This window comes from Neglectibacter timonensis (genome assembly GCF_900048895.1).
In the GTDB taxonomy this organism is placed as follows: domain Bacteria; phylum Bacillota; class Clostridia; order Oscillospirales; family Acutalibacteraceae; genus Acutalibacter; species Acutalibacter timonensis.
The window spans coordinates 293,358-351,028 of record NZ_LT160639.1 but is presented as its reverse complement, the minus strand read 5'-3'; the positions used below and the strand labels follow the sequence as shown (position 1 = coordinate 351,028).

The following is a 57,671-nucleotide window of genomic DNA, read 5'->3' as shown; positions in this document are numbered from 1 at the left end:
AACGCAGTGGCTGCGGACCGAATACAGGATGGAGCATGGGCCGGGACCAGTTCCGCCTCTGCGCGAAGGAGTTCACGTGCTTCCGCTGACCCAGGAGACGAAAGCGGAATATCTGACTGTAAGCAGGAAGGCCTTCTCGGAGGAAGGGGGCAGCATCGTAGATGCGGTGATAGATTCTCCCACTCGCAGAGGGTATCTGCTTTGCCGGGAAGGAAAGACAGTGGGCGTCTTCGATTTGGATGTGGAGGAACGACAAATCTTTTTATACGGTGTTGCCGTTGCGGAGCAGTTCCGCTGCCGTGGATACGGCAGAGAGATTGTAAACTGTGCGTTGCGTGAAGGAGTGAGGTTGGGACTCCCTGTGGTGCTCGATGTGGATTCCGATAATCCTCCGGCCCTGCACTTGTACCATTCCTGTGGATTTCGTTCCGTTTTTGAAGTTGGGTATTACGGGAAAATAATTTAATTCTTAATAGAAAAAAAGAAGCATTCAAGCAGATTTTACGCTAGAATGCTTCTTTTTTGGAATTAAAATAAAATAAATTAATTAATAAATTAAAAATATTAAGCAAATGTATTGACAATATTAATTATTAGCTTTATAATGCGGACAAAAGATAGGAAAGAGTGGTGCGAAAAAAATGGAACATGTGCGGAAACAAAACTATCATGCGCCGGCACAATGTCCGGTATGCGGACAGACCATGGAGGTAACTCGCCTGAGATGCGGGCATTGCGGGACGGAGTTAAATGGACAGTTCGCCCCCTGCCGTTTTTGCACGCTGGAGGAAAAGCATCTGCAGTTTGTGGAGACCTTTCTTCGGTGCAGAGGCTCTATCAAGGAGGTAGAGAAAGCCTTGGGGGTCAGCTATCCCACGGTTAAAAACATGCTGGATGCTGCTCTTACCGCTCTGAATCTGGATGAAAGGCCGGAGCTACGGGCAGTGAGACAGGAAGAGGAAAAAGCGGAAATCCTGGAAAGGCTTTCCGGAGGAGAAATCGACGTAGACACGGCGATCGAAGCTTTGAATCAATTGAAAGGTGGGAAATGACATGAGTGAGGAACGGCGCAGAGTGCTGGAAATGCTGCAAGAAGGGAAGATCACATCGGAGGATGCGTTGCGGATTTTGGAAGCCTTGGGTGAAGAGGAGAAGACGATTCCGGCGTCTGAGGAACCGAAATTGCAGCCGCCTGCGGAGGAGATAAGGCCAAAGACAGATGCGCCGGCGGAAACGCAGGCAGCGCCGATTACTGCTGTTGTGGATCAAAAGCTGGCAGGTTTGGGTGAAAAAATTTCCGGCGCCATGGAGCAGGCTGCGTATTCTCTTTCTGATGTGGCAGATAAAATTATCACCACCATGGTTGGGAAAAAGGGAACGGATTTAGACGCGGGCCGTCCGGACTCTCACGGGAATCACGCGCTGTCTCTGCCTCCCCTGCCTCCTCAGCGGGAGGGAAACGTGTGCGAAAGCTGTCCGCCGCCTATGGCAGGAGAGACAGATTATTCTGCCGAAGGCGGGGTCGAGGACCTGGAAGAGATTGATATCTCCTGGGTCAGCGGGCCTGTGGAACTCCGTCCCTATGACGGAAGCACCGTACGGGTGACGGAATACTCCAAGTACCCATTGGAAGAGGGACAGCGGCTTTGGATGCGGATTGCGGAGGAAAAACTACAGATCCGCTGGAGCAGGGAGAAGAATGTGTTCGGCATGGTGGTCAACCGTGGAAAGCATCTGGTGGTAGAATTGCCAAGGAAGGCGGCCGCCCATTTGGAAAATGTACGCTGTTCCAATGTATCGGGAGATATCTATGTTTCCGATATTGCCGGTGAGGATGTTTCCCTTTCCTCCACCTCGGGAAAAGTGACAGCGGTGAATGTCTTCGCGGAAGACCTGAAGCTCGGCTCTGTTTCCGGTAGGGTGACGGCACAGAACATTTCTGCAGAGGATCTGTCGGTAACGGGTACCTCCGGCCGGGTGGAACTGGCCGGTTTAGCGGCAGAGGATGTGAAAGTTTCCACGGTTTCCGGTTCCATCGATGCCTATGGAAACGCAGAAAACTTCCATATTAAATCTGTCTCAGGCAGCATCGCACTGCAGGTGGCACAGTGTCCGGAAGAGGCAGAGTTGAAGACCACTTCCGGAAAGATTTCCCTGAGACTGCCGGAAAACCAAGGGTTTACCGCGAAATATTCCAGTATGTCGGGCAATTTTACTACAGATTTTCCCGTTAGGGGAGACGTGGGAGGCCGGAAGGGAAAAGCGATATTCGCATCCGGCGATGCGGAATATACGCTGAATACCATGTCCGGCTCCATGGAAATCCGTCAGGTAAACCTCTGAGGAGAAGCCGTTGTATTCCGTTGATCCAATAAAACGCACTCCGGTGGAGGCGGCTTTTTCAGCCGTTTCCCGGAGTGCGTTTTTCTTTCATAAATTTTGGAAAAAGACAGCTCTAAAAAAGGATGTCAAAATTAATGGTAGAGTAGAACAGCTCGCGGATCTCCTGCGGCTCATTTGTCTGTCCCAGAACCCACATCAATTTGGTGACGGTGGATTCTAGCGTCATATCGTAGCTTTCCAGCAGCTGATACTGTGTTTTGATTTTGTACCCCACCTGATAAACCGACAAATCGCTGCCTTCCTGGGGAACCTGTGTGGCCATAACGATGGTTTTTCCGGCTTTGATCAATTTTTCCAGCTCATAGAGATAGGCATCAGGTATACCGCCGACGCCGTAACTTTCGATAATCAGCCCATCGCACAACTCCCCCACGGAGGAAAGCGACTTCGCCGGCATACCCGGCGTCAGCTTGAGCAGGCAAACCCGGGTGTTGAGCTGGTGGCAGAACCTTGGTTCTTCGGCCTCTCCCCAAGGAATATAGCGGATTACCCGTCCGTCCCGGACGGAAGCCAACTCGGGAAAATTCAAACTTGTAAAGGCATTGTAGCTTTTCGTGCGCATCTTTCTGGCCCGGGTACCTGCAATGACATGGCCGCCGAACACAATGCAGACTCCGCTTTCCCCGGAACAGGCGTAACGCAGGCTGTCCATGAGATTGGTTCTGGCGTCGGTACTTTCCGCGTCTATGGGCCGCTGGGCGCCTGTGAGCACGATAGGCTTCCGGGTATGCTGTATCAGATAAGAGAGAGCCGAAGCCGTATAGGCCAGGGTATCTGTTCCGTGACAGATGACGAAGCCATCATAGCTGCTGTATTGTTCTTCAATGGTCTGAGAGAGGATCAGCCAATGCTCGGGGCAGATGTTGGTGCTGTCCAGATTCAGAAGCTGCATGGTGTCTATCTGGCAGAAGCTGCCGGGCTGCGGCAAAAAGGCCAGAAGCTCCTCGGGCGTCAGTTTAGGGGCAAGTCCCTGTTCTGTTTTGCGTGAGGCAATGGTGCCTCCTGTGGAGAGCAGCAAAATTTTTTTCATCGGCATCCCAGCGCCTTTCCGGCGGAAGTATCAGAACATTTCCACCGCCTTTATTCTACCCCAAAAGGCGGATTAACGAAAGAGTTTTTTCGCCGGGGATCAATTTGAACGATGAGTACATAGAATGGGAGGAAGACCGGCAATAAAAGGGCACCCATCAAAAAATAGAAATTTAGATTCGCGTTGTGATCCCATAACGACTATGGGACAATAGCCGCTGAAGCCAGCGGCGCGTGGAGGGCGGATGAAAAGCTGCAGAGGCCAGGAGGCGCGGTTTGCCCGCCGCAGGTATGGTTATTTTTGCTGCGGTATCCCTCTCCACAACGCCACTAAAGTATGGTAGGAAGGAGTGAATGCCCATGCAGCTTATTCGAGGAATAGACGGGGTGAAAATTGCGGTTTACGACCCCAATCCCTGCGGAAAACGTGAAGTGCTGATGGTGCACGGCTGGCCGCTTTCGGCAAAAATGTATGAATATCAGGAGCGTCTGCTGTTGGAACACGGTTTCCGGGTGGTGACGATGGATCTGCCCGGTTTTGGCAGATCGGACGCGCCTGCCTGTGGATATAGCTATGATTGCCTGTCCGACGCCGTATATGCTGTGGTAAAATCGTTGGGACTGTGCCGTTTTGTTCTTGTGGGTTTTTCCATGGGCGGAGCAATTGTCTTGCGGTATATGCGGCGCCATCGTGGATACGGTGTACGGAAATTGGCCCTTCTTGCAGCCGCAGCCCCAAGGTTTACTTGTTCTCCGGATTTTCCACTTGGGATGGAGCCGTCCCAAGTGGATCAGCTTATTGAGGAAATAGAGACGGATAGGGCCCGGTTCAGTGAAAAATTCAGCAGACAGCTGCTCTATACCCCTCACAGTGAAGCGGTTCTGAACTGGTTTCAGGGAATCTCAGAAGAAGCTTCGCAGAATGCAACGATCAGAACTGCCTGTTCCCTCCGGAATGAAGACGGAAGAAAGGACCTTGAAAGCGTCCATGTGCCTACGGCAATTTTTCATGGAAAACAAGACGAGGTGGTCCCTTACGCGCTGGGAGAATATCAGCATCAGCATATTCCCTGCTCAGAACTGATCCCCTTCGAAAAGAGCGGCCATGGTGTTTTTTATGATGAATTGGAACGGTTTAATGGGGAGTTTTTACGGTTCCTGCTGAATTGACCGGGCTTTTCCGGAAAGGAAGAGAAAAGTACAGGATGACTTAGGAAGACTGATCTGCCTCTAAAAGAATATCGAAGGGCAGAGCAAAGCCGGAAGCCTGCTGCAGGCTTCCGGCTTTGTTGTTGAAAAGTTCAAAAATTTAACCCTTCATGCCTGTAAAGGCAATCCCCTGGGTGATTTGCTTCTCGAAGATGAGATAGACCAGAAAAATCGGCACCATGGCGCATACGGTTCCCGCCATGGTCAGGGCGTACTGCATGGTGTATTGCCCTGCAAACATTTTTAATCCCAGCTGCAGTGTATAGAGTTCTGGGCTGTTGAGATAAATCAGCGGGGAAATGTAATCGTTCCATTGTCCGATAAAGGTAAAAATGGTCAAAGTGGCAATACCGGGTGTGGCCTGGGGCAGCATGATCTGCCAGAAAATCCGGAATTCCCCTGCTCCGTCGATTTTTCCCGCTTCCCGCAGTTCATTGGGCAGGCCCATAAAAAACTGCCGCATCAAAAAAATACCGAAGGCACTGAACGCCTGCATGAGAATGAGGGTGACAAGCCTATCTGTCATATGGAATTGGCCCATCAAAATATACTGCGGAATCATGATGGTATGCCAGGGCACCATCATGGTTGCCAAAAAGACCAGGAAAAGCGCGTTTTTCCCAAAGAAACGCAGCTTTGCAAAGGCATAGGCAGCCAGGGAACAGCAGAGTACCTGCAAGGCTGTTCCACAAACCGACACAATGGCTGTGTTTTTGTAATAGGTCAGGAAGGGGATATCCTGCCATACTCGCAGGTAGTTATTCCAGTTGACGGGATTGGGAATCCATTGGATGGGGTTGGTGAATACCTGCGCATCGTATTTCAGCGAGGTTGAGATCATCCAGAGAAAAGGAAAGATAGTAAAGAAAACAAGAAGCAACAGCAAAATGGTAAAAGGAAGATTGCGCAGTCTGAACTTGCGTTTTACTGTCAAAGGGAGACACCTCCGATTCGGGGAAAAATGGAATCACTCATAGTGAACCCAGTATTTCTGGCCGATAAACTGGATAATCGTGATCACAAGCACGATAAGAAACAGAAAATAGGCGATCGCTGAAGCATATCCCATCCTGGAATAAGTAAAGGCCTCTGTGTATATCCGGAACACCAAGACCTGCGTGGCGTAGCCAGGACCGCCTTTTGTAAGAACACTTACCAGGTCAAAGACCTGGAAAGAATTGATGAGAAGCATCACGATGCAGAGGAAAATGGTGGGGGAGAGCAGCGGAAGGGTGATCTTCCGGTATCGCTGAAAGGAGGATGCCCCGTCGATTTCTGCCGCTTCATAGAGATAACTGGGAATTGTCTGCATGCCCGCCAGCAGGATCAGCATGTAATAACCGAAGCTCTTCCAGACGGAAATGATGATGACCGCGTAAAGCGCCCAGTTTGAGGACATCAACCATTTTGGAGGTTCCGCAATCCCAATGCCCGCCAACAGGAGATTCAAGGGACCTCCGGTGGGGTTGAAGATCAGTTTCCAGACAACGGCGATAGATACCATTGATGAAATATAGGGAAGAAAAAAACAAATTCGAAAAAACTTTCTTCCAAAAACCACACGGTTCAGTGTGGAAGCAAAAAACAGAGCAAGAATCAGGGTGAGCGGTGTGAACAACAATGCATAAACGACATTGTTGCGCAGTGCTTGAAGAAAGTAATCGTCGGAGAACATCTTCTGGTAATTGGAAAGTCCTACGAACTGGAGGCTGTCCAGGTTGAATCCGGTGTAATCCGAAAAGCTGAACATGACGCCGGCGATGATGGGAAGGAGAAAGAAAAAGAGAAAACCAGCCAGTGCGGGAAGCAGGAAAACCCATCCGGTCAGATTTTCCCGCAGCGTGTACCGCCTGTTTTTCCTTATGGATCTGGAGATCACAAAAAAACCCCCTGTCTATTACAATGTAGGAGCGGCCGAAAGCGCGGCCGCTCCCCGCTGTTTTACGGATTGAGTATGGGTTCCCTACGTTCGGCAAAACTCGAGATAGCCTCGTCCAGCGTTTTTTCTCCAATCAGATAAAGTTCCTTCTCTTCGCGCCAGATGGTATCGATTTCCGAAAAAATCGCAACTGGTTCGCTTTCGTAGCGGGTTTTTGTTTGGAAAAAGGCGTCTGTGCTGTCCAGCTTGGCTGTTTCCTGATAGAGTTTTGTGATGGAATCGTCCGAATAGGAAGGAAGCATGCCGCCTTTGACCAGATATTCGGCTCCCTCCGGCCCTGTGAGGTACTGGACGAATTCAAAGGCATTGTCAAACTTTTCACTGCGGCTGTTGATCATAATAAAGGTGTTGTGCCCGCCCACGGTGACCGGGTCCTTTACGGAATCGGGAAGAGGCATGTAGGTGACGCCGATTTCACACTTTCCTGCAAGATCAGGATTGTCCTTAAGTTCTTTCTGGGCGTTGCCAATGGTCCATTCGCCGTTGGGGAGCAGGGCTACATCGCCGTTCAGGAAAATTTTCAGCCAATCGGTAGACGTACTGTTCATCTCTTCAAAGCTCATATGGGACTTGTCTTCGTTATAGATCTGTCCTAAAAATCCCAGCCATTGCTTCAGCGGCCCGGTATCCTCATCCAATACGCTGGAGCCCATCTGAACTGCCATGATCGGCTCGCCGAGCCATGTGGGAAGGAATCCGCCCCACTGCACAGTGCCGTCATCCCGGGTCTTGGTAAGCTGTTTTGCCAGCTTGGCATATTCCTCCCAAGTCAGTTGTTCCGGGTAGGAGATCCCTTCAGCATCGAAGATCTTCTTGTTGTAAAAAAGTGCCTGTGCGGTAAAGCGGTAGGGAAGGGCATAACATTTTCCGTCCTTCAGCGTACTTTGAAAGTCATCCCCATATTGGTTCAGATCGATACCGGCTTTCTGAATGGCATCCGTCATGTCGCTGAGATTGCCCGCGTCCCGGTATTTGATGAAAAGCTTTACCGTGCTGGCGCCGAATAAGTCCATGTCGGCTCCGCTGGCCAGAAGGGCCACGATCTTGTCTTCGTATTCGGTGCCGCCCGAGGTGGGAACGATGGTTAGATTTACTTGCGTGGATGTGCTTTGGGAATTGAAGGCGTCTACGATTTCGGGCATGTAGGCATCTTCGTCCCCCCAAGAGTAGTACTCCAGGGTAACCTTCTTCTCCGTGCTCTTTCCCTCCGAGCTTGTCTCTTTCGGAGAAGAGGCAGAACCCGATGGTTTGCTGCTGCAGCCGGAAAACAGAAAAGCGCTGCAAATCAGAATTAAGGCAAGCGCTCCGGCTAGGGTACGGTTTCTTTTCATTTCATTTCACTCCTCATATAAAATAAAATTCCATTTATGGAACCGATACCATACTATCACCTTAGAATAATATTGTCAATATAATTTAAATGAAATCGAATTGAAAGAATAAAATAGCAAAAAAGTATATATTATTTCAAAAAAGTACATGAGATATATGAAGACGTAATGTGAAAACATGAAACCGATACCATATTTTGGTTCAAAGGAACTTTTCCCTTTTCTGGAATAGGCGCCCGGAAAAGGGAAATCGCCGGAGCATCTCAGCAACAAGAATACCCGGCGATTTTTGGCGCTATTTTTTTATCTGCATACAGGTGCGAAGTACAATCCGCTGGGCGGCGTTGGCTTCACCGGGATGCTCCAGCCTACGAAGCAGGGTGCGGGCGGCCACGGTTCCCAGTTCCAGCGGCTTTGGTGAAAATTCTACAGAGTAGCCAAATGCGTCCAGCGTGTGAAAATCATCAAATCCCACGAGAAGCACATCGTCGGGAATTTTTCTGCCGCAGGAATAGATGGCGCATACGGCGGAAACTGTGGCTGTGCTGGAAAGCGCAAGAACAGCGGTGGGCGGTTCCGGGTCCTGTAGGACTCTGTGAATGGGAACGGCATAGGAGACGGTCTCCTGGTGGATGTCCACAATAAAATCTTTTCGCAGAACAAGTCCATTATTTTGCAGGGCGGTATCTATGGAATGAATGCGGAATTGTTCAATGGGCAGTGAAATCCCTTCGTGGATTACGGCGAATCTGCTGTGGCCCTGCTGTACCAGCTGATCAATTATTTCATGAAGGCCGGGCTCGTTGTCAATGTATACCCCGTCTCCTTCAAAACCGGGCAGTTCCCGGTCAACACAGACGACGGGAGTGCCGCCCCGCCAGACGTCGTTGATCAGTTTTAAATTGTTGTCGGTAAGAAAGTTTACCGGTACAATCACCAGGCCGCCCACTTTATAGGAAAGCAGCTCTTCTATTGCGCTGCGCTCTTTTTCCACATTGTTGTCTGAATTACAAAGGAGTACGCGGTATCCATAAGCTTCTGCTGCTTTTTCCACCGCATACACCACTTCGTTGAAGAAAGTGCCGCAAATGTCGGGAATCACGACGCCGAGAATTTTGGTTTGATTTCTTGATAGGCTTACGGCAATGGCGCTCGGTGCATAGTCCAGATCCTTGATTGCCTGTAGGATGCGTTCGTAGGCCGGTGCGCTGACATATCCGTTTTTGTTTAAAAATCTTGAAACGGTGGATGGTGAAACACCTGCGGCTGCCGCGACATCCCGAATGGTTTTTTTCAAATTTGAGTTCCTCCTTTGGCGGCTTGCCTATTATTTGTGAAAAGGTATTGCTTTAAATATTTTTATTATACCACACCTGAGGTGGGAAGGCCGCGTTCCTCAACCTCTGCAGTTTTCCGGCCAGCCCCACACGCCGCTGGCTTCTGCTGCTATGATACCACACCTGCGGCGGGCAGGCCGTGCTCCCAATCCCTGCAGTTTTCCACCCGCCGTACGCACACCATGGGTTTTTGCGGTTATTGTACCGGAAAAACAGCTGGGCTTTTTCTAAGATTATATACCGCACTGGGAAAAAAGTGCAAATTTTCTTTCAATTATGGCTACTGAAGAAATATCTGTTTTATTTTTGGAATGATAAAATTGACAGAGTTTGTTTGATTTGTTTAGGTTTTTTCTATGCTTGTAATAACAGCCTATTATTGACAAATAAGATGAAATGGAATACACTTTTCACGTCTAAAAGTACGAAAGTTTGAAAAGGAGAACATGATCTATGAAAAAAATTGTCCTGCGTATCCTGTCTCTTGGTTTGGCATCCGTGTTGGCGCTTTCTATGACAGCCTGCTCCGGAGACAACAATTCTTCTGCGAGTTCTGCAGCGGCCAGCTCCTCTGTGAGTTCTGCAGCGACCAATTCCTCTGCGAGTTCTGCAGCAGCCAGTTCCTCTGCTGTTGAATCTGATTCTTCTGAGGCTTCCGCCGGTGCGTTACCCGGAAAATTTGCTACAATTGAGGAATTTGTAAACTCTGATATCATGCAGGAGCAGATAGACTCTATCACATCTTCGCTGAAAGATTCCGGTATGAACATCAAGATTACCGGCGAGGGTGATAAATTGGTTTATACGTATACCTATGAAACGGACACCACAGATATAGAGGGCTTAGCCGAAATGCTGGAGAGCGGCATGGAGGACCAGACCTCGGTATTTGAAGGTGTTGCTGCTTCTGTGAAGCTGGCGGTGGATGTGGAGTCTCCTGTTGTGGTTGTCCGTTATCTGGACAGCGAGGGTAATGAAATTTACTCCCGTGAATTCACCGCAGCCCAATAAGCTTTTTCTAACAAGAATAAAAATGCCGTCTGCAGCAATTTTCTGCAGACGGCATTTTTTGTGAATTGAAAGCGGTACAGCAAGGGGCTGCTGCTGAGCTTGCTTCCTGTCAAGGGGCGTTTTTTTCCCCGAAAGTCTTCTTCATCAGTTCTGATTTTTTGTGATTTTTCTGGTTTTTTAAAAGATAGATTTCTTTTACTGCACGCTGAGCCTCATGGTTTTTTTCTATGGCGTACCAGAGGTTTTCCTCCTGTTCCTCCAGAACAGCGAGAAGTCTGTAAAAATTTTTGTCCTGGTCAGGCATAACTCTCCTTCTTCCGTGGGAATTTAGTAATTGAGGCTAAAATAGCCCCTTTGCGGTTTCTATTATATCTTACAATTACTCAAAAGGCAATCTTAAATTTGCCTAAAAAACAGCGGTGTCCCTATTGCCATAGGAAAGTTCTGAAAACTTCTGGAGAAGAGGTTGACACGCTGAGAAGGCAGGAATAACGTGAGTAAAAATAGGACGGAGGATGGAAGGCGCAATTTCAGCGGCATTAAGATCGCTGTGTACCGTAAGGCGCTACCCGGAAGAGTATCTCAGGAGAAGCTGGCAGAAATGCTTCAGCTTGAAGGACTTGACTGTGACAAGTATACTATAAAGAAGATAGAAAACGGCTCCAGGGCTGTGACGGATATTGAACTGAAAATTTTTGCAAAATTTTTTCATACCACGGCGGACGACCTACTGCATGAAAAATAGGGAATGAAGGGACAGGATTTATTTGGTAGTAATGGAGAAAAAAAAGGATGAAGAGCTATTGGGAGAAATCCCCGCTCTGCTGCTTTCCTGGTATGACGCCGGAGCCAGAGTTTTGCCATGGCGGGAAAATCCGGAGCCTTATTGGGTATGGGTGTCGGAGATTATGCTGCAGCAGACCCGGGTAGAGGCTGTAAAGCCCTATTATGAACGTTTCCTAAATGAGCTGCCTACAGTGGCCGATTTGGCAGCCGCACCGGAGGAGCAGATTTTGAAGCTGTGGGAGGGCTTGGGATATTATAACCGGGTGCGCAATATGCAAAAAGCGGCTCAGATTGTGATGGAACGATATTCCGGCGCCATTCCAGCTTCCTATGAGGAACTGCGTTCCCTTCCTGGCATTGGGGAGTATACTGCGGGAGCAATCGCTTCCATTGCCTTTCAAATTCCGGCGCCGGCTGTGGATGGGAATGTGCTTCGTGTGATTTCCCGTCTTCTTTGCCGCCGGGAGAACATTCTGGATCCCAAGGTGAAAAAGCGGACTGAAGAAGAAATTCGGAAAATCATTCCGAAACGAGCGGGAGATTTCAACCAGTCTCTGATGGAATTGGGGGCGATGGTCTGCCTGCCAAACGGTGCGCCAAAGTGTGGGGAATGCCCGCTGAGCAGTCTTTGCCGCGCCCATACCCTGGGCGTTGAGGAAACACTGCCTGTAAAGGCCAAAAAGAAGCCCCGGAAGCTGGAGCAGCGTACAGTGTTTCTTTTGACCTGCGGAGAGAAATTGGCACTGAGGAGGCGGCCGGAAAAAGGGTTGCTGGCCGGCCTTTGGGAATTGCCCTCTGTGGAAGGCCTCCTTACGGAGTCGGAGGCAGCCGGTCTTCTGGAGCAATGGGGCGTCTTGCTGAAGGCGGGGCTTGAGCCGCGTCAGGAATCCAAACATGTTTTTACCCATGTGGAATGGCACATGACAGCCTGGGCGGCGGAAACTGCCCGGGAGGCAGAGGGCTTTGCCTGGGTCAGGGCAGAAACTTTGAACCGGGAGTATACACTGCCCTCTGCCTTTAAGGCATATTTTGCAGAGATTGGAAAGACGGCAGAAGAACCGGGGGGCAAAGCACGGTAGAGTTTTAAGCCGGCAGATGCAAAGGGGAGAAACCGGTACAAAACAGAAAAAGCTCTTGAAACAGGCCTGTTATCTGTTTCAAGAGCTTTTTCTGTTCGTCACTCTGGCAGCTGTTTGCGGCACAGCCCCCAATGTTTTCTAGGCCGGGCCTGCGCCAATGGCCAGTTTCAGTACAAAGTCCTCTTCCTTGTCGGTAGAAAGATAGCCCAAAAGCTCTGTTTCAAAAGAATCGCCGCAGATCTGAAGCCCCTGACGGCGGATAAACTCCAGAAGCAGGGGATAGGTTTGGAGGAGGCCCGAATATCCGCCCTTATGCAGAATACAGGCATAGAGCCCTGCGGGTTTTTGGTAGAGGCGGGAGGAATGCAGCCGGCTGGGCTTGGGAGAGGTGGGCAGGCGCGTGGAGTAATAGCTCTCTCTGAAATCCCCCTGCAGGAGGGAATCCTTTATGACGATAGAACCTACAGAGAGCTCCTCTCCCAACCCATGGCTGTCACAATAACTGATATGGTCCTGGATGCTGCGGACTATATCCCGCAGGACCAGCACATCCCCCTGCGCAGGTGTGGCAATATACCATTCTTCAGGGCATTCCTCCAGCCAAGGAACCCCACATTCTGTGGAGAGGGCTGTCCCAACGGCGTCAATGGCATTTTTCAGGGTGCGGCGCATCTTCTGAAGTTTCTTTATCTCTTCTAGAAGCATCTGTTCGTTTTCCCTCAGGAGGCAGAGAAAGGCAGAGGGTTCAGGATGCTCCAGATAGCTTTTGATTTTGCTGAGAGAACTGCCAGCCTCCTGCAGGACGGTGATAAGATCCAGATCGAAGAACTGGGAAGCAGAATAATACCGGTAGCCGTTTTCCGCCACTTTTACAGGTTTTAAAATTCCAAGTTCATCATAATAAAACAGGGTTTCCTTTGTGGTTCCACAGAGCTTTGCAAACTGCCCGGTGGTAAAAAGACCGGCATGTTCTTCTTTCAAGGAGATCCCTCCGGTTTCTAAAAAATTATGCTTGACTATAGTGTTACCCAATAGTTTATCATAAATATCACGCGATTGCCAGAAGATAGGGTAGAGCAGGGGATCGGCTTTTTGCTTCCCCGCTCTCCACCTGAGAAAGGAGGCTTATGGGTATGGATAATAAAATCTCCCGGGAGTTTCATTTTGGCTCCTTGCTGCGCTTTTCACTTCCCACTATTGCCATGATGCTGATGATGTCGCTCTATTCCATGGTTGACGGCATTTTTGTGTCACAATTTGTGGGTACCAACGCTTTTTCTTCGATCAACATCATCATTCCGGTGACCTTCGCTGTATTGGGTGTGGGGATTATGCTGGGGACGGGCGGCAGCGCTGTAATAGCCCGGAAGCTCGGGGAAAAGAAAGAGAAAGAAGCAAGGCAGGATTTTTCATTGCTGATGTTGTTCGGCGTTGTCCTCTCTGTGGTTCTTGCCGTATTGGGTCTGCTGTTCCGTGATCCGTTGATTCGCATACTGGGGGCGAACGATACCCTGATGGCAGATTGCCGCGTCTATTTTACCATTTTGGCAGCAGGATTCCCCGCCTATATGCTGCAGATTATGTTTCAAAGCTATTTTGTCACGGCTGGCCGGCCTCATTTGGGACTCTGGGCCACGGTGGGCGCCGGGCTGCTGAATGCAGTGCTGGACTATCTTTTTATTGTCCCACTGGGAATGGGGGTGGCGGGTGCTGCGCTTGCCACTGTAGCGGGGTACTGTGTACCGGCGGTAATCGGGCTTAATTTCTTCTTCCGCAAGAAAGGAAATCTGTATTTTGTCCGTCCCGTGCGTAACTGGGGAACTTTGTTGAGGAGCTGTGCCAACGGATCCTCGGAGATGGTCACCAATATCGCTTCTTCCGTGATTTCCATCCTTTTCAATCTCATCATGATCCGTTCCTATGGAGCGGACGGAGTGGCGGCAATTAACATTGTGCTGTACGGGCAATTTCTGCTCACGGCGATTTTTCTCGGTTTTTCCGGGGGTGTGGCTCCTGTCGTCAGTTACAATTACGGAGCGCAGAACAGGGTGCAGCTCAAACGGGTGGTCCGTATCTGCCTGATAGTTATCCTGGGCTGCTCTGTGATGACACTGGGCGCTGCGCTGTTGTTCGCGCCGGGCCTGGTCGGTATTTTTGCGGGGAGGGATACCTCAGTTTATCCCATCGCGCTGCACGGCTTCTACCTTTTCTCGCTGAGCTATTTGTTCTGTGGGCTGAATATTTACGCCTCGTCCCTGTTTACCGCACTTTCCAACGGGAAGGTATCGGCGCTTATCTCCTTTTTGCGCACCTTCGGTTTTATTCTTCCCGTACTGCTGGCTTTACCGGTGTTTGCGGGAGCGGACGGCGTGTGGCTGGCCGTCCCCATCGCGGAAGCCCTGTGTGTGGCGCTGTCCGTTATCTGCCTGCTGAAGGGGAGAAAACGGTATGGTTACGGCTAAGTAACCCCGAAACAAATCGCGCCGGATGGATTCAGCGCTTGCTTCGAGAACAGGCTTTTATAAATATTCCGGTTATTTGCGGTGTGTCCGGCAAAAACTAATCCCAAAAATTGACGGAACGGATTGTTTGTATTATAATAAAATCTCCATAACCTGGAGATTTTGTTCCAGAGAGATGCGGGAGACGATTATGGCGCAGGAAAAGAAACAAAGCTTTATGAAGGGGGCGGTGATCCTATCCGCCTCCACTTTGCTTGTAAAAGTATTGGGATTGCTGTTCTCTATTCCGCTGGCGAACCTGATCGACCCAAAGAGCATGTCCTACTTTTACGCAGCATACGACATTTTTGGCTTTTTCCTTATGCTTTCTACAGCAGGACTGCCTATTGCTGTATCCCGTATGGTAGGTACCGCTTATGCCCAGGGCCGCCGTAAGGAGGCGGATCAGGTTTTTGGCGTGGCGTTCTGGCTCTTTTTTGGTGTCGGCCTGGTCGGGTGTCTGGCCATGTTTTTCGGTTCCAAGCAGTTCGCTTCGATGATGGGCTATCCGGGAGCTGATCTAGCCATTATGGCGTTGGCGCCCACCATGTTTTTTATATCTGTAATGTCTGCCCTGCGGGGATATTTTCAAGGCCGTTCCAATATGGTACCCACCGCGGTATCCCAGACTATAGAGGCTGTCACAAAAGTGGTTATTGGCGTAGGGCTGGCGGTCTATATCCTGCAGCAGTATGATTCAGACGACTGGGCCGCTGTGGGCGCAGTTGTGGGTGTTTCCATCAGCGCCGGCTTGGGAACGATTTATCTCGTCCTCTATAAACTGCGCCAGAAAAGGCGGGATAAGGACTTGCCGGACGTTGGTTCCAGTGGGGTCTCCCGCAAAAGCATGCTCAAAAGCTTGATTTGGTTTGCCATTCCCATCACCATCGGTTCTTGTTTCCTAAGCGCATTGGATATTGTGGACATGGCGGTGCTCAGCGACCGTCTGCAGCAGGGCCTTCATTTTACCCAGGAACATGTAGATGATCTGCGCGGTCTTCTAGGCAATGCCAGGAAGTTTTTCGACTTGCCCGGAGCGTTTGTCATTCCCATCTCTACCAGTTTGCTGCCAGTGCTTTCCGGGGCTATCGCGTCCAATGACAAACGTTCTGTAGACCATATTTCTTCCATCTCTATGCGGGTGACTCTCCTCATTGCCATTCCAGCCTCTGTGGGCATGGCGGTTTTTGCCGATCCTATTTGTCAGCTGCTGCTTTTCAATAAGCCGGATGCGGCGGCAGGAACTGCACCGCTGCTTGCTATGCTCAGCATTGCCATCGCTTTCAACAGTACGTTGTTCACTACCAATGCCATCCTTCAATCTTTTGGAAGGGCGACGACTCCTGTTGTGAATATGGCCATAGGGGGCGTGGTGAAGATCGTACTTTCCTATGTGCTGATCGGCATTCCGGAAATCAATGCCATGGGTTCTGCCATCAGCACAGTGGTTTCCTATCTTCTAATTATGGTGCTCAATTTGATTGCTATGCGGCGCAGCTTGCCGGATATGGACGGTTTTGTGAGGATGTCCCTGCCCATTCTGCTGTCTTCCGCTGTGATGGGCGCCGCCTCTTATGGCGCCTATTGCGGACTTTGCCTTTTTGTCAGCCCAAAGCTCGCTGTGATTCCGGCAATTGTTCTGGCAGTGGCGGTGTATGCTGTAAGCATCGTTTTATTTAAAGCCGTCACCTATGATGATGTGGCGATGCTCCCCAGGGGGGAACAGCTGGCCCGCCTGTTACATGTCAAAAAGAAAGTGTTGCCCCGGCATATGAGAAGTTCCCGCTGACAGAAATACAAAAAAGACAAAACTCCCGATTCTGTCTAAGAATGGGAGTTTTGTTTTTCCTTTTTTCGTCTTTCCTGGAGATGTGAAAGGATATCGGGGAATACTGATCATCGTGCTGATGAACTTATTTGATTTCCTGATCAAGAGCATCAAATTCAGGCGTGTTAAAAAAATCCCCCAGCGTAATTCCCAACCCATCACAAAGCTTTTTAACCGTTACCACAGAAATGTTTCTGCGGACCGGATTCAGCATGCTGTATACCGTGGAAGGTGTAACCCCGGAAAGTGTGGCCAGTTCATTCGGCCGGATGTCCCGCTCTCTGCACAGCTGCTGAAAACGTTTTGCTATTACATCCTTGACATCCATAATGTGATCACCAAAAAAATTCTAGTTGATAAGACGCAAGCGCGTATACGCACTTGCGTAATTTATGGATTATTGGTATAATGCTTTTAAAATAGTCGGGTAATTCTTTGTCTTGCGGGAGGAAAAAATGGGGATTAAACTACTCAAAGCCACCTTGCCGCCGCTTTTGGGAAAGCAGGTACTGCTTCGCCTGCTTCGGCAAGAAGATGAAGAACAATACTATAGAGCAGTTTGTCAAAGCGGGGAATGGGAAGAGACTCCAACCCAGGCGGAAATCGGGAACGCCATAGCCATTGCAGTTTTAGGACGGGACCGGTATGACTTTCTGGTGTCCGTTAATGGGGAATATGGGATTTTGGGGGAAGTATCCCTCTATGCAATTGATTGGAATGCGGGCAGCTGCAGGCTGAAATTGCGGCTCTTTTCAATGGATTGGGAGGACCAGCCCGCTGTGGAGGCGCTGCAGCTGGCTTTGTATTTTCTGTTTGAACGTATTTGCCTGCATCGTGTGGAAACAGAAATCCCCCTTTGTTCTCCTGTTCAGCAGCATTTATTTGAGGCGGCAGGCTTCCAGTTGGAGGGCTGCCGGCGGGAGGCCCTCTGCAGGGATGGAAAATTCGGGGACATCCTGCTGTTCTCCATGTTGGAAAAAGAGTATATTTCAAAGCAGTGTTAAACGTTTTGCAGCTTGATTTCCTACTATTCCTATTGTAAAATAGGAATAGATAAAATGCGGAGGAGAAGCGGTATGAAAATTTCAGCAAAGGGAAGGTATGCGCTGCGTTTCATGGCGGATTTGGCGTTGCAGGACCCGACAGAATTCATCGCCCTGAAGGATGTATCTGTCAGGCAGGGTATTTCTGTGAAATATCTGGAGCAGATTGTGAGCGCCTTGAGCAGGGCGGGTTTTGTGCGCAGCATCCGCGGCCCACAGGGAGGATACCGCCTTGCAAGGAGACCGGAAGAATATACGGTTGGAGAAATTTTACGGGCCGTCGAGGGGAGCTTGGCTCCAGTGGCTTGCCTGGAGGATGAGCCAAACCGATGTCCCAGGTACGAGGTCTGCAGCACGGTTCGGTTTTGGGAAGGCTTTTATGAGCAAATAAAAAATTATGTGGATTTAACAACGCTGGACGATCTGGCGCGAGGAAATTTGGAGAAGAGCAAAAAGAAACTGGAAAGCTGAGAAAATAGGAAAAGGCATGATGGAAATCCTGATAATTTCCATCATGCCTTTTTGATATGCCTGCTGTTTTGATTCATCTGCCAGCACAGGATGTGATTGCGGAGGGACTGCTGTTACAGCCTCTCTCAGAAAATTTGAATTATTGTGGTGGAATTGGAACGTTATGTCCAGCATCTTCTTGGAGTTTCTCAGAGGGGTTAGTCCTGTTTTTCTTCAGAAAGATCCAGTTCAAAAGTTTGTCCGGGAGCGGATATATTTTGAATCTGCTTGGTGTATTCCCGGTAGGTGGGGGTGGATTTGAACAGCGGAACCACAGTATAATCCCCCCACATATGCATGGGAAAAACGTAACTTGCCCCGGCAGCCTCTAAAAAATAGCGCATGCCCAGATCGAAATCCGTTTCTTGGCGAGGATCCAGAGGGACGAAGGCTACGTCGATCTTTTTGCCGGAAAGCAGTTCCAGTTCCTTTTTGTATTGAGCTTCCATCATATCGTTCTGATACCGGGGCGCACCGTCCCAGACCCAGCAGTTGAGATCCCCAGCGTGGTAAAGCAGTCTGCCTTCACATTCAATCAGGAATGCTACGCCTAAGTCGGTGGATTCCAGCGTGGCCACTTGTAAATCTCCTATGGTGTAAGTGGAATGGGGGGCAACGAAAACCGTGTTTTCCAGGAGCTCTTCCGGTACAAGGCGTTCGGGAATATCGTCGGAAAGCAGATAAAAAACCTTTCGGCCCGGCTCTGCCAGAGAGAATACAGCGGAGGAGAAGTGATCCCCGTGGCTGTGACTAGCAAAGATGTAGAGCGGTTTTTCCAGAGGCGTTTTTGGAACGCTCCCCTCGTAATAATCGAACAGCAGGCAGCAGTGATCCAGTTCCGCCAAAAACGAGCTGTGCTGAATAAAGGTAACTTTCATCATATTTCTCCTCCTTGCCGCAATAGGCTATCCCTGTGGGCGGCTTTTGTTATTTCTGCATCAAAGAATGTTGGAAAACCTTTTAGTGTACTGAATACGGCGGGATTTGTCGGATTTTTCCGGAACTGCCTTAAAACCCACTTTGCAGGCCGGACAGCGGATTGATTCGGCGCTTACCTGAATCTAATTATACCCCAGGGCTTTGCAGCTGACAACAGGACGGATTATTTGTCGTAGTTACATTTTGATTGCAGCCTGGGCAAATCCGGCCCCGTCGCCGGTGACTTCAATGCGTGAGGCGATGCGCCCCCGCAGCTCTGAGACATGAGAGATGATGCCAATAAGCCTGCCGCTGCTGCGAATCATGGCCAAAGCTTTCATTGCAGTATCCAGAGTTTCCCCGTCCAGCGTGCCGAAGCCTTCGTCGATGAAGATGGAATCCAGATGGACTGCGCCGGAGCGGCTCTGCACCACGTCGGAAAGACCAAAGGCCAGGGAGAGAGAGGCGAGAAACTGTTCGCCTCCAGAAAGGGTCTCGATGGAGCGCGGCAGCATGGAAGCGCCGTCCAGCACTTCGATGTCAAGGCCTCCCAAGGCATTTCCGCCCTTTGGACCCTCCATGCGCCGGAGGGCGTAGCGGCCGCGGCTCAGCGTGCCGAAAAACCGGTTTGCACTCCCCAGAACTTCATCCAGCATGATACTGAGCACATATTGCAAAATCGGCGTTTTTAAGGGGTTTGCGCCGGAGAGAGAATGAGAGAGTCGGGCGGTATGGCTGAATTGCTGTTCAGCGGAATTCAGCTTTTCCTCCAGTTCCCGTACAGAGGCCAGTGAGCCGCGCAGAGAGGAGAGCAAACTTATGGTCTGGCCCAATTCCTGGGAAAGCTGCAGGGAAAGTTTCCTTTTCTCTTCGGTTTCCCGGCGCAGTACAGATAATTCAGGGGGAATCTCCCAGGAAGGCTGCAAAACGTCAAAGGCTGATTGCGCCTTGTCTTTTGCATTCCGGGCAGCGCTGCAGGCGCTTTCCGCCGCACTGAGGGCGGAGACGGCTTGCTCACATTCCGTCAGGAGCAGGTTTGAACGGGATTCGGCTGCTTCATATTCCTGCTTTTTTCGAGCAATGGCATTTTCAAGCTCCGCTTGCTTTAAGCCGGAGCAGGCCTGCTCCGCCTCCTGGGCGTTTCGGTCCAGTTCTAGGGCCTTTGCTGTCAAAGCCGACACTCTCCGGACGGCCTCGTACTCTTCTTTTCCCAATTGATCTCGCTGGGCGGTGAGCGCGGCGAGCTTGGCTCTGGCTGCCGGTAGTTTGTCTGCTGTGGAACGTTCCTGTTGGAGACGGGCTGTGAGCAGATGAAAGCATTCTTTGGCCTGTTCCGGAGAAAAGCCGGTCTGGAGGCAAAGCGTTTCCTGTGCGGCCCGTTTCTCCATGGCCTGCCGGAACAGCTGCGAAGAAGCCGCGCACTGCGCTGTGTCCTGAAGAGCCCGCTCCCTGCCTTTTTTTTCTTCTCTGCGCAAAAGCTCCAGCTCCTGAACATCCAGAAGCTGTTCCTTTCCCTGCGCGGGAGAAGGATGCTCGGTAGAACCGCAGACGGGACAAGGGCTTCCTTCTTCCAGGCTGCAGGCAAGCTGCAGTGTGGAATTCCCCCGCAGAACAGCCTCCTGTGCGGACAGGCGCTGCGTCAGGGTTTCTGCGAGAAGGGTGCTGGCTTTCTGGGATTCTTCCGTTCTCTTCAGCTCACCTTGCGCCTTCCTTTCCGCATGTTTCAAATTTTCCAATTCCTCGTATAGAGCAAGGGCCCTTTCCAGAGCCTGCCGCTCCTCCAGCAGCTTGGGGATCTGTGTGGCAGAGGTCTGCGCCTGCTCAGCAAAGGCTTCGCCTGTGAGGATGCGCTGCCCCAATTCGACCGCATTTTGTTTGAGCACAGTCAGAGAGGCTTCCTCCTGGTTTTTCTGCCGGAGCGTTTCCTGAGCCCGTCCGCGCAGGTCCGCGGCATGGGAGAGCTGCTTTTGCTGCTGCTGAAGCCGGGAAATCTCTTGAGCTGCCTGCACTGCTGAGCTGCGGAGCCTGGCGGCTTCCTCTCGTTTCTGCGCGGTCTGCGCTTTGGTTCGGTTCAGCTCATCCAAATGCCTTTGTGCCGAGGCTTCCAGCTGCGAGGTCCGAACCAGCTCGTCTTTCAGGCGATAGTATTCCTCTGTAAGACGGAGGGCTGCCTCCTGGTCCTGCAGCTTCTTTGCCAGACTGTCGGCATCTCTGCGGAGGTTTGTTTCCTTCTCTTCCAGTTCGGCCACAGCTTTTTCCAGTATGGCCCCGGATTCAGCGTTTTCCTTTTCCAGCAGGGAGGCGCGCATGGCAGTGAGCTTGCGGCATTCTGCGTCCAATGTTCTGGTGCGGGCGGAAAAGCTCTCCATGACGTTGCGCCAGAGTCCAGCGGAGAAAAGAGTTTCCAACATCTCGGCTTTTTCTTTGGAACTGGCCCGCAGCAGTCGGAGAAAATCGCCCTGAGGAAGTACTACGACCTGGGAGAACTGCGTACAGTTCAAGTGCAGAAGTTCCTCTGCACGGCGTCTCACAGCGCTTTCGCTGCCGCTTTCCAGCAGGCGCATCTCCCCGTTTTCATCTATGAAGCATTCGTGGGTTTCCCGCGGCTCCAGCTGTTTTGTGTTCCGGTTGACATGCAGGAACCGGCTGCGGCGGAACCGGTAAATTTTTCCCTGCAGGGAAAAATCGAATTCTACGGAGGTGGGAACGTCCTCCGGGGCGCTGGCGCAGCGCATGCCGGCAAAATCTCTGCGCCCCCCTGTGGCGCGGCAGTAGAGTGCAAAGCACATGGCATCCAGCAGAGTGGTTTTCCCGCCGCCCGTGGGACCGGTAATGAGAAACAGGGCGTTCTCCCCAAAAAGGGTGAAATCCAGTTCAGCCTTTTTGAGATAGGGGCCGAAAGCCTCTAATGACAGCCTTAGAGGTCTCATGGTTTGTCCACCTCCCTGAGAATTTCCGAGAACAGTTCCAAATCCGGACCAGCTGCCTCAATGTTGCACACATCCTTGAGAAAAGAGCGGAAAATTACATCTTCGGTCTGGTTCTGCAGCTTTTGAGCCCGTTCCCCTACTGCTGAATCCGCTGCCCAGCGGTTGGTCACAGAGAGCAGATTGGGGTAGTAGGGACGCAGGCGTTCGGCTGCCAGCAGGATAGGAGCTTTGTCGGTCAGTTCCAATTCCACGTAATCTTCACAGGTATGATCCTGTCCCGCGGAAAGCAGATCTTGAAATAGGCCTGTGATGCGCCGGACGTCGCGGAGGGGAACAATGGGGAGCTCGGTCTGCTTCAGTGCCCCCTGATCTGACTCCAACATCAGAAACGACTTTTTTTGGCTTTCCTCATCCACAGAATACTTCAGGGGAGAACCGGAATAGCGCCCGGTTTTCCCTGCACGCTGGGGGCCGTGAAGGTGTCCCAGCGCGGCATAGTCAAAGGAGGAAAAGAGTTCGGGCGGCACTTCACCGGAACCGCCTACGAACATGGTGCTTTCGGAGTCGGAAGGGGCGGAACCGGCTGCAAAGCAGTGGGTCATAAGGATGTGGAGGCAGTCCGGCAGAAACAGAGGTTCCAATTCGGACAGCACCCTGGCCATACAGGCGCCTTCTCCCCGGAGAGTATCGTCCTGGAAATAATCCCGCACGGCGGAGGAATCTAAATAGGGTAAAAGGAAGAGCTGCGCTTTTTCTTCTCCAGCCTCCAAAAAAATGGGGGAGAAGGCGTCTGACAGCTCGGTGGCCAGGAAGACGCCGTTCTTTCTTAAAATATTTTTGAGGATAGCGATACGGTCTGAACCATCGTGGTTTCCAGAGATTACCGCCACCTTACAGTTGAGCTCGGTCAGACGGGAGAGGGTACGGTCAAATAGGCGGATCGCCTCCGGCGGTGCGATTTGGCGGTCATAGATATCGCCTGCCAGCAGGATGCAGTCGGGCCGTTCCCGCTCCACAGCAGGCAGGAAAACCTGTTCCAAAAAATAGCGCTGGTCCTCCAAAAGGCTTCTGCCATACAGCATCCGCCCCAGGTGCCAGTCAGACGTGTGAAAAAATTTCAAGGGAGCCTCCGCTTTATAAAATGTTAAGAATTTCGGGCTTTTCTTTTTGAGCCGTAAATAGTATACTAAATTGTAACACAAAACTGCGGGAGAGTACATGATGAAACGAAAGAGAATTACAGCCATATTTTTGGCTGTTTGTTTATTGCTGACCACAGCGGCCTTGCCCGTTTCCGCCGAAGGCTTCCCCTATACCTGGGAGAAGGACGGAGGCGGCCCCCACTGCGAGTCGCTTTTATTGGTCAATCTGGATACGGATTCGGTGGCCTATGCCCAGAATCCCGATGAGAAGCGTCCTATGGCATCGCTGACGAAGATCATGACCTTTATTGTGGCTTATGAAAATATCCCTGATATCGAAAATACGGTGATTACTGCATCGGAAGCTGTGCTGGATGAGCTGGAGGGAACCTACAGCTCTACGGCGGACATTATGGCAGGAGAAAAGCTGACGGGATTACAGCTGCTCTATCTGCTGATGGTGCCTTCTGCGAACGACGCTGCGCTTCTGCTGGCAAATTATGTAAACGAGCTTCATGCGGCAGGTGCCCTTCCCAGCTCTTCCGCGGAATCCGGCGAAGAGGGAAGCGGTGTGGATTCCACTCAGCCGGACGGCGGTTCTGGTGAAACCGGGGAGAATGCAGCCGGTACGGAAAATTCAGACAGCGGCTTGGAGGCGGGCAGTGAGGAGGATACCAACGCCGGAGGAGAAGGGGCTGCCGAGTGGGACTCAGGCCAAGACCCCACGGATTACAGCAACACCTATTTTGTGAAGCTGATGAATGAAAAAGCAGAAGAACTGGGCTGCGAGAACACACATTTCATGAACCCGCACGGCCTGTATCATCCCGACCATTATGCCACTGCGCGGGATCTGTACCGTATCACCCGCTATGCACTGGGGCTGCCCAATTTTGCCCAGATCACAGGCACCCCGGCCTATGACCTGGCCGCCACCAACATGAGGGAGGAGCAGACGTTTTACTCCACCAACAAAATGTTCAACAACTATGAGGACAATGACGGGAACAACTATTTTTACACCTATACTACCGGCATCAAGACCGGTTCTTTGAACGAGGCAGGCTATTGCATTGTGTCGTCGGCCACGGCTGACGGATACACATACATTTGTGTGGCGATGGGCAGTCCGATGTTGGACAGCGAAGGAAATGACATCGACTATCACGGAGAGATGGCGGACTCCAGGGAACTGTTCCGCTGGGCGCTTTTAAATCTGGAAAAGAAGACAGTGGCCGCCCAGGGAGATCTGCTGGGAGAGGTGAAGCTGGAATATGCCTACCGGAAGGATACGCTGCAGCTGGTGGCCGGAGACAATGCCAGCGCACTGCTTCCAAAAGCTGTAAATAAATCTAGCGTGACCATCCAGTGCAACGTGCCGGAAAGCGTTCAGGCGCCCATCAAAAAGGGAGAACAGGTAGGAACCGCCACGCTCTCTTATGCGGATGAGGTGATTGCCACCATTCCACTGGTGGCCTCAGAATCTGTGGAGCGAAGCCCGGTGATCACCATTTTTACCCAGGGAAAGTCTCTTTTTACAGCGCCTTGGTTTCTCATCGTCATGGCGGTTATTCTAGTGCTGGTCGTCGTTTATATTATTCTGATGCTGCTTTATCGGAAGAAACAGAAACAGTTGAGAAGGGTCAAACGTTTTCGGGATATGTAAGTGGCATCGAAAGAGAGCCGCGTTTTCTGCCCTCACGTAAGGAAGTGAGAGAGGAAATGCGGCCCTTTTACAAAAAACGGAATAGCCGCAAATGGCTATTCCGTTTTTTTCTTTGGAACGTCTCTGCTTTATATGGTCTTGAAACTTTTCTCCGCATTTTTCAGATGACGGCGTCGGGAAGCCCTATCCCTTATGCAAATTCATCGTATCCAGACATCTTTAACAATTCCCTTTGAGCTCCCTTTTCGGCTTCTTCGAACCTTGTCAGAGCGTTACAGCACCACGTTGTCACTGCCGGTTTTTGCAAACAGACGGCGCATTTCAGCGCGCAGGCCCCGGTATTCCTCGGCGTCCAGGACATTTTTGGACATGATTTCCCGGGCGCATTCCTGGGCTTTTTTCAGCACTTCCAGATCGCTGCTCATGTCGGCTATGGTGAGCTGGGGCAATCCGTGCTGGCGCTGTCCAAAGAAGTCTCCAGGACCCCGCAGCTTTAAATCGGCGTCGGCAATTTGGAAGCCGTCGCTGGTATCCCGGAAGAGCTTCAGACGTTTGAGGGTATCTTCATTCTGAATATCCGTCACCAGAATGCAGGTGGACTGAAAGCTGCCTCTCCCGATGCGCCCTCGCAGCTGGTGAAGCTGGGATAGGCCGTACCGTTCCGCGTTTTCTATCAGCATAATCACGGCATTGGGAACATCCACCCCCACTTCCACCACTGTGGTGGAGACCAGAAGCTGCAGGGCTCCCTCTGAAAACTCCTTCATCACCGCGTCTTTTTCCGCAGGCTTCATCTTTCCATGGAGGATACCTACAGACGCATGGGGGAAACAGTCCTTTACCAGTCCGGCGTATTCTTTGACGCTGGCAAGCCCAGTCTCATCCTCTTCAATCAGCGGGCAAATGAGATATCCCTGCCGTCCCTCGTCCAAATGCTTCTGTACAAAACCGAACGCCCGTACGCGCTTTTTGGAGTCAATCAGATAGGTCTCGATCTTCTGCCTTCCCGGTGGAAGCTCATCCAACACGGAAATATCCAAATCCCCGTACATCATCAGGGCCAGTGTACGGGGAATAGGGGTGGCGCTCATCACCAGAAAATGAGGGGAAGTCCCTTTTTGGGCAAGGGCGGAGCGTTGTCCTACCCCGAAACGGTGCTGCTCGTCCGTGATCACAAGGCCCAGATCCCGGAATGCCACACCCTCACTGAGCAGCGCATGGGTACCGATGATCAGGTCGATCTCCCCGGCCTCCAGGGAGGCATAGAGCTTCCTTTTCTCTGCCGCTTTTACTGACCCTGTGAGCAGGGCAACGCGGATTCCGGCAGGCTCCAGCAGGCTGGAAAGGGATGTAAAGTGCTGAGCCGCCAGAATTTCCGTGGGCGCCATCATGGCGGCCTGCATGCCGGCGGAGACCACACACCAGCACAGGGCGGCCGCAACAGCAGTTTTGCCGCTGCCCACGTCTCCCTGAATCAGCCGGTTCATGGGGGAATCCCCCGCCATATCGGAAATTGCCTCTGAGATGGCCCGTCTCTGGGCATTGGTCAGGGAGAAGGGAAGCAGCTTTTCGAATTCCGCCGGGAACCTGTTTGGCAGCGGATGCAGGTTTTTCTCCTTCCGCCCTCTTTTGATACGCATCAGCCCCAGCTGAAGCACCAGAAACTCCTCAAAGATCAGCCGGTAGCGGGCCACGTCAAGCTCCGCTTCGGATTTTGGAAAATGGATGTGTTCCAGGGCAAAACCCAGGTGGCACAGCCGATATTGGCTGCGCAGGGCATCGGGGATAGGGTCGCGCAGGGTTTGAGGAAGCAGGAGCAGGGCGTTTTGCATGGCAGAGGAGATGATGCGGGAAGTGAGCCCCTGCGTGGCCGGATAGACCGGGACAATGGAAAGGCTTTTTGATATGGGCAGAAATTCCGGAGAGAGCATCTCGCGCTTGAAAAAGGAACCTGTGACCTTACCGCGAAACACATAATCCTGTCCTTCTCTCAGAAGGGACGGGATATAGCGGTTGTTGAAGAAGGTAAGCGCAAGATCGGATTCTCCGTCTGTCACAACAGTTTTATACAGCAGCATACCGCCCTTTACCCGATGCTCGGTGGGTGCTTTCACGACGGTGGCATGTACTACATTGATTTCATTCAGAACGGTATCCCGGATAGGCGTGGGTTCGCTCCAATCCTCATAGGCGCGGGGATACAGCCGCAGCAGATCACCCACCGTGGGAGCGCCCAGCTTCCTGTAAAGGGCGGCGCGTTTTTCTCCTACGCCCTTCAGTTTGGTAATTTCCATTTCGAACAGGGACGGCATAGCCGCGCCTCCTTCTGGCCTGTTTTCACTGTTTTTTGATCTTGATTTTTTGAAAAACGAAAGCTCTGCCGCGAAAAGAGGAAAGCAGTTTCTCTATACGGGCGGTAGGTTTCATTTTGGTATGCCATCGTTTTTTTTGTCCCGGAGCCGACAGATTTTTTCCTCTTGGCTGGCAGGCTTTTTTCCTTAACAAAAGAAACCTTCCCCGAGAGAAAGGTTTCTTGAGATTCTGTCCGGCAGCGCATGACCATGGTGTCCCTTAAGAACGGCTGGGGCGAAAATATTTATTCGACGGAGATGATGAAATAATAGACAGGCTGACCGCCGTTTACCAAGGTGATCTCCACATCGGAATGGATCTTGGAAGCCAAGACGCGCTTTGCCTCCTCCGCCTGTTCGTCGGTGATGCCTTCGCCGTAGATCAGGGTGATAAAGGAGGTGTGTTTACTGGTAAAGGAACGAGCCACCCGGGCACAAGCCGCTACGGGATCCTTCTCGATATATTCCAGCTTGCCGTTGCAGAGGCCGAGGATATCTCCGTGATGGATGGTATGTCCGCCGAATTCGGAATCGCGGGCGGCAAAGGTGACCAAACCCGTATCCACGTTCCCGGCAGCCTCCAACATGGCCTCCCGGTTGACTTCCGCGTCTGCATCGGGATCAAAAGCCAGCATGGCGGAAAGTCCCTGGGGAATGGTTTTGGTGGGAATCACTACCACTTCCCGATCCGTAGCCAGGGGAATGGTCTGTTCCGCGGCGAGAATGATATTCTTATTGTTGGGCAGCACAAAGACTTTTTTGGCAGGTGTGGCGAGCACGGCCTCCAGGATATCCTCTGTGCTGGGGTTCATGGTCTGCCCGCCGCTTACCACGGTGGAACAGCCCAAATCCAGGAACAATCCTTTGAGCCCCTCTCCGGCCGCAACTGAGACAAAGCCCATTTCTTCTGTGGGTTCCTGAGGCTCCAGACGGGAAGGCTCAGGGATATCCAAAATACCGGCGGCTGCTTTGGCGGCTTCATTTTCCTCTGCCGCCTTGCGGTGCTGTTCTTTCATGTTCTCAATTTTTACGGTGAGCAGCTGGCCATACTGCAGGGCGGCCTGCAGAGCATCCCCGGGGTTCTCCGTATGCACGTGGGTCTTGATGATCTCTTCGTCGTCCACAACCACCACACAGTCGCCGATGGTCTCCAGGAAAAGGCGCAGGTCAAGCGGATCCTTTTCAATCTCAGGATCCCTGCCCACGATGAACTCGGTGCAGTAGGTGAAGGTGATTTCACTGTCAAATTCCGCAGCCACATTCCGGAAGAATTCCGCTGTCTCTTCGGCCTTTTCTTCCTCGGTAAGGCCGGACTCGAGAATGACGCCGCTGCGGAATACGCTGAGCATTCCCTCGAAGATCAGGCAGACACCCTGACCTCCGGCATCCACTACGCCTGCTTTTTTTAAAACCGGCAGCAGTTCCGGAGTTTCCTCCAACGCTTCCGCTGCGCCTATGCAGACTGCGTCCCAGATTTGAACGGGATCGCTGTCCAGCTCCAACGCTTCTCTGGCCCGTTCAGCCGCTACCCGGGCAACCGTGAGCATGGTGCCCTCCGTAGGCTTCATCACAGCTTTATAAGCCTCTTCCACGCCGATTTCCAGGGCGTTTACAATATCCTCGGAATCCACCTCTGTCTTTCCGGCCAATCCCTTGGAAAATCCCCGGAACAGCAGGGAGAGGATGACGCCGGAATTGCCGCGGGCGCCCCGCAGCATGGAAGAGGCGGCAACCTTGGCAACCTCTGAGGCAGGAGCGCTGTCCGGGAGCTTTTTCAGCTCGTCGGCAGCTGCGCCGATGGTCATGGACATATTGGTACCTGTGTCGCCGTCCGGCACGGGAAAGATGTTCAAATCGTTGACCTGCTTTTTGTACCTGGAGATATTGTTCGATCCTGATATCATCGCGTTTTTCAGCTGACTGCCTAGAATCACGGGTAACACATCCTTAACCATACTAGAATCGTTGTGCTTTGAAACGTATATAATCATTGTAGCATACCAAAAGATAAATTACAATCATTACATCTTTTGGAATCTGGTGGGAAATACAATTTCTGAAGGGCGAACAGTGCCGGCGATCAGCCGGCGGATTTCCGGGTAAAAACTGATCAAATCGCGCCGGATATCCCAGCGTCCATTCTGTGAACGGATTTTGGACATTTCTGGGTCGAAAAAACCTTAGGGCAGTTTTTCTCCGGCATTTTTCTGAACTTGCCTCAAAATTCGGGCGCCGGATTGATGCGGCGCCTCCCTAGCGCAAAGAAAGCCGTTCCACCGCGGTGCACAGGCCGGTTTTTTCCTCGGCGGTGAATAGAATACAGTCCATCCTGCAGGGACCGGGCGCATTTTCAAAACGGACGGGCATTTTGGAGCGGAGCTTTCTGATGATGAGTTCCGGCTTCACTCCCAGAACGGATTCGATGGGGCCGGTCATTCCCACATCTGTAATGTATCCCGTTCCGCAGGGAAGAATACATTCGTCGGCAGTCTGCACATGGGTGTGGGTGCCGAACACGGCAGTGGCCCGCCCGTCAGCCCAGTAGCCAAATGCGCGTTTTTCCCCGGTGGCCTCTGCATGAAAATCAACTACGCAGAGTTTGGGCAGTTCCGGCGTTTTCAGAAGCTCGTCAAGCGCGTCAAAGGGGGACTGCATACTTTCCATGTAAACGGTCCCCAGCAGATTGATCACAGCTATCTGAATCCGGCCCATATCCACGATACAGAGTCCTTTTCCCGGTGCGCCCATGGGAAAGTTCGCAGGACGGATCAGCGTTTCACAACTGTCGAAGGTGTCGTAAGATTCCCTCCGGCGGAAGGTGTGGTTTCCCGCGGTGATCACATCGACGCCGCTGTCAAACAGGTATTGGGCGGAAACCGGCGTAATGCCGTTCCCATCCGCTGAATTCTCGCCGTTCGCAATGACGAGATCGATGTCCTTTTGTTTTCGGAGAGAGGGAAGATGGGCCCGAAGAAATTCACAGCCGGCGCTTCCCACCACGTCCCCGATACAGAGAATATGAACCATGTACTCTATCTCCCTTCTGTTTTTGTAAACGGAAGCGGCGGGCCTCCGTGCTTGGCAATTTGGCGGGACAACTCGCTGTTCCAGCTCTCCTCCGGAGCCAAGCGGGCGACGAAGGGCTGGCCTTCCTGAAGAAAAGCGACGACGCGCCTGTCCAGAGTCCTGTCGCAGGGAAAGCCCAGCTTTTCCGCTGCCGCGGCGCTGGCATCGGAAAACAGGGAACAGGCGTTGAGCAGCGCTTCCCAAATTTCCTCGTGGTCCCATCGGGGATAGGTACGCTGATAGCGTTCCCAAAAACCGCCTGGAAGATACGGTGCCAGCGCGTCGCCGTATTTTCCAAGGGAAAAAGTAAATCCATGCCTAGCCCCAGCCAGCCATCCGAGCATCAGCCGCAGCATGCTGCGGGTACAGATTTCCAAATGATTCTGCGCATAGGAAAGCTGGCCGCGCAGCAGCGCTTTAGACACATAGGGCGCTGTCCACCAAAATTCAGTACGGCATTCTTCGAACAGCCGCAGGGTGGGCTTATGAATATAGTGAGAACTGCCGTCCGGCGGGGGAAGAGAAGGCAGTACCCGGTCTTTATCCAACAGTACGATGCTCAATTTGTCGTCAAAGCAATAGCCGTGATAGTCTTCCCGCTTTGCAACGGTTAGATCGATACGGTTTCCATCTGCAAACTGCATCAGGTAGACCGCGCAGTCCGGCAGATGTTCGTTGTACAGCTCTGATTCGTCGGTGCGCTCCATGACGAGCAATTCCCCAAACGCCCCGGAAATATCTCCCTGCTTATAGGGCGCTACGTCGGTGACAAGATAGACAATGTCATAATCACGGAGGCGGTCTAAGGAGGCCTCCGGATTTGCCCTTGAGCCATTGAGAATGACTGCACGGATATTCTCGTCTTCTTCCGCGAACCGGAGGATCAGCTCATACATTTCCCGTTCACTTCGCATGGTATCCCAGCATCCTTTCCCCGGGGTTTTGAAAATTGTAAAAATGGGACGCCCCATCGCAGGTTGCGCCCCATTTCCTTTTTTACAGATGTCTGCCCAGTTTACCGAAGGATAGAAAGACTGGGACAATTACTTCGCATAATCGATGGTTCTGCTCTCCCGGATCATATTGACCTTAATCTGTCCCGGATAATCCAGGTCCGCTTCGATTTTTTTACAAATCTCCCGTGCCAGCAGCGTCATTTTTTCATCGCTAACCACCTCTGGCCTTACCATGATGCGGATTTCGCGGCCGGCCTGAATGGCGTAGCAGCTTTCCACACCCTCAAATGAGGAGGCCACTTCTTCCAGCTTTTCCAGGCGCTTAATATAATTTTCCAGGTTTTCACGCCGGGCGCCGGGCCTGGCCGCCGAAATGGCGTCGGCAGCCTGCACAAGACAGGCAATTATGGTTTTAGCCTCCACATCGCCGTGATGTGCGGCGATGGCATGTACGACAGCTTCGCTTTCGCGGTATTTTCTGGCCACATCCACGCCGATTTCTACATGGGAGCCTTCAATCTCATGATCCAGAGCTTTGCCGATATCATGGAGCAGTCCGGCGCGCTTAGCCACAGTGGGATCCAACCCCAGCTCGGATGCCATCATGCCCGCAAGATAAGCCACTTCCAGAGAATGGTTCAAAACGTTCTGACCATAGCTTGTACGGTAACGCAGCCGGCCCAGCAGCTTTACTAGCTCATGATGGACGCCGTTTACACCCACCTCCAGCACGGCGCGTTCGCCTTCCGCCTTAATGGTTGCGTCCACCTCGCGGCGGGCTTTTTCCACGGTTTCTTCAATTCTGGTAGGATGGATGCGTCCGTCTGAAATCAGCTTTTCCAGTGCAATGCGGGCAACCTCACGGCGGACAGGTTCAAAGCTGGAAAGCGTGATGGCTTCCGGCGTATCGTCGATGATCAGGTCCACGCCGGTCAAGGTCTCGATTGCGCGGATATTACGGCCCTCACGCCCGATAATCCGGCCTTTCATCTCATCGTTGGGCAGGGGTACCACGCTGATGGCGGCTTCCGATACATGGTCGGCCGCGCAGCGCTGAATGGCGAGGGAAATGATTTCTCTTGCCGATTTTTCACAGTCTTCCTTGGTCTGCTGCTCATATTCCATGACCTTGACGGCCTTTTCATGGGTCAGCTCGCTTTCCAGGTTGTTCAACAGGTATTCCTTCGCCTGTTCTACGGAGAAGGAAGAAATTTTCTCCAGCATGTCAAACTGGCTTTTTTTCACGGCCTCGGCTTCCTTCAGACGTTCCTCGGCCTTCTTGTTCTTTTGATCGATCTGGTCCTCTTTGCGCTCCATGTTCTCGAGCTTTTTTTCCAGACTCTCCTCTTTTTGCAGAATCCGGCGTTCTTGGTGCTGAATCTCTTTGCGCCGGTTGGCCAGTTCCTTTTCGGAGTCATCCCGCATACGGTGGATTTCGTCTTTTCCCTCGAGCACAATTTCTTTCTTTTTGGCTTCTGCAGTCTTGATGGCGTCGCTCACGATGCGCTTTGCTTCCTGCTCAGCAGATCCTATAGCTGCTTCCGCCTGGTTTTTTCTGTGAGTGACACCCAGAAAAAATGCTGCTGCGCCGGCGGCCGCTGCTGCAGCGACCGCAATGACGATGCATAGCCATACAGCAATTTCGCCCAATTGGGCACCTCCTTTTTTTCATGTTTCATAGAGATAAATTCAGATAATTCAGGGGTTGAGACGCAGAATGCATCCCAAAAATGCATGGCAGCTTCGTCAAAATTCTTTCTTTATTTAACTGTGGAACTACATCTATAAGAAAAATGCATCAATAAAAATAAACAAGGAAAAAATATCGATCAAGCACACCAAGTGCATTCTGCATATAATTGTATCCCCTCTCTATGATGCTTGTCAAGAAAATTGTAAGATTTTATTCCCGGCGCAGAGGAGAAAATAGACCGGGGAAAATTGTGAGTTCCGGCTTGACAAAGCGAATGCCTGGTGCTATGATAGGCCACAACAAAATAAAAATGCGTTGATAAGGAAATCTTTTCTCAGGGCTTCTGCGAAAGAGAGCATGTGTCACCGGCTGAAAGCACATGCAGCAAAAGTGGGAAAGGGTACCGCCTTTGAGCAGCAGCCGATCGCAGAAAGTTTTTTTAGAAATTGTTTATTGCTTAAGGCTGGCCGGGTGGCTCCGTTATGGGCCGAATGAGGAAGTATCCCGCAGATGGGGTGCTTTGAATCCGGGTGGAACCGCGGGTTATCGAGAAATTTTAAACTTCGATGCCTGCCCCAGAATTTGCTGGGGCAGGCATTTTTTATGCCAAACCCGGCGGAAAGGATGGCGGAAGCTATGGTAAAGATCGACCTGAAGGGACAAGTGAAGGAATTCGAAAGCGGGATTACGCCTGCCCAGGTGGCGAAATCTATCGGCATGGGGCTCTATAAATCAGCCTGTGCCGCCCGTATTGACGGTAAAACCTGCGATCTGCGCACCCCGATTACTGAGGACTGCGCTTTGGAAATTCTTACTTTTGAAATTGAAGACGGGAAAAAGGCCTACTGGCATACCACCTCCCATATTCTGGCGCAGGCGGTACAGAGGTTGTATCCTGGTACGAAATTTGCCATCGGCCCCTCGGTAGATACCGGTTTCTATTATGATTTTGATCTGCCTTCTCCCATCTCCATGGAGGATTTGCCGAAGCTTGAAGACGAGATGAAAAAGATCATTAAAGAAGATATTGCCATTGAACGCTTCGAGTTCTCTCCCGAGGAGGCACGCCGGGAGATGGCGGGGCAGGAATACAAACAGGAACTCATTGACGAGCATGCCGGAAACGGTGAAAAGATCAGCTTCTACCGCCAGGGGGATTTTGAAGACCTGTGCGCAGGCCCGCACCTGATGAGTACGGGGGTAGTAAAGGCTGTAAAGTTGACAGCCATTACAGGCGCTTATTGGAGGGGGGATTCCGCCAAAAAAATGCTTACCCGCATCTACGGTGTCTCCTTCCCAAAACAGTCTCTGCTGGAGGAACATCTGCAGAAGATGGAGGAAGCCAAGAAGAGGGACCATAACAAATTGGGGCGCGAACTGGAACTGTTTACCACTTGTGATCTGGTGGGCCAAGGTCTGCCCATCCTGCTCCCTAAGGGCGCACGAATCGTACAGCTGCTGCAGCGGTTTGTAGAAGACGAGGAGCAGAAGCGGGGATGGCTGCTGACCAAGACTCCTTTTATGGCAAAGAGCGACCTCTATAAGCTTTCCGGCCATTGGGATCACTATCTGGATGGAATGTTTGTGCTGGGAGATCCAGAAAAGGATAAGGAAGTATTTGCGCTGCGTCCCATGACCTGCCCCTTCCAGTATCAGGCGTATCTCAACAAAAAGCGTTCCTACCGCGACCTGCCCCTGCGTTATGACGAAACCTCCACCCTGTTCCGAAACGAGGCCAGCGGCGAAATGCACGGGCTGATTCGCGTGCGTCAATTCACCATTTCCGAAGGCCATCTGATGTGCCGCCCGGATCAGCTGGAGGATGAATTCAAAAGCTGTCTGGAGCTTACAACGTTTATGCTGAAAACGCTGGGCTTGTATGAGGATGTTTCCTACCGCTTCTCCCAGTGGGATCCCAACAACCGGGAAAAGTATATCGGCACCACGGAGCAGTGGGACGAGGCACAGGGTGTGATGAAAAAGATTCTGGATCATCTGGAAATTCCTTATTCCATCGGCATCGACGAGGCCGCCTTCTATGGCCCCAAGCTGGATATTCAGATCAAGAACGTGTTCGGTAAGGAAGATACGCTCATCACCATCCAAATTGATCAGATGTTGGCGGAAAAATTCGGTATGGAGTATACCGATAAGGACGGCAGCCAGAAAAATCCCTATATTATTCACCGTACGTCTATCGGCTGCTATGAGCGCACGCTTGCCCTGTTGATTGAAAAATATGCCGGTGCGTTCCCGCTTTGGCTGGCGCCCGTACAGGTGAAGCTGCTGCCCATTGCAGACCGGCATCTGGATTACCTCTATGAGGTCAAGAAAGCATTGGAAGACAAGGGTATGCGTGTGGAAATTGATGACCGCAGTGAAAAGATAGGATATAAGATTCGTGAGGCCCAGTTGGAAAAGGTGCCTTATATGATTGTTGCAGGCGATAAGGATATTGAGAACAACACCATTTCTGTCCGGCACCGCTCAGAAGGAGATCTGGGTTCCATGACTCTGGCAGCCTTTGTGGAAAAGGCTGTGTCGGAGATCGATTCTAAGGAGATCAAGTGAGCTTTCAGAAAGTCTTAAGAAGCTTCCTTATTGTTTTTTAGAAGATCGCTTTCTGCAGTAAATAAATAACTGAAGGAAAAGGAGGAATCCGCCCAGTTGGATCTGGGCGGATTTCGTTTTTATGTACCTATAGGCATCTGTTGGAATTTGTGAATTTTCGGCTTGATTTTGCGCAGTTAATTCCCTGCTGTTGACAGGGGAAATGATCCAAGTCTACAATAGTTACATGAAATATCGGAAAGGGGTAGAGAGCGATGGAATTGTTTATGAAAGAAAAAGTGTTCAGCCTGCACGATACCTACCATGTATATGACATGGAGGGCTCGGAGAAATATCAAATTAGGAGCAAGCCGATTTCAATTACCAATCAGACCTCCCTCTATGATATGGAAGGAAAAGAACTGGCCCATATTCACAGAAAAGTGATCTCCATGCATGAAACCCATTTTATTGAGATCGATGGAAAAGAGGTCACTGAAGTGCGTACCAAGCTGTTCCATCCCATTCACCAGGAGATTGATGCGCCGGAGATAGGTTGGCAGATTCGTGGAAACCTTTGGGATCATGATTTTTCCGTGCTGGATTCTGCTGAGAACGTGCGCGCTACCGTTCACCGGAAATGGATTTCTCTCGGAGAGGGCTACCAGATCAGTATCGCCTCTGACGAAGATATTGTGTTGGTGCTGGCTCTGATTGTCACGCTGGAGAGGATTCTCACCGACCGCAAAAATGAGAGTATGACCTCGTCTTCCAATCCTTCCGGGAATTCCGGCAGTTCTAACAACAGTTGAGTGCAGTTGTAGGATCGAAAGTTTTCTATAGAAAAAAGGCCTGGATTCTCGAAAATCCAGGCCTTTTTTATTCAAGTTCGGCGCTTTTTTACAGGAGTTTTCCTTGTCCCCCTGTCGGGGCAAATTCTACTCGGCTGAGACAGGCTCGAAAGCTTCGGAACCGCGTTTGCAGATGGGACATATGAAATCTTCCGGCAGAGTGTCTGATTCCAGAACGTATCCGCAGATTTTGCAGCGGTAGCCTTTTACAGCGGGTTCCGGCCGGTAGCTGGAAGCTTTGGGAGGAGTGAGGCCTTTTTTAACCAGATGATAATAGGCGTAGGTCATTGCATCTTCTTCCTCGAGCACTTGAGCCTCCTGTACTTCTCCCAGAAATACCATGTGGGTGCCTGCATCCAGCTTGCCCACCACCCGGCAGGAATATCGGGCCACAGTTTGTTCAGTGAGGTAAGGTACGGCGTTTTCATCCTCCGTATGCGCCCAGTTGGCAAATTTGTCCAAATCCCGGCTGCACCGGAATCCAAAGTCCCCAATCAGCTCCATCTGGGCAGATTGTGCAAGAGCCACTGCGGCAAAAACGCCGGATTCTTCGATGAGCCGTTCCGTTTGATTGTCCTTATGAATGGTCACCAGCAAGCGGGCGGGCTGTACTGTGGCTTGCGTGAGGGTGTTCACCACACATCCGGCGGTCTGGTCCCCGCTTTTAGTGGAGACGATGTAAAGCCCATAATTCATCTTGTCAAATGCCTTTATGTCCATATTGTCTGCCTCCTAAAATAAAAAATAAAAATAATTCTTAATTTATCTCATTATAATCTCTTTGTAAATTATTGTCAATAAAAAAGAAGGGATGTCAGCCATTTTTATGCGGCTGACATCCCTTTCTATAGGGAACAGGCAAACTTCAGTTTTGAACTCCCAGGCTGCCGTCCAGCACTATGGGGGAGCGGTGAGATTCGGTATAGGCGCTCCAATCAGGCAGTCCCTCTCCGTTGGGATTCCCCGATTTGACGAAATTAGCCCAATAGGAAGACATAATGCGGGACAACTCCAGGTCACAGGGTTCCCAGGGACGCCAACAGCGGGGATAGGTTTCAAACTCGTACCAAAGCTCGCAGGAATGGAATGCGCCGGCATCATCGCCGGGAAGTTTCCTATCAAAATAATAGAAATACGCAGGACTGAATCCGAGCTTCAAAAGATTCTCACACCAACGGGCGCCGCTTTCCTGCAGCAATTTACCGTCGCCGATATCGTTGCCGGTAGAGCCGATCATGTAGTCAATCCGATGGATCCGGCCGCTCTCGGCAATCTCGTCTGTTGTGCCGTGCAGCAAATATCCGTCGCGGTGCGGGGTCCAGCGCAGGCCGCTGTTATCCAGGACGGCATATGCAGCCTGACACAGCGTGTCAGCCGGTACTGCGCGAAGCTGTGCGATGGTCTCTACACCGAGTTCTTCCATCAATTGTTGGGAAATAGCCCACAGCTCCTCTTTAGAGGGGGTGGTGTGAAGAGCCTTCAGACCGCCGCCGCTCTGCAATATGGCCCGCTGAAGCATGCCTTCGGCAAGGGGAGAGGATACGATAGTCTGCACGCTCATACAGCCGGCAGACTGACCGGCTATGGTGATCAAGTCAGGATCTCCGCCAAATGCGGAAATATTCTGCCGCACCCAATTCAGCGCGAAGATCTGATCCAGGATCCCATAGTTTCCGGAAACTCCCTCCTCATTTTCCGGTTCCAGTTGGGGATGGGCGAAAAAGCCGAAGACATTGACGCGGTAATTGATTGTGACCAGAATCACGCCTTTTTTCGCAAAGCCTTCGCCGTCAAATTCTTTCTCACTGCCGCAGCCATGCAGAAATGCGCCGCCATGAATCCAGAACAGTACGGGCAGCCGGTCTCCAGGTTTCGCAGCGGCAGGCGTCCAGATGTTCAGGTACAGGCAATCTTCATTTGTTTCCGGAACCATGTCGTCATAGAATTCCTTGGAATAGAAATCCATTTTTGTCAAATCCGCCTGAGGGCAGCGGGGAGCAAATTTCCTGCAGGGCAGGATTCCCTCCCAGGCGGCATGCTCCTGGGGCCTGCGGAACCGCAGCTCTCCCACAGGGGGCTGCGCATAGGGAACCCCCCGGAAAATTACGGTCTGTTTGTCCTCGCTGAGCAGACCTTCCAGACTTCCCTGCTTTGTTGTAACGATAGTTTCCAAATCAACATTCCTCCCTCAATTTGTTTTCTTTATTCTTCGGCGGCTATTTACCGCCTTTTTGTACCTTTTCCTCTTCCTTCGGCAGGGAGATCATGCTCAGCTGCCTGCACACTTCCGCCAGGTCTCTGTCATTTTTTCCCAGAGAAGGCCAGGCGTTCAAGCCGTCGTCCCGTCTGCGGGGGATGATGTGGAAGTGCAGGTGTGGTACGGACTGTTGGGCGCTTTCGCCGCTGGCGTTCAGGATGTTTACCCCTTGATAACCGCAGGAGTTTACATAATGTTCAGAAACCGATTTTACAGTCTCCATCAGATGAGCCGCGGTATCCTCTCCGCATTCTACAAGGTTTTCCGTATGCTGTTTGGGAATCACCAGGGTATGGCCTTCTGCATCCCCTGCAAGATCCAGAAAGGCCAGGGTATATTCGTCCTCGTAAATCTTATAGCTGGAAGCTTCCCCCTCGGCGATACGGCAGAAGATACAGTCCTCCCGGGGCGGACCGTCATCCTCCGCGCCCAGAGGAATTGGCTCCAGCAGGCCGGGCTTTTCGCTGTCCAGCGGCGGCAGCTCATTTTCCTTCAGGCGGGGGATGAATTTAGGAGCAAATTTGCCTTTTCCACGGCCCATGATGTAGAGCATGCCGATGATGGAGAAGGTCACTGCGCCGATAAAGTTAACCAACAGGTCTTTCATGGTATCGTGCAGCCCGATGTCCAGATAACCGGGCCATTTTTCTCCGTTGACTACCACGCTGTCAATGGGGAGATATACTGCTGAATTGCGGCCATCCGGGTTTAGGCTCACCGTAGAAATCGCTGAAACCCAGGTATCTTTCTGCATATCGGTATGGAAGAAACAGTCCATTCCATACTCGAAGAATTCCCACAGCACACCGATAGTCATGGAGAAGCAAAAGGCCACTACTGCCACAAACACCGGGGAAAGACGCACCTTGAACTTGTGGGAACGGTTCAAAATATCCACCATGGCAATGCCGATTGCCGCCATCAGAAATCCGTTCATGGTGTGCAGCATGGTATCCCAGAAGGGGAAGATCAGATAGTATTCCTGGATTTCTCCCAGAATCTCGGCGGCGAAAATGAACAGCAGGATAATGACCTCAAGCGTGTTGGGCACGTCAATGTGCAGGCGTCGTTCCACAAAGCTTGGAATCATAAACAGCGTGAGCGTCAGGGCACACAGGAACACATCATAGTACTCCCGGTTGAAAATCTGCAGCACCATCACTGCAATGACCAGTGCCCGCAAGATGACGTACGCTGAGAAAAGCACAGGATGTGCTTTGATATCCTGCTTCATTTTAATCCGTGCTTCCTCACGGCGGGCCTTCTTTTGCTCAGCTGTCAATTTTTGTTTTTTTTGCTTAGCCATTTTTGGCAGCTCCTTTCATGATCTCCATCCCACGGGTTGCGCTATTACAAATAACTGCTGTGTTCTTTGACAAAATCCCTGCCCATGTTTCTGTCGTGTTTTTTGAGATAGGCTTCGGAGAACTCCTCTGGCGTGACGTGCAGGCACTCCAGCGTGTCCACATAGTACATCAGCACGTCGCTCATCTCTTCCAGAAAGTGGGCGCGTATAACGGGATCCTCCATAACGGCGGTTTCGCCCCGCTTTTTGAGAAGCGCCACCACTTCGCCGATCTCTTCTATCATCCATAGAAGTTTGAAATAGGAGCGGTCCGGCTGAATGGGTTCCCATTTTCCCTTGTATTTTTCCTGAAGCTCATCCTGCAGTTCCATCATGGTTCCCAAATCCAGCCCCGCCATAGAAACGTCCCCTTTAGTGCAAATTTTCTCCATCATAGCACGTTTTGTCAAAAGAAAAAAGATGGGGCGGAAAATTTCCCACAGGCTGTATTGGAAAAAAGCGATTACACGTTTCGTTTTTTGCGGAGAAGAAACTGATAGAAGGCCCCGAAAACAGGAGCGGCGGCCACAAGGCATCCCCCCAGGAGCCAGAGCGCCCGGGAGGCGCCAAGGGCATCGCCTACGGCGCCGGTAAGCGGGCTGGCGGCAATCATCAGCAAGCTGTACACCATACTGTCAACACTGACCAGAGTGGCCCTTTGGTCGCTTGGAAAATCATCATTGAGGGAGGCGTCCAGCCGCAAGGCGATGATGCTGTCCATGAACTGTGCCAGCATACCGCCCAAAAGAGCTGGGATCCACCAGCCAAAACCGGCGAGGACCGTTCCTATGCCGCTGCAGACAGCGCATAGTATAACGCAGGGGAACAGCCGTGCTTTCAGCTTTCCGCCAACCGCTACGCCTGCTGTCCCGGCAAAGCGCACCAACAGCAGCGCTCCTCCCAGAAATACGCTGGGCAGGCCGCTGTTCAGCAGATGCTGCTGAAGATACATGAAAGTGAGATAGATGGGCACGCCGGCGGCCGCACCTGAGAAGATTTTGCAGGCAGTGCGCGGATGCTCCCGGAGAAACCGGACGCTAAGGATCACATGCTCCTTTAGCCGGAGACCGAGCCCGGAAAAGGGACGCTCCGCACGCTGCCGTTGGCTTTGCGTGACGAGAGGCTCGGTCAGAGTCATAGCGGTAACGCCGCACACGGCGCTGAGCAGCGCGGAGACAGCATAAGCCCGAAAAAAGCCCAGCGCGGCCGCCAACCCGCCCAAAGCGCAGCTGATAGCGGCTGAAGTCTGAGAAAGTCCCAGCAGCCAGGCGTTTCTTTTGAGATACTGTTCCTGCAGGCCTGCTGCCTTCAGACTGTCATAAGTCAGGGCCTCCTGGGTTCCGGAACAGAGGTTGTACATGAGCGCCTGAAAAGCCATGGAGAGGCAGATACCGCCGAAGTCGGTGCTGAAAGCCATAAAAACAGCGGATGCCGACCCGCAGAGTCCGGCGGCGATCAAGGTTCGCTTGCGGCCCAGAAGATCCGCCGCCATGCCGGAGGGAATCTCGCAGACGAAGCTCACCAGATGGAATACACCCTCAGCGATTCCCACCTGTGCCAGTGAAAATCCCCGGTCAAGCAGGAACACCACCCACACGGCGTCGGTGATACGCAGGGAAAACAGAAAATTATAGAGATGCAGAGAAATAAATTGCTTTTTTAAGTTCATAAAGGACCACCCCGTTTGAAAGTTTAAAAAAAGGAAGTAAAAGGCGTCTTCAGCAGGGGATGGCAAAAGAAAAAGCCATGGGCAAATAAACCCATGGCAAAGTAACTTTGTCATAGATCTGCCTAAAAAAGAACGCACTTTCAGACGGAACGGCTCAAATGTTTCCCTGGGACTTCATCAAAACATCCAGCTTCCAGCCCATTGTGCGAACTCCTTTCAGCAAATCTTTATTCATTATAACAGTGATCACTTTAAAATGCAAGCGAAAACAGCAGTGAGAAATTTTCTGGATTAAACCTGCTCTATCCTTTTCAGCAGGATGGCCAACGCCCCCACGACTGCCTGCACGGAGGCGGCCATTGCCAGCCAACCGCTGTCAAACATCAGGGCCAGCCCGACCAATAAACAGATTACCGTGAAGAAGAGGAAGAGGTGAGCAGATTCCCGATAAGCCCGCCCCGTTTCCAGAGTTTTTTCCCGTTTCTCCTTCTCCAATGCCAGGATGACGGGGTCCAGCACGCGGCCTTTCTGCCGGAACTGCTGTACCGAATATACCAAGAAGAAGAGGGCGGCAAAGCAGAACGCCGCGCCTCCGGCCACAGCCTGCCCATTATCGTTAAGATGCATGAAATCGGCCTCCTCTTTCTGCTGTCTCAATCAGGAACAGCAAATCAGTTTTTTAAACTCTGCAAAGGCGCAGGAATTTTGCCCCCCCGCCCGATGAATTCCTTGGGGGAGGCGGGGTTCACGTCCATGATGGGGCCGCTGCCCAGCAGACCGCCAAAATCCAGTTCCTCGCCCGCTTTTTTACCTACGGCGGGAATGACGCGCACAGCGGTGGTTTTGGAATTCACCATACCGATGGCGGCTTCGTCCGCGATGATGCCGGAGATAATCTCAGCGGGGGTATCGCCGGGGATGGCGATCATGTCCAAACCCACCGAACAGACGGCGGTCATAGCTTCCAGCTTGTTTAAGGTCAGGCAGCCGCTGCGGGCGGCCTGGATCATGCCCGCGTCCTCAGTGACGGGGATGAATGCGCCGGAGAGCCCGCCCACGCTGGAGGAGGCCATCACGCCGCCCTTTTTCACCGCGTCGTTTAAGAGGGCCAGGGCGGCCGTGGTGCCGTGGGCGCCGCACTGCTCCAGACCCATGCCCTCCAGAATATAGGCTACGCTGTCGCCGATGGCAGGAGTGGGGGCCAGGGAGAGGTCCACAATGCCAAAAGGCACGCACAGCCTGCGGGAAGCTTCCTGGGCTACCAGCTGGCCCATACGGGTGATTTTGAATGCGGTGCGCTTGATGAGTTCGGCGATCTGGGTCAGATCGCAGCCGCCGCCGGATTTCTGGATGGCGGCCCGCACCACGCCGGGCCCGGAAACGCCCACGTTGATCACGCAGTCCGGCTCGCCGGGCCCGTGAAAAGCTCCGGCCATAAAGGGGTTGTCCTCAGGCGCGTTGCAGAATACCACCAGCTTCGCCGCACCGATGCATTCCCGGTCGGCGGTGAGCTCGGCGGTTTTTTTTACGATCTTACCCATTTTAGCCACGGCGTCCATGTTGATGCCAGCCTTAGTGCTGCCCACATTGATGGAGGAACAGACAAAGTCCGTCTCGGACAGGGCTTCCGGGATGCTTTCGATCAGCGCATAATCTCCAGGGCCAAAACCCTTCTGGACCAGCGCGGAATAACCGCCGATGAAATTGACCCCCACGGTTTTGGCGGCCCTGTCCAACGTTGCGGCAAAACGCACCGGGGAAGCTCCGGGACAGGCGCCGGACACCATAGCGATGGGAGTCACGGAGATGCGCTTGTTGATGATGGGGATGCCGTATTGACGGCTGATCTCCTCGCCGGTCTTCACAAGGTTTTCCGCGTACCGGCAGATCTTGTCGTAGATCTTCTGCGTGGCTTTTTCCACATCGGGATCGATGCAGTCCAGCAGGGAAATTCCCATGGTGATGGTGCGCACATCAAGATCTTCGTTGTCGATCATGTTGATTGTTTCCAGAATTTCGTTGGTATTCAAAAACTTCGTCACCCTTTCGGTGAAAATGTAGAGTGGTTGCGCCGTACCTGCCCGGCGGGCAGAATGCGGCGGCCTGGCCCATTATGTTTTCTGCTTTAGATCTTATGCATGGAATTGAAGATGTCCTCGTGCATGACATGTATTTTCAGATTGGCGCTTTTTCCCAGAACGTCGAAAGCGTCGGCCAGGTCTGCAATTTTATCCGTGGCGTCGGTGATGTCCACCAGCATGACCATGACAAACATATCCTGAAGAATGGATTGGGTTACCTCAAGCACGTTCACGCCTTTTTCCGCGCACATATTGGATACTTTGGCGAGGATGCCGACCATATCCTTTCCGATGACGGTGATGACGGCTTTTTCAATTTTGTTCATAGCTTGCTTCCTTTCCGCACGGGCTGATGCGTGCGTCGATTTGCTGAATGAAAAAATACTGGAATTATTATGCGTCAGAACTGGGGTTCTGTCAAGCGGGAAGAGGCCGCAACCATTGTCTTTCCCCGGCATATGTAGTAAAATAAATTAATAAAACAGGCGCTTGATTTTTTAGGAGGTGCAGGTTATGAAATTGCATAGAAAGCTCGTTTGTATCCTTCTGCCGGTACTGCTGTTTTCAGCCTGCAGCCCCGGCGGCAATTCTTCTTCCGGCGGCGAGGAGAGCAGAGTTCCTCCTGTGCAAAGCAGCTCAGCCTCTTCTGAAGCGCTGGAATCAGCAGCCCCGGAATTTGACGGAGTGGACTTCGCAGCGCGTTACCGTCAGGCCAAACAGAGGCTTGCAGAGGGAGAAAAAACCTCACAGCCAGTGCCCCAAGATCCGAAAGAGACGGGATTTGCCGTTGTATCTCTCGATGAAAGAGTTTATGGTATCAGCCAATATGCTTTTTTGCCGCTTGGGGAGCGGTCCCTGACGGAGGAGGAATTCCTGCAGCTGGCTCAGGCAATGGAGGGTGTTCCGGAGTGGGGGATCCTTACTCCCAAGTATTGCCGCACAGGCTTGATGGAAGGTAACGGCACGGCGGCGGCCGGACAAAATCGGGAGCTGACCCGGGAAGAAAAGCTCCGTTATGGGGCGCTGCGTCCGCTGTACCTGTACGAGGGAAAGCGGGCTGAGGAACGAACCGGGCAGGAGGCACCCCTCTGCGTGGAACTTTCTGGGGAAGAGAGCGGGGAAATTTATAGGATTTTGCCGGCAGCTTCCATGACGGACGAACAGCTTCTCCGCTATTTGGAAACAGAATTTCGAGAAGTTCCTCCGGAAATGTATCAGCCTTTGGTAGGGGAGGTTTCTTATCAGGAACTTCCGGCGGTGATAGAGGTTGCCGTTACCCGATACAAGCTGGGAGACGGCACGACGCCGGACTATCGGGCGGAACTGATTACCAGCGGAACTGAAACCAGAAATACAGACCGCGAATATTGGGGGATAGAGCTCTGCTTTCCGGAGGGGGATCAATACACCCTGTGCCTTTATGCGGCGGACGGTAATTTGACAAGCTGGATCCGTTGGCCCCCAGGGTATTTTGACGATCCGGATTTCAGCGGAATAAGACAGCTGCCGGAAGGCGGGCCGCGCAGTGAGGAAGAGGTGCTGGAAGCGGCGGTGGCCTATCTGCGTCAGATTGAGCCGGGCGAATGGGAGGTGACCGACTGCACCGTGTCGGAAAGCCAGGGGGCCGTCGGTCAATTTTATGGAAGTGCCAGCGAGGCGGAGATAAAGACCTCAACAGGAGTGCGGTTCAACATAACCGTCCTCAACTCCGATCTATCCATTTGCAATTTTATCGTGCGGAATGGGAAGGCGTAGACCGCTTTTCCATGGGAAAGGAAAGGGACGCGGGCCTCTTAGGGGAGCGCGTCCCTTTGCGCGCCGGGAGGGGATTTTCTGTTTCGCGCTTTCACCCATCTCTGCGCCCAACGGGCCGTGGGGATTCCCTGCTGCAGATAAGTATTGACGGGCAAACCCCCGTCAGTTTTACAGACAGCCCTTGTTGCGGACAATTCAATACTATGATACTATAAAATCAATAAACCAAAGCTGACCGGATCGAAGAAAGGAAGCGGCACAATGCTTGCAAAAAAGAAAAAAAGAATGACTGCGACGGCTGTTTTGGCGATCCTTCTTATAGCTTTGATTTCTTGGATATGGTGGGCCAATACAGCATTGGAGCTGAATATATACAGAATAGCAAGCGGCGGCCTTCCGGATGGTTTTGACGGCTACCGCATTGCCCATGTTTCCGATCTGCACAATGCAGAATTAGGTGAAGAGAATGAAGCGCTCCTTACTATATTGCATGATGCGGAACCGGACGTTATTGCAATCACCGGAGATTTGATAGAATCTCGGAATACAGATATAGAGATTGCGTTGCAGTTTGCCGCGAAAGCCGTAAAGATTGCTCCTTGCTACTATGTAACGGGCAATCATGAAGCAAGGATTTTAGAATACAGCGGCTTTGAAAACGGTTTGATCGAATTGGGTGTTGTTGTGCTTGAAAATGAACGTGTGGAGCTTGAAATCGCAGGAGAGGCCATTGCTTTGCTCGGCGTTCATGATCCAAGTTTCCAAAGTGATGGTATAACGCCGGACGAAACTGCTATTGACAGAGCTTTGGACAGCATCGTCGAAGAAAATGACGGATACGCTATCCTGCTTTCACATCGGCCCGAACTGTTTGATACCTATACTGAAAAAGGAATTGAACTGGTTTTATGCGGCCATGCTCATGGAGGACAGTTTAGACTGCCGTTTGTCGGCGGATTAGCGGCCCCCAATCAAGGGCTATTTCCCAAGTATGACGCCGGGCTCTATACAGAGAGAAACACTAATATGATTGTAAGCAGAGGGATCGGAAACAGTATCATTCCATTCCGCTTCAATAATCGACCGGAAGTCGTTTTGATAGAGCTGCGGGCGAAAGGATAACCTCCGGTTTATCGGGCAGTGGCCAGTTTCAGGCCGGCTGCTTCAATTTTATATGTTTTGACAAGGTGAGGCGAGGAAGGCCTGATATCAACACTTTTCCACAACGGCCCATTGAGATTCCGGCTTTTCTTTTGACAAAACCTATGCTATAATTACTTATTATTGATTTTATTTCGGAAAGGGGATTCTCAGGATGAAGCACCGTTATGCCAGCGACTGCCACAGCCATTCCGACTGCTCCTTTGACGGACGATCCTCAATGAATGCTATGTGTGAGCGGGCGCTGGAGCTGGGGCTCTTTTACTATACGGTAAGCGACCACTGCGAATGCAATGAATATAAATACACGGAATACCGCGGTACCGGATACCATGGCGTGGTGCGGAAGGCTTGGGCGCAGATGGACCAGTGCCGGAAGGATTACCCCCAGCTCCGGTTGCTGAGGGGGATTGAACTGGGCCAGCCCCTGCAGAACCCCAGTGCCGCAGAAGATGCCCTCACAGGCAGAGAATATGATTTTGTGATCGGTTCCCTGCACAATGTAGCGGGGGAAAAGGATTTTTACCACCTGGGGGAAGAAGGGCTTTCCCAAGAACGGATTGACGCGCTGCTGAATCGTTATTTTGATGAGATTCTCGCCATGATTTCCTGGGGAGGGTTTGACAGCCTGGCGCATATCACCTATCCGCTGCGTTATCTCTCTCTCCCTGGAAGTACCCCCAGTTTTGCCGGACATATGGAGCAGGTAAAAGCTATTTTTTCTGAGCTGATCCGTGGAGAAAAGGCGTTGGAGCTCAATACATCCCGCCTCCTCCGGCAGGACGTGCCGCGTCTTCCCGATCCGGAGCTGTTTGCCTTGTATCACGAAATGGGGGGGCGGTTGGTCACCCTGGGGGCGGACGCCCACTGTACAGAGGACTTGGCCCAGGGAATCGACGAAGGGATGGAGCTTTTGAAGCAAGCTGGGTTCACCGAGTTTGCCGTCTATCAGAACAGGACCCCTGTGATGCTGCCTCTGGAATGAGGCGGCGGGGAAAGGCAAACAGGTTTCGATTTGTAAAATGAGGTTACACCTAAGAAAGGAAGGCAAAGATTATGGCAATGGAACAGCTTTTGGAACTTTTGCAGGGCGAGGCAAAGCTCACTCCCGCACAGCTGGCAGTCATGCTGGGAGAACGGGAAGAGGATGTGGTAAAGGCCATTCAGAGATATGAAAAAGAAGGCGTGATCAAGGGATACCATGCCCTGATCAATTGGGAGCGTACCGATATCCACCGGGCGACTGCGCTCATCGAACTGCGGGTTTCCCCTCAGAAGGACACGGGCTTTGATGAGATTGCTGGCCGGGTCATGAATTTCCCCGAAGTGGAAAGCGTCTATCTGATGTCCGGCGGCTACGACCTGGCTGTGACGGTAACTGGCAAAACCATGTCCGACATCGCCATGTTCGTTTCTAGAAGGCTGGCTCCCATCGGCGGGGTACTGTCTACCGCCACCCATTTTGTGCTGACAAAATATAAGGACGGCGGCGTGGTTTTCAACAGCGATTACGAAGAATTTGACGAGAGGGGGAGCAATCTTTGTGATTGATTACAATTCCTTGGTCAACAGCAATGTAAAGAGAATCAAGCCCTCGGGAATCCGAAAATTCTTCGATATTGCCAATGAGATGGACGATGTGATCTCCCTTTCCGTAGGCGAGCCGGATTTCCATACCCCCTGGCATATCAGGGAGGAGGGAATCCATACTCTGGAAAAAGGACGGACCCGCTACACTCCCAACCGCGGCTTTTTGAAGCTGCGGGAAGAAATTTCCAACTATCTGAAACGGCACTATGGCGTATGGTACGAACCGGATGCAGAGGTGCTGGTCACGGTGGGCGGCTCCGAGGCCATAGACCTCTGCGTCAGAAGCCTGGTCAATCCCGGCGATGAGGTGCTCATTCCAGAGCCCAGTTTCGTCTGCTATGTACCCATTACGGAGATGGCGGGCGGTGTTCCGGTGATTATCGAGACTAAGCCGGAGAATGGTTTCCGCCTCACAGCGAAGGAGCTGGAAGAGAAGATCACGGAAAAGACAAAACTGCTGATTCTGCCTTATCCCAATAATCCCACCGGCGCCGTGATGCGCAGGGAGGATTTGGAGGCTGTGGCGGGGGTGGTGGAACGTCACAATCTGATGGTGCTCTCCGACGAAATTTATAGTGAACTGACGTATGGAACCGCACCTCATATTGCTTTTTCCTCCATTACGGGCATGCAGGAGCGTACCGTTCTGGTCAACGGGTTTTCAAAATCCCACTCTATGACGGGCTGGCGGCTGGGATATGCCGCCGGACCGAAGGAAATTATCGCCCTGATGACCAAACTGCACCAGTTTGCCATCATGAGCGCGCCGACCACCAGCCAGTATGCGGCGATTGAGGCGCTGCAAAACGGCGATGACGACATTGAGTACATGCGCTCTCAATACGATATGCGGCGCCGGTTGATTGTGGACGGCCTCAATGCCATGGGGCTCAAATGCTTTGAACCGGAAGGCGCATTTTATGTGTTCCCTTCTGTAAAGTCAACTGGCCTTACATCCATGGAATTCAGTGAAAAGCTGATCTATTCCAAGCGGGTGGCGGTTGTTCCCGGAGATGCATTCGGAGCCTGTGGAGAGGGTTTTGTGCGAATTTCTTATTCTTATTCCATCAAGCATATTACAGAAGCGCTGGAGCGGATGGAAGCGTTTCTCCGGGAGCTGTGAGGGATAAGGTGATGCTTCTGCGCTGTACCGGCTACGGCGCGGAAGAGTTAGATGAAAAGGTTGACGCTATCTTCCAGGAGCTGCATATTTACGAGGAGCTTTCGCCCGGAATGACTGTGGTGCTCAAGCCAAATCTGGTGATGACCTCTAAACCTGAGGAAGCCATCATCACCCATCCTGCGCTGGTCGCCGCGGTGGGGAAGTGTGTGCAGCGTGCCGGCGCGAAGGTTTTGATTGCGGAAAGTCCCGGAGGGCCCTATACGCCTATGACGATGAAGGCGGCCTTCCGGGGATGCGGTTATACGGATATGGCCGAGGCATGCGGTTTTTCCCTTTATACGGACTGTGAAAGCCGGGAGGTGCCGCTGCCGGGTGGGGTGCGCTGCAGGAGAATGGCGATTGTCTCCCCTTTTTTGGGAGCGGATTATCTGATTGATTTGGCAAAGCTGAAGACTCATTCCATGGTGGGTTTTTCAGGTGCAGTGAAGAATATGTTCGGCGCGGTGCCGGGCCTGAAAAAGCCGGAGCTGCACTGCCGGTTTCCGGAAAAGCCGGAGTTTTCGGAGATGTTGCTGGACTTGTGCGATTTTTTGCAGCCGGATCTCTGCATCACAGACGGGATCTGGGCCATGGAAGGCAACGGTCCCACAGGTGGAACCCGCCGCGATCTGGGCGTGCTCGCCGCGTCCAAAAGTCCCTATGCTGTGGATGTATGCTGCGCTAAGTTGGCAGGCCTGGAAGCAGGACAGGTGCTGATGCTGCGGTATGCAGCAGAGCGGGGATTGGTTCCCCAATCCATTGACGGGCTTGAATTGCTGGGAGATTCTTTGGAGAGCCTTTCTGTTCCCGATTTTCAAAAGGCTGAAGCGTCCAGTACGGACTTTATCGACCGTCTGCCGAGATTTCTGCGGCCTGCGGCAAAAAAGCTTGCGACGCCGTATCCGCGCATTGAGAAAAAAAGCTGTGTGGGCTGTGGGAAGTGTGCGGAAAGCTGTCCCCAGAACACGATAGAAATAAAGGACCATAAAGCAGAGATTGATTACCGCCGTTGTATTCGATGTTTCTGTTGCCATGAGATGTGCCCAAAGCATGTCATCGAAATCAGGCGGCTGAGACTGTTCAATGTTTAAGATCCGACGGGATGTTGGGGAACCGGATGGTAATTCTCTGTTTGAATCCAGGGGCGGTGTTTGAGCTGTCAGCCCGCTGCTGACCCAACGGAGTAAGAGGATGAAAGTAAAAGCATATGCAAAAATCAATCTGACGCTGGATATCACAGGCAGACGGGAAGATGGATATCACCTGTTGGATACTGTGATGCAGAGCGTCTCCCTTTTTGATGAGCTGGAGCTGGAACGCGGCAAAGAGCCTGGAATCCGGCTGCGCTGTGACAGAGAATACCTTCCTTTGGATACCAAGAACACGGCCTTTCGGGCAGCCAGATATTTCTTTGAGTATTGCGGCTTGCAGAAGGAAGGCCTTACGGTTTCGATTCAAAAGCATATTCCCAGCCGGGCAGGTATGGGAGGCGGCAGCGCCGATGGGGCAGCCGTGCTTTTGGCTCTGAATGAGATTTATGGGGCAAAGCTGAGTTTGGAGGCCCTCATGGGGTTGGGCGCGAAGGTGGGGGCGGACGTGCCTTTTTGCATACATGGCGGTACCTGCCGCTGCACCGGGGTGGGTGAACTGGTGCAGCCGGCGCCGGAGCTGCCGGATTGTTTTCTGGTGATCTGTAAACCTCCTGCAGGCATGAGTACCCCGCGTGCCTATGCGCTAGTGGACAAATACCCACTTTCCCGCAGCCAGGCGACGCCAAAGCTGCTGGCGGCGCTGGAAAGCGGCGATCTGCGACAGATCGGGGAAAGTCTCGGGAATCGGTTTGATGAGACCATGAAGCTGATGCAGGTGCGGGACATCAAGAAGGCCATGTTGTCCTGCGGTGTACTTGGCGCTATGATGACGGGTAGCGGTTCTGCTGTTTATGGGATTTTTGAAACGGAAGAAAAAGCCCGGAACTGTATGCAGGTGCTCGGGGGGAAGGGAGAGCTTTTTCTCGCCCGTCCGCAGCGGCGCACAGAGGTTTAACAAGGTTTAACGTACATGAGTTCTAAAATAGAGTAACAGGAGCGCGCCGCAGAGTTTTTCTGTGGCGCGCTCCTGTTACGGAGACAGAACGGACTCCGGCAGTCCAGATTTACCGGAACTGCCAGTCCATTCAGTTTAGTTCTGCAAGCCAGGCGTCCAGCTGCCTCTGTTTTTCGTCCATTACAGTCTGCAGTCCAGCGGCATAGAGGGCGTCGTTAAACTCTTTCAGTCCGCTTTCCGTATCCACTGCGCCGAAGGCGACATCCTTCTTGTACTGTTCAAAAACAGAGTTGAGCTGGGCTTCCTCTGTGGCCACAGAGGTGGAATTAAAGGTGAATCCGAAGGCCTTGGAGACCAGAAGATTATTATTGTATTCCCGGTACTGGTCCCAGATGTCGGCGGGGTTCCCCTGCCACGGATGACCGGCAAATTGATTGGGATAGGCAAAGCCGTAATCGTTGTGGTAACCGACGTTGTTGGAATCCACACCTTCTGGGAAAGCGGCCAGCCCGTCTTCGTTAATAATCCAGTCTTCTTCCTCAATGCCCCAGTTGATCAGGTCTTCAAAAGCCCCGCTCTTGTAGGTCCAGTTCAAAAACTGCATGGACTTTTTGGGGTCCTTGGAGGCGTTGGCAATGGAATATACGGTGGCATTCACGCCATTTGTGCTTTTCATAGCCTCTCCCAGCTGGATGACTTCTACGTCGTAGCCGGTTTGAGAACGTTTTTCCACATTGGTGTTGGGTTTGACATTGGTGATGTAAGAAAAACAGTTGCCCGCTTTCATCTTGATCTCGCCCGAATCCTGATTCACAGCGATATCCTGGGAGGAATAACCCTTCTGAAACCAGTCTCTTCCAATTTCACAGAATTTGCGGTACTGGTCGGATTCGAACCAGTTGGTGACGGTAGTGGTCTGGCCGTAGCTCTCCAGAACGCCGAAATTACTGCCCAAGTTGTCCATGTAGGAGTATTCCTGAAGCCCCATGATGGAGGTGCCGTCCAGGCAAATCATGCTGGGATAAGCCTCCTTCACTTTGGAAAACAGCTCGGTAATCTGGTCAAAGCTGGAGTAATCGTCGGTGGTAATGTGGAAATCTCCTACCTGGAAACCCAATTCATCGAAAATGTCCTTACGTACGACCAAACCAGCCGGAAAGGCCCGCTCTTTCATAGCGCCGAAGCCTACTAGAAAGTCGCCGATATAGGGTGTAAAGGCGTCGTCCTCTCCCAATACATCGATAATGTCTCGCGCTTCCTCCAAATAATCCGCACAGTTAATGATATACTGGGATTCAATATAGGTTGAAAACTGATTGGAGAACGCCGGGAAAAGGTCGAGGGATTCATTGGCCGCCAGCATCATGGAAATTTGAGAGAAATAAGTGCCAAACGTAAGGGGAATAAGCTTTACGGTCATGTTTAGTTCCTGTTTTGCCAGATCGCTGACCGCCTGTTCCACCTTCTTTTGGTTGGCGCCTTCCTGAGCCACTAGATAGAGAAAGTTTACCTCATATGACTCCTCGTCAAAATTGATAGTGTCGGATGTGGCTGGGCTTTGTCCGCCCTGAGAAGAGCCGTCTGTTTTGGCGGTGGAATCCTCGAGCTTGGAATTGTGAGCAGGGGTGCTTTGGCAGCCTGCGAATGTGGTGGCCAGCAACGCCAGCACCAGCAGGATACTGCATAATTTTTTTCTCATTGTCATTGTCCTCCTCTAAGGTTCAGAATTTGTATTCAGTAGCTTTATCATAACGAAATAAAGGAACGAAATATATAAAAAAACGTACTACTATTATCGAAAATTCGACATAGCGCCTGTTTTTGCGGGTGTGATATCTTGCACTTTTCCTCCTATTTCGGTAAGATGAAACGGATGATCACGACGTTCGATGAGGGGGAGAGTGAAAGTGAAAAATGGAAGGTACATAACGCCATCCTTACGGAAAGTGTTGCTGGTGCTTACGATTTTGGTCTTGCTTATACTGTCGGCGGGCATTTTCTTTTTGCTGTACTCTGTGTACGATACGCAAAAGGCCGCGACAGAGCGTCTGGACACAGCGATTCAAGAGCAGCTGTCGGAGGCGAACCGGCGTCTTCTTACGGCGAATTTCTATCTTACGGAGGTTTTGATGGGTAACGTGCAAGCGAGCACCATCGGCGCGGCGCAGCGCGTTCACGACCGGAATGTGGCGGCCCGGGGCCTTTCAGAGGAATTTGCCTACCAGGGAAATTACTGGGCGGAGGATTTCAGCTTCTTCTTTTTTGAACGAAGCAGCGAAACCTCTGTGTGGCATTATTCCTCTGATGTGCCTTATCGGGAATGTGACGAAATCCAGAGCCGGCTGAAAGCGAGGTTTCTCACCGGAGAAAACAGAGGACACAGCTTAAGCTGGAATTGCATTTTGGTGGAGGAAAGGCCGTATCTCGTACAATACTATTCTGACAAAAGCAATTTTGCTGCGGCATGGATTGCCTGTGACAGTCTTTTTTCTGCACTTTTGGATGTGGTTTTGACCGAACAGGGTTTTTACGTGCTGGTCGATGAAGAGAATGTCCCGGTTTTGGGTGATACACAGCTGTGGGAGTTAGGGATCTCCTTGGGTGAGAATGAAGCTGCCGCTGAAAAAAGCGGATTTTGCGGCATCTATGACATGAACCGGGCCAACCTGCGGCTGGCGATCGCGGATACTCCCTATGCGGACCGTGGAAACCTGTTGCTTCTGGCGGGGTTTCTCTGCAGTGTTTTGCTGATTCTGCTCCTGTTTTCTGGGTATACTTTCCATTATTTTCACCATTATATTGAGATCCCTTTCCGGCAATTCCGCGATCGGATTGATGAATATACAGCGCTGCGGAAAAACACCAAACGGCACGGTTTTTCTGAACTGAATGGAGCGCTGGAAGCTTTCGATTCTCTGGAGCGGCAGCTCAACGCCCTAAAAATAGATTTTTATGAGGAAAAGCTGACCTTGGCACGGACAGAACTGGAATATTATCAGTTGCAGATCAAGCCTCACTTTTTTCTTAACTGTTTCAGCATAATCTTCAGCATGTCCCAGGCGGAAGATTATGAAAGGATTCAAATGTTCTGTATGAAGCTTTCCAACTATGTGCGGTATTTGTTTACCGATGGATTCAGTGTGGTTCCGCTGGAAACGGAATGCGCCATGGTGCGGGAATATGTAGAGATTCAAAACATCCGGCGGAGAACGGAAAATAAGGTGAAGGAGGATATTCCGGAGGACTTGCTGTCTTTGGAAATCCCGCCGCTGCTACTGATGACGTTTGTGGAAAATTCGCTAAAGCACGCGGGGGTGAGACAGCAGGGCATATGCGTTTCCCTGAAGGCCGGAAAAGCAGTTCTAGAAGGGGAACCCGCTCTGGAGCTGTTTGTGCTGGATAACGGCCCCGGCTTTTCCGAACAAAATCTGGAAGAGTTGAATGCCGGTGACGAACCAAAACTCAGCGGAGGCCGGAAGCATGTAGGGCTTCACAATATCTATAAGCGGCTTTCCCTGCTCTATGGCAGCCATTTCCGGCTGGAATTTTACAATACGGAAGCAGGCGCGGGGGTTTATACGGTCATCCCGGTCCGGCAGACTCCTGTTAAAAGCAAAAATGACTTCAGGCCGGGGGAAAGAAAAGCTGCCCCTACCGGTTTGGGAAAGGACGGAATCGATGAATCTTTTGCTGGTGGATGATGAATTTGATGTTTTGAACGGTATTTTGAACGCTGTGAATTTTGATGTCATCGGTGTTGATACGGTTTATACCTCCCAGGATGCCGGGCATGCCAAGGAACTGCTGTCCCGGTGTGAGGTGGACGTGATGGTGACGGATATTGAGATGCCGGGAGAATCGGGGCTGGAGCTGATGCAGTGGGTTAGGGAGCGGAGATTGGAAATCGTCATGCTATTCTGTACGGTCTATGCGGATTTCAACTATGCGCAAAAGGCTGTCGAACTACACAGTTTCGATTATTTCCTGAAGCCCATCTACTATCCGGCGCTGCAGGAACGGATCGGCGCCGCCGTGCAGGAGGCGCAGCGGCTGAAAAGCGAACGGAATTACCGGAAGTTTGGCCAGCGATGGGTACAGTCGTGCGGAGAGGCTGCACGAAATTTTTGGAACGCTGCAGTACGGGGAACAGAAGCGGAAGCGGCCCTGCTTAAGACGGCAGAAAGGGAACTGCTTCCCTACCGGAAGGAAGATCGTTTTTCCCTTTGTTTCCTGGCACTGCGGGAAGAGGAGGAACTGCCTGCATGGAAGCGGTATGCCTTTCAAAATATGGCAGAAGAGATTTTTGGGGAACAAAAAAACGTCCATCTGGAGGCTGTATTTCGCCGTACAGACGATGTCTGGTGCGTGGTATTGTCTCAGCAGGAGGGATTCTCAGAACAGTGTATCCCGGAACTTTGCAGGAAGATGTGCGGCTGTGTACAGTGTCATCTCTCCGCTGTGCTCAGTTGTTACTATGATTGCTTTATTTCCCTGGATGGGATCAGACAGGCGGCATCAGAGCTTTTGCTGTTTTGTGAAGATGATGCGGCGGCTAAGAGCGGCGTCCATAGCAAGGGAGAACACAGCGTCAGAGAACTTAGCTGCATCCTCCCGCAGTTAGGTGAATGGGAGCTGCTGCTTTCAGCGGGAAATGGGGAAGAGCTGATCCGGCAGATTTTTCGGTATTTCGATGAATTGATCGCACATTCTCAAGTCGACAAAAATGTGCTGAAATCGCTGCGCCTGGATATCACCCAGATGGTTCACAGCGTTTTAAAGGAACGGGGTAGAAATGCCGGAGAAATATTTTCAAATGTGGAGTATGACAGGCGCTATCAGCGAGCGCTGTCCTCTTCTGCCGGTATGAAGCGGTATCTATCCTTTTTGGTCGCCACTGCCTGCAGCTCCCTGCGCCGGTCGGCACATGCAAAATCTGTAACGGGGCAGGTACAGGAATATATAGGCGCGCACCTTGGAGAAGAGATTACTTGTGCCTCTATGGCAAAACTGGTATATCTGAATGCGGATTATCTGGCACGGCTGTTTAAAAAAGAAGTGGGGATGTCGATTGGAGCCTATCTGCATGAATGCCGGATTCAGGAAGCCAAAAAGTTGCTGCTGCAGGCAGAACTGCCCATTAATGAAGTGGCTCAGCGGGTGGGATATGATAATTTTTCCTATTTTTCCTATCTATTCCGGAAAAGGACCGGTGTTTCTCCGAACGAGTACCGGAAAAATTCTCTCTCTGCCGGGGAAAAATGGAGAGGAGCCGAATGAGCTGGTAAAAGCAGTTGGAAAACATGTGGGAAACGCTTGAATTTTAGAAAAAGAAGGAGTAATATGAAACTGAATCCAAATTAATTATGGAAAACTTTTAGATATAATACCAATACAATTTGGATTTTGAATTTTCGCTACTAAAATTTTTGCCAAAGCCATACTTTGACAGCAGGAGGGGATTTTTATGTTGTTGACGCTGTTGGCGCCCATAGGCGCTCTGAGTGCTCTGGTTTTTGCCTTTGTTATGGCAAGGCGGGTATTGAAGCTTCCCGAGGGAAACGACCAGATGAAAAAAATATCCCTGGCTGTAAGGCGGGGAGCAAATGCCTATCTCAGACGGCAGTATCTGGGTGTAGCGGTCTTCTTTGCCACGTTGTTTCTCATCCTTTTGCTTTTGGCATTCTTTGGGTTCCTTTCCTTTTTTGTTCCCTTCGCATTTCTGACCGGCGGCTTTTTTTCCGGCCTTTCCGGCTTTATTGGCATGAAAATTGCCACCTCGGCCAATGCGAGGACGGCCAATGCAGCGCAGGAAGGCCTGAATAAGGGCCTGCGCGCTGCTTTCTCCGCAGGCTCCGTGATGGGGTTTGTCGTAGTGGGACTGGGTCTTCTTTATATCTCCCTGTGGTATTATTTTCTACAGTTCTGGTATGGCGACCCGGCGCACCTGATACTGGCTGCAGGGCAGGCTTTGGAAGAGGCAAAATCGCAGGCGGTGGCGGCGGCCATGCTCACCTTTGGTATGGGCGCCTCTGTAATGGCCCTGTTCGCCCGTGTGGGCGGAGGCATCTTTACCAAAGCGGCCGATGTGGGTGCCGATCTGGTGGGGAAGGTCGAGGCCGGAATCCCCGAGGATGACCCGCGTAATCCTGCTGTCATTGCAGACAATGTGGGCGACAATGTGGGGGATGTAGCCGGAATGGGCGCAGATCTTTATGAATCCTATGTGGGATCCATCCTCTCCACCGGCGCCCTGGCCGTAGCAGCTGGTCTGGGTTTTGCCGGCATCACCATTCCCATGGTAATGGCTGCAGTGGGTATTCTTGCGTCCATCGTAGGAACTTTTTTTGTCCGGACTAAGGAAGGCGCTACCCAGCGGGAGCTGCTGTCAGCCCTGCGGCGCGGCACGTGGATCAGCGCCGCGCTGGTGGCTGTGGCGGCGTTCCCGCTGATCTGGTTTGGACTTGGCAGCAAGTATG

General features: G+C 51.7%; 48 protein-coding genes and 3 pseudogenes (2 of these 51 cut by a window edge). 24 read left to right on the top strand and 27 right to left on the bottom strand.

The window, feature by feature from the left end; genetic code table 11:
• The 3 genes from BN3911_RS06705 to BN3911_RS06695 all read left to right on the top strand — a co-directional run.
• Positions 1–466: the 3' portion of a GNAT family N-acetyltransferase gene (locus BN3911_RS06705; RefSeq protein ID WP_066863109.1), read on the top strand. 401 nt of this gene lie to the left of the window's left edge; 466 of the gene's 867 nt are visible here — the last part of the coding sequence; the start codon falls outside the window, past its left edge; it ends in the stop codon at positions 464–466.
• A gap of 175 nt (positions 467–641) precedes the next feature.
• Positions 642–1,052, top strand: a complete 411-nt coding sequence (locus BN3911_RS06700; protein ID WP_066863106.1) for a DUF2089 domain-containing protein — start codon at positions 642–644, stop codon at positions 1,050–1,052.
• A gap of 1 nt (position 1,053) precedes the next feature.
• Positions 1,054–2,343 (top strand): DUF4097 family beta strand repeat-containing protein, encoded by a 1,290-nt coding sequence (locus BN3911_RS06695; protein WP_066863102.1) that lies wholly within the window; start codon positions 1,054–1,056, stop codon positions 2,341–2,343.
• 112 nt (positions 2,344–2,455) lie between these two features.
• On the opposite strand, the gene BN3911_RS06690 is transcribed toward BN3911_RS06695, so the two are convergent.
• Positions 2,456–3,433, bottom strand: a complete 978-nt coding sequence (locus tag BN3911_RS06690) for an asparaginase (protein ID WP_066863099.1) — start codon at positions 3,431–3,433, stop codon at positions 2,456–2,458.
• A gap of 359 nt (positions 3,434–3,792) precedes the next feature.
• On the opposite strand from BN3911_RS06690, the gene BN3911_RS06685 reads away from it, so the two are divergent.
• Entirely contained in the window at positions 3,793–4,602 is an 810-nt protein-coding gene (locus tag BN3911_RS06685; RefSeq protein WP_066863096.1) for an alpha/beta fold hydrolase, read from the top strand.
• Between the two features lie 139 nt (positions 4,603–4,741).
• Here BN3911_RS06685 and BN3911_RS06680 read toward each other — a convergent pair whose 3' ends face one another.
• The 5 genes and pseudogenes from BN3911_RS06680 to BN3911_RS17685 all read right to left on the bottom strand — a co-directional run.
• Positions 4,742–5,575 carry a carbohydrate ABC transporter permease gene (locus tag BN3911_RS06680; RefSeq protein ID WP_066863093.1) on the bottom strand — a complete coding sequence of 278 codons (834 nt, stop codon included), beginning with the start codon at positions 5,573–5,575 and terminating at the stop codon, positions 4,742–4,744.
• Between the two features lie 33 nt (positions 5,576–5,608).
• Positions 5,609–6,520 carry a carbohydrate ABC transporter permease gene (locus BN3911_RS06675; protein ID WP_066863090.1) on the bottom strand — a complete coding sequence of 304 codons (912 nt, stop codon included), beginning with the start codon at positions 6,518–6,520 and terminating at the stop codon, positions 5,609–5,611.
• Positions 6,521–6,582: 62 nt separating this feature from the next.
• Entirely contained in the window at positions 6,583–7,911 is a 1,329-nt protein-coding gene (locus BN3911_RS06670) for an ABC transporter substrate-binding protein (RefSeq protein WP_066863087.1), read from the bottom strand.
• Positions 7,912–8,206: 295 nt separating this feature from the next.
• Complete coding sequence (locus BN3911_RS06660) at positions 8,207–9,013, bottom strand: substrate-binding domain-containing protein (RefSeq protein ID WP_256191869.1); 807 nt, start codon at positions 9,011–9,013, stop codon at positions 8,207–8,209.
• A 60-nt stretch (positions 9,014–9,073) separates the two neighbouring features.
• Positions 9,074–9,217 (bottom strand): annotated as a pseudogene (locus tag BN3911_RS17685) (LacI family DNA-binding transcriptional regulator); the annotation flags it as partial.
• A 484-nt stretch (positions 9,218–9,701) separates the two neighbouring features.
• On the opposite strand from BN3911_RS17685, the gene BN3911_RS06655 reads away from it, so the two are divergent.
• The gene (locus tag BN3911_RS06655; RefSeq protein WP_066863081.1) at positions 9,702–10,259 is read left to right on the top strand and encodes a DUF4854 domain-containing protein; all 558 of its coding nucleotides are present in this window, start codon (positions 9,702–9,704) and stop codon (positions 10,257–10,259) included.
• 109 nt (positions 10,260–10,368) lie between these two features.
• Here BN3911_RS06655 and BN3911_RS06650 read toward each other — a convergent pair whose 3' ends face one another.
• The gene (locus BN3911_RS06650) at positions 10,369–10,563 is read right to left on the bottom strand and encodes a hypothetical protein (protein WP_066863077.1); all 195 of its coding nucleotides are present in this window, start codon (positions 10,561–10,563) and stop codon (positions 10,369–10,371) included.
• A gap of 189 nt (positions 10,564–10,752) precedes the next feature.
• Between BN3911_RS06650 and BN3911_RS06645 the strand changes: the two genes are divergently transcribed.
• Both BN3911_RS06645 and mutY read left to right on the top strand, forming a co-directional pair.
• Complete coding sequence (locus BN3911_RS06645) at positions 10,753–11,004, top strand: helix-turn-helix domain-containing protein (RefSeq protein ID WP_066863073.1); 252 nt, start codon at positions 10,753–10,755, stop codon at positions 11,002–11,004.
• A gap of 31 nt (positions 11,005–11,035) precedes the next feature.
• Positions 11,036–12,124, top strand: a complete 1,089-nt coding sequence (gene mutY / locus BN3911_RS06640) for an A/G-specific adenine glycosylase (RefSeq protein WP_066864251.1) — start codon at positions 11,036–11,038, stop codon at positions 12,122–12,124.
• A 138-nt stretch (positions 12,125–12,262) separates the two neighbouring features.
• Here the strand turns inward: mutY and BN3911_RS06635 are convergent, their stop codons facing one another.
• Positions 12,263–13,105, bottom strand: a complete 843-nt coding sequence (locus BN3911_RS06635) for a MerR family transcriptional regulator (protein ID WP_066863070.1) — start codon at positions 13,103–13,105, stop codon at positions 12,263–12,265.
• A gap of 152 nt (positions 13,106–13,257) precedes the next feature.
• Between BN3911_RS06635 and BN3911_RS06630 the strand changes: the two genes are divergently transcribed.
• A complete protein-coding gene (locus tag BN3911_RS06630) occupies positions 13,258–14,586 on the top strand; it encodes an MATE family efflux transporter (RefSeq protein ID WP_066863069.1) in 1,329 nt (442 codons plus the stop codon).
• Between the two features lie 190 nt (positions 14,587–14,776).
• Positions 14,777–16,414: a putative polysaccharide biosynthesis protein gene (locus BN3911_RS06625; RefSeq protein ID WP_066863066.1), complete on the top strand. Its 1,638-nt coding sequence runs from the start codon at positions 14,777–14,779 to the stop codon at positions 16,412–16,414.
• A gap of 124 nt (positions 16,415–16,538) precedes the next feature.
• Here BN3911_RS06625 and BN3911_RS06620 read toward each other — a convergent pair whose 3' ends face one another.
• Positions 16,539–16,781: a helix-turn-helix domain-containing protein gene (locus tag BN3911_RS06620; protein WP_066863063.1), complete on the bottom strand. Its 243-nt coding sequence runs from the start codon at positions 16,779–16,781 to the stop codon at positions 16,539–16,541.
• Positions 16,782–16,908: 127 nt separating this feature from the next.
• On the opposite strand from BN3911_RS06620, the gene BN3911_RS06615 reads away from it, so the two are divergent.
• Both BN3911_RS06615 and BN3911_RS06610 read left to right on the top strand, forming a co-directional pair.
• The gene (locus tag BN3911_RS06615; protein WP_066863060.1) at positions 16,909–17,457 is read left to right on the top strand and encodes a GNAT family N-acetyltransferase; all 549 of its coding nucleotides are present in this window, start codon (positions 16,909–16,911) and stop codon (positions 17,455–17,457) included.
• Between the two features lie 72 nt (positions 17,458–17,529).
• Complete coding sequence (locus tag BN3911_RS06610) at positions 17,530–17,967, top strand: RrF2 family transcriptional regulator (RefSeq protein ID WP_066863058.1); 438 nt, start codon at positions 17,530–17,532, stop codon at positions 17,965–17,967.
• A gap of 197 nt (positions 17,968–18,164) precedes the next feature.
• On the opposite strand, the gene BN3911_RS06605 is transcribed toward BN3911_RS06610, so the two are convergent.
• The 3 genes from BN3911_RS06605 to BN3911_RS06595 all read right to left on the bottom strand — a co-directional run bounded on the left by BN3911_RS06605 (position 18,165) and on the right by BN3911_RS06595 (position 22,975).
• Positions 18,165–18,887: an MBL fold metallo-hydrolase gene (locus BN3911_RS06605; protein WP_242871086.1), complete on the bottom strand. Its 723-nt coding sequence runs from the start codon at positions 18,885–18,887 to the stop codon at positions 18,165–18,167.
• Between the two features lie 234 nt (positions 18,888–19,121).
• Positions 19,122–21,854 (bottom strand): AAA family ATPase, encoded by a 2,733-nt coding sequence (locus BN3911_RS06600; protein ID WP_066863052.1) that lies wholly within the window; start codon positions 21,852–21,854, stop codon positions 19,122–19,124.
• Positions 21,851–22,975: an exonuclease SbcCD subunit D gene (locus tag BN3911_RS06595; RefSeq protein ID WP_187127698.1), complete on the bottom strand. Its 1,125-nt coding sequence runs from the start codon at positions 22,973–22,975 to the stop codon at positions 21,851–21,853. The genes BN3911_RS06600 and BN3911_RS06595 overlap by 4 nt, the downstream gene beginning before the upstream one ends.
• Before the next feature lie 100 nt (positions 22,976–23,075).
• On the opposite strand from BN3911_RS06595, the gene BN3911_RS06590 reads away from it, so the two are divergent.
• The gene (locus BN3911_RS06590; RefSeq protein ID WP_066863045.1) at positions 23,076–24,662 is read left to right on the top strand and encodes a D-alanyl-D-alanine carboxypeptidase family protein; all 1,587 of its coding nucleotides are present in this window, start codon (positions 23,076–23,078) and stop codon (positions 24,660–24,662) included.
• A 272-nt stretch (positions 24,663–24,934) separates the two neighbouring features.
• Here BN3911_RS06590 and recG read toward each other — a convergent pair.
• The 5 genes and pseudogenes from recG to rny all read right to left on the bottom strand — a co-directional run.
• Positions 24,935–26,980, bottom strand: a pseudogene (gene recG / locus BN3911_RS06585) (ATP-dependent DNA helicase RecG); the annotation flags it as partial.
• Positions 26,981–27,258: 278 nt separating this feature from the next.
• Positions 27,259–28,947, bottom strand: a complete 1,689-nt coding sequence (locus BN3911_RS06580; RefSeq protein WP_066863040.1) for a DAK2 domain-containing protein — start codon at positions 28,945–28,947, stop codon at positions 27,259–27,261.
• A 319-nt stretch (positions 28,948–29,266) separates the two neighbouring features.
• Positions 29,267–30,040 (bottom strand): TIGR00282 family metallophosphoesterase, encoded by a 774-nt coding sequence (locus BN3911_RS06575; protein ID WP_066863038.1) that lies wholly within the window; start codon positions 30,038–30,040, stop codon positions 29,267–29,269.
• A 5-nt stretch (positions 30,041–30,045) separates the two neighbouring features.
• Complete coding sequence (locus BN3911_RS06570) at positions 30,046–30,993, bottom strand: aminoglycoside 6-adenylyltransferase (RefSeq protein ID WP_187127697.1); 948 nt, start codon at positions 30,991–30,993, stop codon at positions 30,046–30,048.
• Positions 30,994–31,122: 129 nt separating this feature from the next.
• Entirely contained in the window at positions 31,123–32,676 is a 1,554-nt protein-coding gene (gene rny / locus BN3911_RS06565) for a ribonuclease Y (protein WP_066864248.1), read from the bottom strand.
• A gap of 688 nt (positions 32,677–33,364) precedes the next feature.
• On the opposite strand from rny, the gene thrS reads away from it, so the two are divergent.
• Both thrS and BN3911_RS06555 read left to right on the top strand, forming a co-directional pair.
• Entirely contained in the window at positions 33,365–35,299 is a 1,935-nt protein-coding gene (gene thrS / locus BN3911_RS06560) for a threonine--tRNA ligase (protein WP_066863033.1), read from the top strand.
• Positions 35,300–35,553: 254 nt separating this feature from the next.
• The gene (locus tag BN3911_RS06555) at positions 35,554–36,090 is read left to right on the top strand and encodes an LURP-one-related/scramblase family protein (RefSeq protein WP_066863030.1); all 537 of its coding nucleotides are present in this window, start codon (positions 35,554–35,556) and stop codon (positions 36,088–36,090) included.
• Between the two features lie 126 nt (positions 36,091–36,216).
• Here the strand turns inward: BN3911_RS06555 and BN3911_RS06550 are convergent, their stop codons facing one another.
• From BN3911_RS06550 to BN3911_RS06515, 9 genes and pseudogenes are all read right to left on the bottom strand, one after another.
• Entirely contained in the window at positions 36,217–36,849 is a 633-nt protein-coding gene (locus BN3911_RS06550) for a flavin reductase (protein WP_066863027.1), read from the bottom strand.
• 145 nt (positions 36,850–36,994) lie between these two features.
• Complete coding sequence (locus BN3911_RS06545; protein ID WP_066863024.1) at positions 36,995–38,302, bottom strand: carboxylesterase/lipase family protein; 1,308 nt, start codon at positions 38,300–38,302, stop codon at positions 36,995–36,997.
• A gap of 43 nt (positions 38,303–38,345) precedes the next feature.
• Positions 38,346–38,780: an HIT family protein gene (locus tag BN3911_RS17835; protein ID WP_276778510.1), complete on the bottom strand. Its 435-nt coding sequence runs from the start codon at positions 38,778–38,780 to the stop codon at positions 38,346–38,348.
• An 87-nt stretch (positions 38,781–38,867) separates the two neighbouring features.
• Positions 38,868–39,620, bottom strand: a pseudogene (locus BN3911_RS17830) (DUF2238 domain-containing protein); the annotation flags it as partial.
• A gap of 116 nt (positions 39,621–39,736) precedes the next feature.
• Entirely contained in the window at positions 39,737–40,090 is a 354-nt protein-coding gene (locus BN3911_RS06535) for a nucleotide pyrophosphohydrolase (RefSeq protein WP_066863019.1), read from the bottom strand.
• 104 nt (positions 40,091–40,194) lie between these two features.
• Positions 40,195–41,400, bottom strand: a complete 1,206-nt coding sequence (locus BN3911_RS06530) for an MFS transporter (RefSeq protein WP_066863017.1) — start codon at positions 41,398–41,400, stop codon at positions 40,195–40,197.
• 291 nt (positions 41,401–41,691) lie between these two features.
• Entirely contained in the window at positions 41,692–42,027 is a 336-nt protein-coding gene (locus BN3911_RS06525; RefSeq protein WP_066863015.1) for a hypothetical protein, read from the bottom strand.
• A 44-nt stretch (positions 42,028–42,071) separates the two neighbouring features.
• Positions 42,072–43,430: a PFL family protein gene (locus tag BN3911_RS06520; RefSeq protein ID WP_074039120.1), complete on the bottom strand. Its 1,359-nt coding sequence runs from the start codon at positions 43,428–43,430 to the stop codon at positions 42,072–42,074.
• Between the two features lie 95 nt (positions 43,431–43,525).
• Entirely contained in the window at positions 43,526–43,807 is a 282-nt protein-coding gene (locus BN3911_RS06515) for an ACT domain-containing protein (protein ID WP_066863013.1), read from the bottom strand.
• Between the two features lie 187 nt (positions 43,808–43,994).
• On the opposite strand from BN3911_RS06515, the gene BN3911_RS06510 reads away from it, so the two are divergent.
• From BN3911_RS06510 to ispE, 7 genes are all read left to right on the top strand, one after another.
• Positions 43,995–45,236 (top strand): hypothetical protein, encoded by a 1,242-nt coding sequence (locus BN3911_RS06510; RefSeq protein ID WP_066863011.1) that lies wholly within the window; start codon positions 43,995–43,997, stop codon positions 45,234–45,236.
• A gap of 261 nt (positions 45,237–45,497) precedes the next feature.
• Positions 45,498–46,358, top strand: coding sequence for a metallophosphoesterase (locus BN3911_RS06505; RefSeq protein WP_066863008.1), 861 nt, complete (start codon positions 45,498–45,500; stop codon positions 46,356–46,358).
• A 193-nt stretch (positions 46,359–46,551) separates the two neighbouring features.
• On the top strand, positions 46,552–47,382 hold the full coding sequence (locus BN3911_RS06500) for a histidinol-phosphatase HisJ family protein (protein ID WP_066863005.1): 831 nt from the start codon (positions 46,552–46,554) through the stop codon (positions 47,380–47,382).
• A 77-nt stretch (positions 47,383–47,459) separates the two neighbouring features.
• On the top strand, positions 47,460–47,948 hold the full coding sequence (locus BN3911_RS06495; protein WP_066864242.1) for an Lrp/AsnC family transcriptional regulator: 489 nt from the start codon (positions 47,460–47,462) through the stop codon (positions 47,946–47,948).
• On the top strand, positions 47,944–49,110 hold the full coding sequence (locus tag BN3911_RS06490; RefSeq protein WP_338086345.1) for a pyridoxal phosphate-dependent aminotransferase: 1,167 nt from the start codon (positions 47,944–47,946) through the stop codon (positions 49,108–49,110). Before BN3911_RS06495 ends, BN3911_RS06490 begins: the two co-directional genes overlap by 5 nt.
• A gap of 11 nt (positions 49,111–49,121) precedes the next feature.
• Positions 49,122–50,240, top strand: coding sequence for a DUF362 domain-containing protein (locus BN3911_RS06485; RefSeq protein ID WP_187127696.1), 1,119 nt, complete (start codon positions 49,122–49,124; stop codon positions 50,238–50,240).
• A 100-nt stretch (positions 50,241–50,340) separates the two neighbouring features.
• On the top strand, positions 50,341–51,195 hold the full coding sequence (gene ispE / locus BN3911_RS06480) for a 4-(cytidine 5'-diphospho)-2-C-methyl-D-erythritol kinase (RefSeq protein ID WP_066862996.1): 855 nt from the start codon (positions 50,341–50,343) through the stop codon (positions 51,193–51,195).
• A gap of 130 nt (positions 51,196–51,325) precedes the next feature.
• Here the strand turns inward: ispE and BN3911_RS06475 are convergent, their stop codons facing one another.
• The gene (locus BN3911_RS06475; RefSeq protein WP_066862993.1) at positions 51,326–52,894 is read right to left on the bottom strand and encodes an ABC transporter substrate-binding protein; all 1,569 of its coding nucleotides are present in this window, start codon (positions 52,892–52,894) and stop codon (positions 51,326–51,328) included.
• A 256-nt stretch (positions 52,895–53,150) separates the two neighbouring features.
• Between BN3911_RS06475 and BN3911_RS06470 the strand changes: the two genes are divergently transcribed.
• The 3 genes from BN3911_RS06470 to BN3911_RS06460 all read left to right on the top strand — a co-directional run.
• Positions 53,151–54,896 carry a sensor histidine kinase gene (locus BN3911_RS06470; protein ID WP_187127695.1) on the top strand — a complete coding sequence of 582 codons (1,746 nt, stop codon included), beginning with the start codon at positions 53,151–53,153 and terminating at the stop codon, positions 54,894–54,896.
• Complete coding sequence (locus tag BN3911_RS06465) at positions 54,874–56,472, top strand: response regulator transcription factor (protein ID WP_066862988.1); 1,599 nt, start codon at positions 54,874–54,876, stop codon at positions 56,470–56,472. The genes BN3911_RS06470 and BN3911_RS06465 overlap by 23 nt, the downstream gene beginning before the upstream one ends.
• 187 nt (positions 56,473–56,659) lie before the next feature.
• Positions 56,660–57,671 carry the 5' portion of a sodium-translocating pyrophosphatase gene (locus tag BN3911_RS06460; protein ID WP_066862985.1) on the top strand. The gene runs 1,106 nt beyond the window's last position, so 1,012 of the gene's 2,118 nt are visible here — the first part of the coding sequence; it begins with the start codon at positions 56,660–56,662; the stop codon falls past the right edge of the window.

Excerpts from the sequence above, each read along its gene's own strand:
- BN3911_RS06700 (WP_066863106.1), top strand. The coding sequence starts at position 642 with ATGGAACATGTGCGGAAACAAAACTATCATGCGCCGGCACAATGTCCG.
- BN3911_RS06695 (WP_066863102.1), top strand. The coding sequence starts at position 1,054 with ATGAGTGAGGAACGGCGCAGAGTGCTGGAAATGCTGCAAGAAGGGAAG.
- BN3911_RS06690 (WP_066863099.1), bottom strand. The coding sequence starts at position 3,433 with ATGAAAAAAATTTTGCTGCTCTCCACAGGAGGCACCATTGCCTCACGC.
- BN3911_RS06685 (WP_066863096.1), top strand. The coding sequence starts at position 3,793 with ATGCAGCTTATTCGAGGAATAGACGGGGTGAAAATTGCGGTTTACGAC.
- BN3911_RS06670 (WP_066863087.1), bottom strand. The coding sequence starts at position 7,911 with ATGAAAAGAAACCGTACCCTAGCCGGAGCGCTTGCCTTAATTCTGATT.
- BN3911_RS06655 (WP_066863081.1), top strand. The coding sequence starts at position 9,702 with ATGAAAAAAATTGTCCTGCGTATCCTGTCTCTTGGTTTGGCATCCGTG.
- BN3911_RS06650 (WP_066863077.1), bottom strand. The coding sequence starts at position 10,563 with ATGCCTGACCAGGACAAAAATTTTTACAGACTTCTCGCTGTTCTGGAG.
- mutY (WP_066864251.1), top strand. The coding sequence starts at position 11,036 with ATGGAGAAAAAAAAGGATGAAGAGCTATTGGGAGAAATCCCCGCTCTG.
- BN3911_RS06630 (WP_066863069.1), top strand. The coding sequence starts at position 13,258 with ATGGATAATAAAATCTCCCGGGAGTTTCATTTTGGCTCCTTGCTGCGC.
- BN3911_RS06625 (WP_066863066.1), top strand. The coding sequence starts at position 14,777 with ATGGCGCAGGAAAAGAAACAAAGCTTTATGAAGGGGGCGGTGATCCTA.
- BN3911_RS06620 (WP_066863063.1), bottom strand. The coding sequence starts at position 16,781 with ATGGATGTCAAGGATGTAATAGCAAAACGTTTTCAGCAGCTGTGCAGA.
- BN3911_RS06615 (WP_066863060.1), top strand. The coding sequence starts at position 16,909 with ATGGGGATTAAACTACTCAAAGCCACCTTGCCGCCGCTTTTGGGAAAG.
- BN3911_RS06610 (WP_066863058.1), top strand. The coding sequence starts at position 17,530 with ATGAAAATTTCAGCAAAGGGAAGGTATGCGCTGCGTTTCATGGCGGAT.
- BN3911_RS06605 (WP_242871086.1), bottom strand. The coding sequence starts at position 18,887 with ATGATGAAAGTTACCTTTATTCAGCACAGCTCGTTTTTGGCGGAACTG.
- BN3911_RS06600 (WP_066863052.1), bottom strand. The coding sequence starts at position 21,854 with ATGAGACCTCTAAGGCTGTCATTAGAGGCTTTCGGCCCCTATCTCAAA.
- BN3911_RS06590 (WP_066863045.1), top strand. The coding sequence starts at position 23,076 with ATGAAACGAAAGAGAATTACAGCCATATTTTTGGCTGTTTGTTTATTG.
- BN3911_RS06575 (WP_066863038.1), bottom strand. The coding sequence starts at position 30,040 with ATGGTTCATATTCTCTGTATCGGGGACGTGGTGGGAAGCGCCGGCTGT.
- BN3911_RS06570 (WP_187127697.1), bottom strand. The coding sequence starts at position 30,993 with ATGCGAAGTGAACGGGAAATGTATGAGCTGATCCTCCGGTTCGCGGAA.
- thrS (WP_066863033.1), top strand. The coding sequence starts at position 33,365 with ATGGTAAAGATCGACCTGAAGGGACAAGTGAAGGAATTCGAAAGCGGG.
- BN3911_RS06555 (WP_066863030.1), top strand. The coding sequence starts at position 35,554 with ATGGAATTGTTTATGAAAGAAAAAGTGTTCAGCCTGCACGATACCTAC.
- BN3911_RS06550 (WP_066863027.1), bottom strand. The coding sequence starts at position 36,849 with ATGGACATAAAGGCATTTGACAAGATGAATTATGGGCTTTACATCGTC.
- BN3911_RS06535 (WP_066863019.1), bottom strand. The coding sequence starts at position 40,090 with ATGGCGGGGCTGGATTTGGGAACCATGATGGAACTGCAGGATGAGCTT.
- BN3911_RS06530 (WP_066863017.1), bottom strand. The coding sequence starts at position 41,400 with ATGAACTTAAAAAAGCAATTTATTTCTCTGCATCTCTATAATTTTCTG.
- BN3911_RS06525 (WP_066863015.1), bottom strand. The coding sequence starts at position 42,027 with ATGCATCTTAACGATAATGGGCAGGCTGTGGCCGGAGGCGCGGCGTTC.
- BN3911_RS06515 (WP_066863013.1), bottom strand. The coding sequence starts at position 43,807 with ATGAACAAAATTGAAAAAGCCGTCATCACCGTCATCGGAAAGGATATG.
- BN3911_RS06510 (WP_066863011.1), top strand. The coding sequence starts at position 43,995 with ATGAAATTGCATAGAAAGCTCGTTTGTATCCTTCTGCCGGTACTGCTG.
- BN3911_RS06505 (WP_066863008.1), top strand. The coding sequence starts at position 45,498 with ATGCTTGCAAAAAAGAAAAAAAGAATGACTGCGACGGCTGTTTTGGCG.
- BN3911_RS06500 (WP_066863005.1), top strand. The coding sequence starts at position 46,552 with ATGAAGCACCGTTATGCCAGCGACTGCCACAGCCATTCCGACTGCTCC.
- BN3911_RS06495 (WP_066864242.1), top strand. The coding sequence starts at position 47,460 with ATGGAACAGCTTTTGGAACTTTTGCAGGGCGAGGCAAAGCTCACTCCC.
- BN3911_RS06485 (WP_187127696.1), top strand. The coding sequence starts at position 49,122 with ATGCTTCTGCGCTGTACCGGCTACGGCGCGGAAGAGTTAGATGAAAAG.
- ispE (WP_066862996.1), top strand. The coding sequence starts at position 50,341 with ATGAAAGTAAAAGCATATGCAAAAATCAATCTGACGCTGGATATCACA.
- BN3911_RS06475 (WP_066862993.1), bottom strand. The coding sequence starts at position 52,894 with ATGAGAAAAAAATTATGCAGTATCCTGCTGGTGCTGGCGTTGCTGGCC.
- BN3911_RS06465 (WP_066862988.1), top strand. The coding sequence starts at position 54,874 with ATGAATCTTTTGCTGGTGGATGATGAATTTGATGTTTTGAACGGTATT.